Annotated in this window: 53 protein-coding genes and 1 pseudogene (1 of these 54 running past the window's edge); 18 read left to right on the top strand and 36 right to left on the bottom strand. The window is 67.4% G+C overall.

Annotation, left to right across the window (positions count from 1 at the left end; all coding sequences use genetic code 11):
- From H609_RS0106395 to H609_RS0106385, 3 genes are all read left to right on the top strand, one after another.
- Positions 1–521, top strand: the 3' portion of a protein-coding gene (locus H609_RS0106395; protein WP_018876330.1) for a hypothetical protein. Its footprint begins 607 nt before the window's first position; the window shows 521 of its 1,128 coding nt (coding positions 608–1,128); the start codon falls outside the window, past its left edge; the stop codon is at positions 519–521.
- Between the two features lie 35 nt (positions 522–556).
- Positions 557–3,376 (top strand): EAL domain-containing protein, encoded by a 2,820-nt coding sequence (locus H609_RS0106390; RefSeq protein WP_018876331.1) that lies wholly within the window; start codon positions 557–559, stop codon positions 3,374–3,376.
- Positions 3,377–3,455: 79 nt separating this feature from the next.
- Positions 3,456–4,199 (top strand): hypothetical protein, encoded by a 744-nt coding sequence (locus H609_RS0106385; protein WP_028484580.1) that lies wholly within the window; start codon positions 3,456–3,458, stop codon positions 4,197–4,199.
- Positions 4,200–4,235: 36 nt separating this feature from the next.
- On the opposite strand, the gene H609_RS0106380 is transcribed toward H609_RS0106385, so the two are convergent.
- Positions 4,236–4,910, bottom strand: a complete 675-nt coding sequence (locus H609_RS0106380) for a c-type cytochrome (protein ID WP_028484579.1) — start codon at positions 4,908–4,910, stop codon at positions 4,236–4,238.
- A 14-nt stretch (positions 4,911–4,924) separates the two neighbouring features.
- Positions 4,925–5,464 carry an HIT family protein gene (locus H609_RS0106375; RefSeq protein WP_018866069.1) on the bottom strand — a complete coding sequence of 180 codons (540 nt, stop codon included), beginning with the start codon at positions 5,462–5,464 and terminating at the stop codon, positions 4,925–4,927.
- 509 nt (positions 5,465–5,973) lie between these two features.
- Between H609_RS0106375 and H609_RS0106370 the strand changes: the two genes are divergently transcribed.
- The gene (locus H609_RS0106370) at positions 5,974–8,031 is read left to right on the top strand and encodes a sodium-translocating pyrophosphatase (RefSeq protein WP_028484578.1); all 2,058 of its coding nucleotides are present in this window, start codon (positions 5,974–5,976) and stop codon (positions 8,029–8,031) included.
- 47 nt (positions 8,032–8,078) lie between these two features.
- The gene (locus H609_RS0106365) at positions 8,079–8,267 is read left to right on the top strand and encodes a hypothetical protein (protein ID WP_018866071.1); all 189 of its coding nucleotides are present in this window, start codon (positions 8,079–8,081) and stop codon (positions 8,265–8,267) included.
- Positions 8,268–8,726: 459 nt separating this feature from the next.
- Here the strand turns inward: H609_RS0106365 and H609_RS0106360 are convergent, their stop codons facing one another.
- The 9 genes and pseudogenes from H609_RS0106360 to H609_RS14195 all read right to left on the bottom strand — a co-directional run bounded on the left by H609_RS0106360 (position 8,727) and on the right by H609_RS14195 (position 17,417).
- Positions 8,727–10,166 carry a diguanylate cyclase gene (locus tag H609_RS0106360; RefSeq protein ID WP_019584052.1) on the bottom strand — a complete coding sequence of 480 codons (1,440 nt, stop codon included), beginning with the start codon at positions 10,164–10,166 and terminating at the stop codon, positions 8,727–8,729.
- Positions 10,167–10,298: 132 nt separating this feature from the next.
- Positions 10,299–10,649: a hypothetical protein gene (locus H609_RS0106355; RefSeq protein ID WP_038036143.1), complete on the bottom strand. Its 351-nt coding sequence runs from the start codon at positions 10,647–10,649 to the stop codon at positions 10,299–10,301.
- 45 nt (positions 10,650–10,694) lie between these two features.
- A complete protein-coding gene (locus H609_RS0106350) occupies positions 10,695–11,570 on the bottom strand; it encodes an STAS domain-containing protein (RefSeq protein ID WP_019584054.1) in 876 nt (291 codons plus the stop codon).
- Positions 11,563–12,654, bottom strand: coding sequence for an ATP-binding protein (locus tag H609_RS0106345; RefSeq protein WP_051206757.1), 1,092 nt, complete (start codon positions 12,652–12,654; stop codon positions 11,563–11,565). The genes H609_RS0106350 and H609_RS0106345 overlap by 8 nt, the downstream gene beginning before the upstream one ends.
- Positions 12,654–13,568 (bottom strand): GGDEF domain-containing protein, encoded by a 915-nt coding sequence (locus H609_RS0106340; protein WP_019584056.1) that lies wholly within the window; start codon positions 13,566–13,568, stop codon positions 12,654–12,656. Before H609_RS0106340 ends, H609_RS0106345 begins: the two co-directional genes overlap by 1 nt.
- Positions 13,569–14,052: 484 nt before the next feature.
- The gene (locus H609_RS0106335; RefSeq protein WP_028484575.1) at positions 14,053–15,585 is read right to left on the bottom strand and encodes an L-lactate permease; all 1,533 of its coding nucleotides are present in this window, start codon (positions 15,583–15,585) and stop codon (positions 14,053–14,055) included.
- A 374-nt stretch (positions 15,586–15,959) separates the two neighbouring features.
- A pseudogene (locus H609_RS13355) lies at positions 15,960–16,217 on the bottom strand (cellulase); the annotation flags it as partial.
- Between the two features lie 309 nt (positions 16,218–16,526).
- Complete coding sequence (locus H609_RS0106325) at positions 16,527–17,183, bottom strand: MOSC domain-containing protein (protein ID WP_028484574.1); 657 nt, start codon at positions 17,181–17,183, stop codon at positions 16,527–16,529.
- Positions 17,184–17,255: 72 nt separating this feature from the next.
- Positions 17,256–17,417 (bottom strand): hypothetical protein, encoded by a 162-nt coding sequence (locus tag H609_RS14195; RefSeq protein ID WP_155985231.1) that lies wholly within the window; start codon positions 17,415–17,417, stop codon positions 17,256–17,258.
- A gap of 119 nt (positions 17,418–17,536) precedes the next feature.
- Between H609_RS14195 and H609_RS0106315 the strand changes: the two genes are divergently transcribed.
- Positions 17,537–18,664 carry a site-2 protease family protein gene (locus tag H609_RS0106315; protein WP_028484573.1) on the top strand — a complete coding sequence of 376 codons (1,128 nt, stop codon included), beginning with the start codon at positions 17,537–17,539 and terminating at the stop codon, positions 18,662–18,664.
- A gap of 147 nt (positions 18,665–18,811) precedes the next feature.
- On the opposite strand, the gene H609_RS0106310 is transcribed toward H609_RS0106315, so the two are convergent.
- Positions 18,812–19,879 carry a lecithin--cholesterol acyltransferase gene (locus H609_RS0106310; protein ID WP_028484572.1) on the bottom strand — a complete coding sequence of 356 codons (1,068 nt, stop codon included), beginning with the start codon at positions 19,877–19,879 and terminating at the stop codon, positions 18,812–18,814.
- A gap of 112 nt (positions 19,880–19,991) precedes the next feature.
- On the opposite strand from H609_RS0106310, the gene H609_RS0106305 reads away from it, so the two are divergent.
- Positions 19,992–20,687, top strand: a complete 696-nt coding sequence (locus tag H609_RS0106305) for a DUF4197 domain-containing protein (protein ID WP_028484571.1) — start codon at positions 19,992–19,994, stop codon at positions 20,685–20,687.
- On the opposite strand, the gene H609_RS0106300 is transcribed toward H609_RS0106305, so the two are convergent.
- From H609_RS0106300 to H609_RS0106285, 4 genes are all read right to left on the bottom strand, one after another.
- Positions 20,681–21,910, bottom strand: a complete 1,230-nt coding sequence (locus tag H609_RS0106300) for a bifunctional diguanylate cyclase/phosphodiesterase (RefSeq protein ID WP_028484570.1) — start codon at positions 21,908–21,910, stop codon at positions 20,681–20,683. The two genes, H609_RS0106305 and H609_RS0106300, sit on opposite strands and share 7 nt — an antisense overlap.
- Positions 21,911–22,147: 237 nt before the next feature.
- A complete protein-coding gene (locus H609_RS0106295) occupies positions 22,148–23,095 on the bottom strand; it encodes a hypothetical protein (protein ID WP_028484569.1) in 948 nt (315 codons plus the stop codon).
- Between the two features lie 19 nt (positions 23,096–23,114).
- Entirely contained in the window at positions 23,115–24,257 is a 1,143-nt protein-coding gene (locus H609_RS0106290; protein WP_028484568.1) for a hypothetical protein, read from the bottom strand.
- A gap of 162 nt (positions 24,258–24,419) precedes the next feature.
- Positions 24,420–25,424: a TIGR00341 family protein gene (locus H609_RS0106285; RefSeq protein WP_028484567.1), complete on the bottom strand. Its 1,005-nt coding sequence runs from the start codon at positions 25,422–25,424 to the stop codon at positions 24,420–24,422.
- Positions 25,425–25,568: 144 nt separating this feature from the next.
- On the opposite strand from H609_RS0106285, the gene H609_RS0106280 reads away from it, so the two are divergent.
- Entirely contained in the window at positions 25,569–26,831 is a 1,263-nt protein-coding gene (locus H609_RS0106280; protein WP_018880043.1) for an HD-GYP domain-containing protein, read from the top strand.
- A gap of 34 nt (positions 26,832–26,865) precedes the next feature.
- Here H609_RS0106280 and H609_RS0106275 read toward each other — a convergent pair whose 3' ends face one another.
- Positions 26,866–28,170 (bottom strand): PAS domain S-box protein, encoded by a 1,305-nt coding sequence (locus H609_RS0106275; RefSeq protein WP_028484566.1) that lies wholly within the window; start codon positions 28,168–28,170, stop codon positions 26,866–26,868.
- Between the two features lie 99 nt (positions 28,171–28,269).
- Between H609_RS0106275 and H609_RS0106270 the strand changes: the two genes are divergently transcribed.
- Entirely contained in the window at positions 28,270–29,163 is an 894-nt protein-coding gene (locus H609_RS0106270; RefSeq protein WP_028484565.1) for a hypothetical protein, read from the top strand.
- A 139-nt stretch (positions 29,164–29,302) separates the two neighbouring features.
- Here H609_RS0106270 and H609_RS0106265 read toward each other — a convergent pair whose 3' ends face one another.
- The 7 genes from H609_RS0106265 to H609_RS0106235 all read right to left on the bottom strand — a co-directional run bounded on the left by H609_RS0106265 (position 29,303) and on the right by H609_RS0106235 (position 37,304).
- The gene (locus tag H609_RS0106265; protein WP_028484564.1) at positions 29,303–30,364 is read right to left on the bottom strand and encodes a phosphotransferase; all 1,062 of its coding nucleotides are present in this window, start codon (positions 30,362–30,364) and stop codon (positions 29,303–29,305) included.
- The gene (locus H609_RS0106260; RefSeq protein WP_018866090.1) at positions 30,361–30,675 is read right to left on the bottom strand and encodes an MliC family protein; all 315 of its coding nucleotides are present in this window, start codon (positions 30,673–30,675) and stop codon (positions 30,361–30,363) included. The genes H609_RS0106265 and H609_RS0106260 overlap by 4 nt, the downstream gene beginning before the upstream one ends.
- A gap of 94 nt (positions 30,676–30,769) precedes the next feature.
- Positions 30,770–33,247 carry an EAL domain-containing protein gene (locus H609_RS0106255; RefSeq protein WP_028484563.1) on the bottom strand — a complete coding sequence of 826 codons (2,478 nt, stop codon included), beginning with the start codon at positions 33,245–33,247 and terminating at the stop codon, positions 30,770–30,772.
- Between the two features lie 161 nt (positions 33,248–33,408).
- Entirely contained in the window at positions 33,409–33,792 is a 384-nt protein-coding gene (locus H609_RS0106250) for a hypothetical protein (RefSeq protein WP_018866092.1), read from the bottom strand.
- A gap of 188 nt (positions 33,793–33,980) precedes the next feature.
- Positions 33,981–34,997 carry a sensor domain-containing diguanylate cyclase gene (locus tag H609_RS0106245; protein ID WP_028484562.1) on the bottom strand — a complete coding sequence of 339 codons (1,017 nt, stop codon included), beginning with the start codon at positions 34,995–34,997 and terminating at the stop codon, positions 33,981–33,983.
- 26 nt (positions 34,998–35,023) lie between these two features.
- The gene (locus H609_RS0106240; protein ID WP_018866094.1) at positions 35,024–35,740 is read right to left on the bottom strand and encodes a hypothetical protein; all 717 of its coding nucleotides are present in this window, start codon (positions 35,738–35,740) and stop codon (positions 35,024–35,026) included.
- 7 nt (positions 35,741–35,747) lie between these two features.
- The gene (locus tag H609_RS0106235; protein ID WP_028484561.1) at positions 35,748–37,304 is read right to left on the bottom strand and encodes an EAL domain-containing protein; all 1,557 of its coding nucleotides are present in this window, start codon (positions 37,302–37,304) and stop codon (positions 35,748–35,750) included.
- Positions 37,305–37,438: 134 nt separating this feature from the next.
- Between H609_RS0106235 and H609_RS13350 the strand changes: the two genes are divergently transcribed.
- Entirely contained in the window at positions 37,439–37,645 is a 207-nt protein-coding gene (locus H609_RS13350) for a hypothetical protein (protein ID WP_018866096.1), read from the top strand.
- Here H609_RS13350 and H609_RS0106225 read toward each other — a convergent pair.
- Complete coding sequence (locus H609_RS0106225; protein WP_018866097.1) at positions 37,642–38,598, bottom strand: pentapeptide repeat-containing protein; 957 nt, start codon at positions 38,596–38,598, stop codon at positions 37,642–37,644. The two genes, H609_RS13350 and H609_RS0106225, sit on opposite strands and share 4 nt — an antisense overlap.
- Before the next feature lie 50 nt (positions 38,599–38,648).
- Positions 38,649–39,560, bottom strand: coding sequence for a patatin-like phospholipase family protein (locus H609_RS0106220; RefSeq protein ID WP_018866098.1), 912 nt, complete (start codon positions 39,558–39,560; stop codon positions 38,649–38,651).
- A 144-nt stretch (positions 39,561–39,704) separates the two neighbouring features.
- On the opposite strand from H609_RS0106220, the gene H609_RS0106215 reads away from it, so the two are divergent.
- Complete coding sequence (locus H609_RS0106215; RefSeq protein WP_018881119.1) at positions 39,705–40,262, top strand: hypothetical protein; 558 nt, start codon at positions 39,705–39,707, stop codon at positions 40,260–40,262.
- Positions 40,263–40,297: 35 nt separating this feature from the next.
- Entirely contained in the window at positions 40,298–40,732 is a 435-nt protein-coding gene (trxC, locus tag H609_RS0106210) for a thioredoxin TrxC (RefSeq protein WP_028484560.1), read from the top strand.
- 38 nt (positions 40,733–40,770) lie between these two features.
- Here trxC and H609_RS0106205 read toward each other — a convergent pair whose 3' ends face one another.
- Together H609_RS0106205 and H609_RS0106200 are read right to left on the bottom strand one after the other, a co-directional pair.
- Positions 40,771–41,121 carry a hypothetical protein gene (locus H609_RS0106205; protein ID WP_018866101.1) on the bottom strand — a complete coding sequence of 117 codons (351 nt, stop codon included), beginning with the start codon at positions 41,119–41,121 and terminating at the stop codon, positions 40,771–40,773.
- Between the two features lie 58 nt (positions 41,122–41,179).
- Positions 41,180–42,193, bottom strand: a complete 1,014-nt coding sequence (locus H609_RS0106200) for an MDR family oxidoreductase (RefSeq protein ID WP_028484559.1) — start codon at positions 42,191–42,193, stop codon at positions 41,180–41,182.
- Positions 42,194–42,363: 170 nt separating this feature from the next.
- On the opposite strand from H609_RS0106200, the gene H609_RS0106195 reads away from it, so the two are divergent.
- A complete protein-coding gene (locus tag H609_RS0106195) occupies positions 42,364–43,800 on the top strand; it encodes a diguanylate cyclase (protein ID WP_018866103.1) in 1,437 nt (478 codons plus the stop codon).
- A gap of 18 nt (positions 43,801–43,818) precedes the next feature.
- On the opposite strand, the gene H609_RS0106190 is transcribed toward H609_RS0106195, so the two are convergent.
- The 3 genes from H609_RS0106190 to H609_RS0106180 all read right to left on the bottom strand — a co-directional run bounded on the left by H609_RS0106190 (position 43,819) and on the right by H609_RS0106180 (position 45,814).
- Entirely contained in the window at positions 43,819–44,139 is a 321-nt protein-coding gene (locus tag H609_RS0106190; RefSeq protein ID WP_018866104.1) for a hypothetical protein, read from the bottom strand.
- A gap of 117 nt (positions 44,140–44,256) precedes the next feature.
- Positions 44,257–45,000, bottom strand: a complete 744-nt coding sequence (locus tag H609_RS0106185) for a class I SAM-dependent methyltransferase (RefSeq protein ID WP_018866105.1) — start codon at positions 44,998–45,000, stop codon at positions 44,257–44,259.
- 121 nt (positions 45,001–45,121) lie between these two features.
- Positions 45,122–45,814, bottom strand: a complete 693-nt coding sequence (locus tag H609_RS0106180) for a VTT domain-containing protein (protein WP_028484558.1) — start codon at positions 45,812–45,814, stop codon at positions 45,122–45,124.
- A 135-nt stretch (positions 45,815–45,949) separates the two neighbouring features.
- Here H609_RS0106180 and H609_RS0106175 point away from each other — a divergent pair, with 135 nt between their 5' ends.
- A complete protein-coding gene (locus H609_RS0106175; RefSeq protein ID WP_018866107.1) occupies positions 45,950–47,470 on the top strand; it encodes an AAA family ATPase in 1,521 nt (506 codons plus the stop codon).
- 102 nt (positions 47,471–47,572) lie between these two features.
- Positions 47,573–48,034 carry an RT0821/Lpp0805 family surface protein gene (locus tag H609_RS0106170; protein ID WP_018866108.1) on the top strand — a complete coding sequence of 154 codons (462 nt, stop codon included), beginning with the start codon at positions 47,573–47,575 and terminating at the stop codon, positions 48,032–48,034.
- Between the two features lie 360 nt (positions 48,035–48,394).
- On the opposite strand, the gene H609_RS0106165 is transcribed toward H609_RS0106170, so the two are convergent.
- Complete coding sequence (locus tag H609_RS0106165) at positions 48,395–49,756, bottom strand: diguanylate cyclase (protein WP_028484557.1); 1,362 nt, start codon at positions 49,754–49,756, stop codon at positions 48,395–48,397.
- Positions 49,757–49,998: 242 nt separating this feature from the next.
- Between H609_RS0106165 and H609_RS0106160 the strand changes: the two genes are divergently transcribed.
- Complete coding sequence (locus H609_RS0106160) at positions 49,999–50,487, top strand: PleD family two-component system response regulator (RefSeq protein WP_018877607.1); 489 nt, start codon at positions 49,999–50,001, stop codon at positions 50,485–50,487.
- An 18-nt stretch (positions 50,488–50,505) separates the two neighbouring features.
- On the opposite strand, the gene H609_RS0106155 is transcribed toward H609_RS0106160, so the two are convergent.
- The 4 genes from H609_RS0106155 to amrB form a co-directional block, all read right to left on the bottom strand.
- Positions 50,506–51,516, bottom strand: coding sequence for an adenosine deaminase (locus H609_RS0106155; RefSeq protein WP_028484556.1), 1,011 nt, complete (start codon positions 51,514–51,516; stop codon positions 50,506–50,508).
- 73 nt (positions 51,517–51,589) lie between these two features.
- Positions 51,590–52,204 (bottom strand): rhomboid family intramembrane serine protease, encoded by a 615-nt coding sequence (locus H609_RS0106150; RefSeq protein ID WP_028484555.1) that lies wholly within the window; start codon positions 52,202–52,204, stop codon positions 51,590–51,592.
- Complete coding sequence (gene amrA, locus H609_RS0106145) at positions 52,194–52,772, bottom strand: AmmeMemoRadiSam system protein A (RefSeq protein ID WP_028484554.1); 579 nt, start codon at positions 52,770–52,772, stop codon at positions 52,194–52,196. The genes H609_RS0106150 and amrA overlap by 11 nt, the downstream gene beginning before the upstream one ends.
- Positions 52,769–53,569: an AmmeMemoRadiSam system protein B gene (gene amrB / locus H609_RS0106140; RefSeq protein ID WP_028484553.1), complete on the bottom strand. Its 801-nt coding sequence runs from the start codon at positions 53,567–53,569 to the stop codon at positions 52,769–52,771. The genes amrA and amrB overlap by 4 nt, the downstream gene beginning before the upstream one ends.
- Positions 53,570–53,654: 85 nt before the next feature.
- Between amrB and amrS the strand changes: the two genes are divergently transcribed.
- Positions 53,655–54,761 (top strand): AmmeMemoRadiSam system radical SAM enzyme, encoded by a 1,107-nt coding sequence (amrS, locus tag H609_RS0106135; RefSeq protein WP_028484552.1) that lies wholly within the window; start codon positions 53,655–53,657, stop codon positions 54,759–54,761.
- An 80-nt stretch (positions 54,762–54,841) separates the two neighbouring features.
- On the top strand, positions 54,842–55,378 hold the full coding sequence (locus H609_RS0106130) for an Hsp20/alpha crystallin family protein (protein ID WP_028484551.1): 537 nt from the start codon (positions 54,842–54,844) through the stop codon (positions 55,376–55,378).
- Positions 55,379–55,694 lie beyond the last annotated feature (316 nt).

Below are 55,694 nucleotides of genomic sequence, written 5' to 3'. Positions count from 1 at the left end.
GTGTGGTCGCTGGGTTGAGTGCTGCTCAGGTCAAGGCACGCTTTGAGCGCGATGGTGGGCCCGACGGGCAGTTTGCATTCGAGCCCTGGATTCTTTCCCTCCAGTACAACCAGCCCTTGTGGAGCCTGACCGGTGAATATGCGCTGCGTCATTCCAGCATGGAGGGACTAAGCGACCTCGGGGCCGATTTCGATATCACCGGGGAGAGTTGGTATCTGCAGTACTCGCGTCGCTTCAGTGATGACTGGGAATGGTTGATTCGTTACGACAGCCTGGTGGTCGATCGCAGTGACCGTTCCGGACGTGGCTTTGCAGCCGCTACTGGCCTGCCGGCACATGCGCGCTACGCCGAAGACTGGACCGTTGGCTTGCGCTGGCATCCGCACCCGCAGGTCATGCTGGGGGCGGAGTATCACCACATCGAAGGTACGGGCTGGTTGCCATCCGGTGACAATCCCGACCCATCCGAGACCCGGAAGCGCTGGAACATGCTGATGTTGCAGCTCTCCCTGCGTTTTTGAAACCGGCCGGAACGCAATAGAACGGGCACCTGGGGATGACGAAGCCACACACATCGCATTCGCGCATCCGGGTGGGACTCACGGGGCGGCTTATTGTGCTGACCAGTCTGGTGCTGGTCGGTCTGGTAGCGCTGATTACCACGCTGGGCCATGACATCCTGGAAAGCCAGTTCCAGCAGGAGCGCGAGGACAGTCACGCCCGTGAGCAACGCGAGATGCGGCTGGCGCTGGAACGTGCCGAGGACAGCCTGCAGCAATTGGCAGCCGTGGTGGCGGCGGCGCCGGGCTTGTCCCGTGCGCTCGAGCAGCGAGACAAGATACTGGCCGATCAGGTGTTGGCGACCCAATGGCCCACGTTGGAACTGGACGCCGGAGTGGCGCAGGTCCGGGTCTATCTCGAATCGGGGCGTCTGCTCTCCAGCCGAGGTGACGACGACAGCCTGACGCCCGGGCTCGTCGAAGATTGGCTGGATCGGGTCCGCGACACAGAGCGGCCTCACAGCGATCTGCGCTGTGCAGCCGACTGTCTTATCCACAGTCTGGTACCGGTGCTGGTGGATGGGGAAATGGCGGGGACTGTGCTGGTTTCCCGGTCTCTGGCCGATCTCACCCAACAGGTCCGTAACGTGTCCGGCAGTGAGGTTGCCCTGTTATTGCGCAGCGCAGGGCAGCCCGAAACGGGGGATATGCTCCGTCAGGTGCCGGAATGGGGCGGGCATCTCCTGGCGATCACCCGGATCGAACAGACGTTGCCGACCCTGCGCGCCATGGCCGAGGAGGTGGCGTGGTCCTCGCTGTCTCGGGATCCAGTGACGTTCAAGGATGGATCGCGGGTTCTGGAGGTCCAGGCGCTCCCGCTTGCGGGCCATGGCGGCACGGATACCGATGTTGAGGGGTACTTGCTGTCCCTCTCGGATATCACCTCTCAGGTCGATGCCATCCGGGAGCACACCCGTAACCTATTCCTCGCCGGGATGACCGGTTGGGTGATCGCGGAGGCCATCGTGTTGCTGATCGTCTGGCCACCGATGCGGCGCCTGTATCGACTGGCTGAGGTGTTGCCGGGGCTGGCCAGCGGTGGCTTCGCGCGAACCCGGGAGGTGATTCCGGAACCGCGCCGGCGGTTTCAGGACGAGATTGATGAACTGGAGACCACGACCCTGGATCTGGCCGATCAGCTGGAGACCCTGGAGGGCACGGTGCAGAACCGGGATCAGCAGCTGGCGGCGCAGATCCAGGCACTGGCGCGCGAGCGCGATTTCATCGGTAGCCTTCTGGACACGGCACGGGTGTTTATCATCAGCCAGGATTCGGACGGGCGGATCACCCTGGTCAATGAATACACGACGACCGTGCTTGAGCATTCCGAGGAGGACTTGATCGGCCGGACGTTTGACGAGGTCTTGCCCATCGGATCTGCCGTCCTGGATGGAGATGTCCAGCAGGGGGAGGAAGAACGTTCGTTGCGCACGCCCGGTGGTGAGGAACGGGTGGTCGTTTGGTACCACGCGCCGCTTCCCGGGGATGAGCCGGGCCGGATCTCCGTGGGGCTGGACATCAGCGAACGCAAGGCCGCCGAGGCTCGACTGACCTGGCTGGCCCAGCGCGATCCGCTCACCGAACTCTACAATCGCCGCTACTTCCATGAGGCGCTGGATCAGGCCCTGGCCAAGGGTGCCCATGGCGCCGTCCTGTTGATGGACTTGGATCAGTTCCGGGATGTGAACGAGCTACGGGGCTACCACGCCGGGGACGAGTTGCTGCGCCGAGTGGGCCATACCCTGTACGAGTATCTGGGATACCGCGGCGTAATCGCGCGCCTGGGCGGTGACGAGTTCGCCCTGTTGCTGGAGGGCGCGAGCGACGATCAGGCCATGTACGTGGCGCAGTACGTGGTGAAGCTGCTGGAGGATGTGGATCTCGCCATCGGTGAGCAGCGCCATCGAGTGTCGGCCAGCATCGGTATTGCCCGTTTCCCGGAGCACGGCGCTACGCCCGCTGACCTGATGGCAAGCGCCGATGTGGCGATGTATCAGGCGAAAGAGGGAGGGCCTCAACGCTGGCACATGCTGCACGCGGTGGAAGACGTCAGGGATGAACTGGAGCAGCGGGTCTACTGGGTGGACCAGTTGCACAAGGCGCTGAAGACCAACACTTTTGAGCTGATGGTTCAGCCCATAGTGCGCCTGAGTGACCGCAGCGTGCGTCACTATGAGGTGCTGCTGCGTATGCACGGTGGTGAAGGCGAGTTACTGATGCCGGGACGTTTTATCCCCTTTGCCGAGCGCAGTGGTCAGATCGTGCAGCTGGATCGTTGGGTGCTGCGCGCGGCGCTGCAGTTGTTGGGCAGGATTCAGGACGAAGACATCAGTCTGGCCGTGAACCTCTCCGGGCAGTCATTGCATGACGACTACCTTACGGATTACCTGGCCGAGGAGTTGCGCGCCAGTGGTGCCAACCCACGGCAACTCATCCTGGAAGTGACCGAGACCGCAGCCGTCAGCGACTTTTCCACGGCACGGGGTGTGCTGACCGGCATACGCGCGCTTGGATGCCGCGCGGCACTGGATGACTTTGGGGTGGGGTTCAGCAGTTTCCACTACCTGGGCCAGCTGCCAGTGGACTACATCAAGATCGACGGAAGCTTTACTCGTAGACTCGTGGATGACCATGAAAGTCGGGTCATTGTCCGGGCGATCGCAGATCTTGCGGTTGGCCTTGGCAAGGAGGCGATCGCTGAATTCGTTGATCAGGAGGCGATTATTCCCATTTTGCAGGACTACCGGGTTGCCCTTGGACAGGGCTACCACCTGGGCCAGCCGGTGCCTGCGTCGGAAGTGTTCGGAGACCTCTGAAGACGAGCACCGAGTCACCACCATAAAGAGGACACGCACTATGAGTTCTGCGGATGCAGGTGTGTGTCGTTGGAGGGGGATGCGGGGTCTCGCGAACAGTCAAAAATGCAAGGATGTGCTGGCGGAGCGGTCGGGCGCGGGCGCGTTCTGGCCTGGACGCGGCCGCTCGGTTCGACGCGTCGCGCCCCGGGTCGCCGCGGGTGCGGTAGTCACGTTGCTCGTGATCAGTGGTTGTACGCCGTGGGGGGAGGAAGTGGAACCGTCCGGGTACGGCGAGGCGTCCGTGAAGGCGCCGCTCGACATCCGTGAGGCGTCTGTTCGGACGGCGGAGGGTGCCACGCTCCTTGGCATTCAAGACCTGCCCGGCGATATCCAGGTGGACGCGCAGAACGCCTTCGGTGCGACAACGCGATTCCGGGAGGCCAAGGCATCCCCGGACGATGCCTGGGTAGCGGTGGTCACCAGCGGTGCGGCCCACAGCGCCGGATGGCTGGTGCGGGCGGACAGCGGCGCGGCGAGCCCGGCGGCGTTTCAGTACGGGGGCCGCGTCACGATCGGGCCCTGGAGCGACGATGGGCGCCATGTGGTGTTCGCGCAGGAAGGACCTGCAGGGAACCGTACCCTGACGGTCGTGGATCGCGAATCGCTGGGCGACTCGGTGGAAGCGAATGCGATCCCGGTGCGTGTTGAGCACCACGGGGAGCTGGATCCGAAGGCGCAACGCTACGAGGCGCTGGGCTGGGTGGAGGGAACTCTTCGGTTCCGCCTCGGCGACGAACCATGGGTGTTTGATCCGGCCACGGGGGCGGTGGAAGCGGGGTAGTGCCAGGCCGAATGGACAGGTTGCCTCGAGCCCTGGTTATTCGTCGCGGGCCGGCAGGGAGGCGTAGTAGGCCGCGAGTGCCGCCATTTCTTCCTCTTCCAGTTCGCGCACGATGCCCTGCATCAGGCCGGCAAGGGACGTCTCGCGCGCGCCGTGGACATAGGCCTGGAGCTGTGCCATCAGATAGCGGGGCGGGTGGCCGGCCAGCGGCGGCAGGCTGGGGTTCCGTTCGCGTCCTTCGTCCCCATGGCAGGAGGCGCAGGACTGGACGTTGCGTTCCGGCAATCCCGCAAGGGCAATCGCGCGCCCCCGCTCCGCCAGATCGCCCGGCACGTCATGCGGGCCGCCCGCCGGTTCCATCTCCGCGTAGTGCCGGCTGATCGCTTCGATCTCTTCGTCGTTCAGGTGCTGGGCGATCCGCGCCATGGTGGCGTTCGGGCGCAGGCCGTCCCGGTAGGCCTCCATCTGCTCCACCAGGTATTGCTCCGGCAGCCCCCCCAGGCGCGGGAACGGCGGCTGCGACTGGCCCTGACCCTGTTCGCCATGGCACTGGATGCAGGCGGTCGCCCCGCGGTCGTTGCCTTCCTGGGCAATGCGTGCACCGAGGTCCTCGTCCCCGCTGGCACTGGCCGTCGGCAGACCCAACGATGCCGCGGTCAGTGCGAGCCAGGCGACTGCGCCGAGGGGTTGGTGGAGGCGTGCCACGCGCATGGCATTGGCGTTGTTCAGGCCGTGTCGGTGCGTACGCCCGGGTGGGCATGGCGGTGGTAGTTCGCGCGATCCGGGATGACGTTGCGGATGCCGCCGCGAGGGTCTTCGACGTCGCCCGCGTAGCGCGGCAACAGGATCACGTGCAGGTGGTCGATGCTGCGCCCGGCCATGCGGCCGTCGTTGTTGCCGACGGTATAGGCATCGGGCGGATTGCCCAGGAAGGGCAGGTCCAGGACGTTGTCGATGTGGTCCTTGGGGCGCTCGCGCAGGTCTTCGCGGACGCGCATGTTGCGGTACAGCTTTTCCAGGTCCGTGGCTTCGATGACCCGGCGCACGCCGTGAAGCGCGTCGAAGTAGTCCGCCTGTTCGGTGTCGTCGAGGTCGAACAGGGAGACCACGTGGCGCCGGGGGATGACGAGTGCGTGCCCGGGGTTGACCGGATTGGTGTCGAACAGGGCGACGAACGAGCGATTCTCGTAGATCAGCGGGTCGGCCAGGCCGGCGGATACCCGGCAGAAGTAGCAGTTCGGGGTGGCTGGTTGGGCACTGGTCATGGGAGGGCCTGCGAGTAGGGGCTTGCGTCAGTTGGAAAGTGGCGGATTTTACGCGACTTCCACGCTTGCGTGCCCGCGTCCCTGTATGCGGCGAATCGGATACGCGGTGTGGCCGCGGGACGAATCGGGCCCGGTCGTGCGCGAGCAACGCTCTTTGTGAACGGTAATGTCGGCGCAGGTTCCGAAAACCCTGATGGCTGCATGGCTTGACGGCCGGGATCGCACCACGTAAGTTCCCTAGCATTGTAAGGGGTTTTTGCGGTCCGGTCACTGAGTGATCTCCCGGCCGACCCACCATCCCCCGATACGTTTGTCGAGGCTGTACGCCCGCGCCAGCGGCCGCCGCGCGCCTCGACGACCGGTCGCGCGCAGGCACGACCGGGCTGCACAAACCGGATGTCCGGGCCTGACCCGGGCGGTGGCGTCGCGCCTGGCGCGTTCTTCTTGAACGTCGCGGGTGCCCGCTGCGCCGGAGGCGTTTGTGTCACGACGTATCGAAGGGGGAGCTCATGTCCATGCCACTTTCCGGCCTCGTGTTTGCGCTGCTGTGCGGCGTTGTCGCGCTGGTCTACGGTCTGTTGTCCATCCGCTGGGTACTTTCGCGATCGGAGGGTACCGACGAGATGCGGCGGATCGCCCGCGCGATCCAGGAAGGCGCCTCGGCCTACATGAAGCGGCAGTACACGACCATTGCAGTGGTCGGGGTGGTGCTGTTCGTAGGGCTGTGGCTGGTGATCGGCATCGGCTCCGCGGTCGGGTTTCTGATCGGTGCCGTGCTTTCCGGGGCCGCCGGGTTCATTGGCATGCATGTGGCGGTGCGCGCCAATGTGCGCACGGCGGCGGCTGCGAAGTCGAGCCTGGAGGCGGCGATGGATGTGGCCTTCCGCGGGGGCGCGGTGACCGGCCTGCTGGTGGTCGGGCTCGGGCTGCTGGGGGTGGCGGGCTATTTCGCCGTGCTCTGGTGGCTGACACCGGAGGGGGGCGATGTGGGACTTTCGCCCCTGGTCGGGCTGGCCCTGGGCGGTTCGCTGATCTCCATCTTTGCCCGTGTGGGTGGTGGCATCTTCACCAAGGGCGCGGATGTCGGGGCGGACCTGGTGGGCAAGGTCGAGGCCGGTATTCCGGAGGATGACCCGCGGAACCCGGCGGTGATCGCCGACAACGTGGGCGACAACGTGGGCGACTGCGCCGGGATGGCCGCGGACCTGTTCGAGACCTATGCAGTGACCATCATCGCGACGATGATCCTGGGCACGCTGCTGATTCCCGAGCTGGGGCTGATGGCCGCGGTGTATCCGCTGGTGCTGGGCGGCGGCGCGATCCTGGCCTCGATCGTCGGTACCTTCGTGGTCAAGGCGCGCGAGGGTTCCGAGATTATCCGGGGGCTCTACAAGGGACTAATCGTCTCGGGGGGGCTGGCTGCCGTGGCATTCCTGCCCATTACCCTGGTGCTGGTTCCGGATACCGCGCTGGCCAACAACATGGGGATCGAGAGCGGGGCCGCGCTGCGCCTGTACGGGGCGGCACTGGTGGGGCTGGTCCTGACCGGCGTCATTATGGTGGCGACGGACTACTACACCTCCACGGTCTTCCGGCCGGTTCGCCATCTGGCCGAGGCCTCCACGACCGGTCACGCGACCAACATCATCGCCGGGCTGGCGCTGTCGATGAAGGCGACCGCCGCGCCGGTGCTGGCGGTGTGCGCCGCCATCCTGGTGGCCTATGCCTTTGGCGGGCTCTACGGCATCGCGATCGCCGCGACCACGATGCTGTCGATGACCGGGATCATCGTGGCGATGGACGCCTACGGTCCGATCACGGACAACGCCGGTGGCATCGCGGAGATGGCCGATCTGCCCTCCGAGGTGCGGGACACCACCGATGCGCTGGATTCGGTGGGCAACACCACGAAGGCCGTGACCAAGGGCTACGCCATCGGTTCGGCGGGCCTGGCGGCACTGGTGCTGTTTGCCGACTACACCCACGAGCTGGTGCATCACACCGGGGGTGGGCACAACTTCGAGCTGAGCAATCCGAACGTGATCGTGGGCCTGTTTATCGGCGGCCTGATCCCGTACCTGTTTGCGTCGATGACCATGGAGTCGGTCGGTCGCGCGGCCTCCGGCATCGTGAACGAGGTGCGGCGCCAGTTCCGCGAGATCAGCGGGATCATGGAGGGCACCACGAAGCCGGACTACACTCGAGCCGTGGATATGCTCACCAGTGCGGCGATCCGCGAAATGATCGTGCCCTCGCTGCTGCCGGTGCTGGTCCCCGTTCTGGTCGGCGTGTTCCTGGGTACCGAGGCCCTCGGGGGGCTGCTGATCGGGACGATCGTGACCGGGCTGTTCGTGGCGATCTCGCAGACCGCGGGCGGCGGCGCCTGGGACAACGCGAAGAAGTACATCGAGGACGGGCATCACGGGGGCAAGGGGTCGGAAGCGCACCATGCCGCGGTGACCGGCGACACGGTCGGCGACCCCTACAAGGACACCTCGGGGCCCGCGATCAACCCGCTCATCAAGGTGCTGAACATCATGGCGCTGCTGCTCGTGCCCGTTCTGTAGGGCCCCGAACCGGAAGGAGAATCGACATGCCGAGAATCCGCGTACAAATGGCCCCGGATCTGGAGTTCAACATGGAACTCGACGTCGAGGGCGTCGACTGTGACAGCCGCGACTGGGACGTCCAGCAGCACAAGGCCGAGATCTATGCCGAGTTCGAGCGGCGGCTGAAGGCGGCCTTCCCCGAGGGGGTGAAGATCCACACCTTCGAGTACGGCCTGGCCTGCAAGCCAGGCTGACCCGGCGGGAGGACACGCAGACGTGCGTGTCCTCCCGCTGCGCTGCGCAAGCGTCAACCACGGGGCGGGCTGTTGCGAGCACCGCGCCGCCGCGAGCGTGCGCATTCATCAGTCTAGGGAGACGCTGATTGAATCGCACGTCCGCGCTCGAGTCGCTTTTGCGTGCGAACAAGGTGCGGTGACTGCCGTGCAGTCATTCTGCACAAGGGAACCGCAACGCTGTGCGCGCGCCCGTTTTTGATCAACAACGGGCGGCCGAGCCCCTGCTTTCTATGGCTTGTGCGGTTGGTGCCCCCCCGATTCTGAATGAATATGGCCCGATCCTGCGTTGTGCCCCGAATCCAGCAGAAACGGGCGGGTAGAACCACTACCCGCTGCACGACGCGCCTTGTCTCGGAACGCTTTGTCTCGAAAAACTGGGGGGCACCAACGCGGACGTGCGATTCAATCAGCGTCTCCCTAGCGCATGGTGAGGGATTCCACTCGGTTGCGGCCGGCGCGCTTGGCGCGGTAGAGCCCTTCGTCTGCGTGGCCCACCAGGGCTCGAGGCTCCACCGGCCAGCGGGTGTGCACGCTGCATACGCCGATACTGACGGTCACGCGACCTTCGGCGCTTTCCGGATGCGCCAGGTTGAGGGCGTATACCGCTTTGCGGATGTGCTCGGCGACCTGCAGCCCGCCTTCAGGGTCGGTATCGGCCAGGATGCAGGCAAACTCCTCGCCGCCGTAGCGCGCGACCAGGTCCGATGGCCGGTTAAGGATGGAGCGCATGACGTCGGCCACCGCGCGCAGGCAGTCATCCCCGGCCTGGTGCCCTAAGGCGTCGTTGTAGGGTTTGAAATGATCGAGGTCGATCATCAGCAGCGACAGGGAGCGCTCGCGCCGGGCCGCGCATTCGCGCTCCAGCTGGCTGTCGAACTCGCGCCGGTTGGCCAGGCCGGTGAGCCCGTCCACGCGTGCCTGGCGGGCGAGTTCCAGCTCGACCTGTTTGCGCGCCAGGGTGCCCGCGATCATGTCGGCTACGAGCCGCAGTACGGTGATCTGGTCCTCGGTCCAGCAATAGGGCGCATCGACTGCGTCGAATCCCAGGATGCCGAAGGCCTTCTGGTCACTGACCAGGGGGATCAGCAGCAGGGAGCGGATCTGCTCGCGGCGGAATTCTTTCTGCTCCGTACTTGCCTCGGGTGGGAGGCCGTCGATGTCCGGCACGTGCACCACTTGCCGCGCGAGGACCTGTGACGTGACCCAGTTATGCGCCTTGAGCGGAATACCCTGGAGGTTGTCGCGGTGGGCCTGCACGCCGTCCGCGCACCACTCGTCGACTAGGCTCATCTGCCCGGCGGGGAGATCGAAGCGGAATACGTAGGCGCGCCCGAGCCCGAAGAACACGCCCAGGCGCTCCAGGCTTTCCTCGACGACGCGGTCGACGTCCTCGGCGGCGATGTTGATCAGGGCGGCGGAGATCTCCGCGATCAGGCCCTGCAGGCGATACTGCCGGTCGTGGGAATCCTCCAGCCGCCGGCGGTCGGTGATGTCGTAGGCGACGGCGCTGGATCCGAGCAGCGTCCCCTGCGGGTCGAACAGCTGTTCAGAGTGCCACGACAGGATCCGGTCGTCCCCGGCGCGGGTACGGATGGTGGTCTCGAAGCCCTGAAGTGCGTCGCCCTGCTGAATGATCTGGCGGGTGCGTGTTAACAAGGCCTCGCGGTAGTAGGGGTCGGGATACAGCCATTCCCAGACCCGGGTGTGCCCGAGGACCTCTTCGCGGGTATAGCCGCTGATGCGCTCGGCGGCGCGGTTCCAGAAGGTGATGCGCCCCTCCACATCCAGCGAATTGATCCAGACCGCGGCGTTGTCGACGATCAGCGCGTTGAGCTGATTCTGATCCCTGAATGCCATCCATGCCCCCCAGAGCAGAAGAACGACCCTGACCCCAGAATGCCAGAATGCCAGAATGCCCGGTCCGGGCAAGCATCCCGTATGTGATGGTCCAGGCCCGGTGGGTGGATGACGCCGTGTACTCAAAAGGCCTCAGCGGGCCCGGTCGACGTTGAGCGCGCAGGTGAACGGGGGCGTCTCGTCCAGTGAGTGGGCGAGGGCATAGGCGGCGGAGGGCCGCATACCGGCGACGACCATTTCCACGCCGCAGATGGCGCAGATGGCATGAACGGCCTTGAGCCATTCGTAGTAGACGCGGTCGATTACGGGAACCTTGGTCAGATCGTAGATCAGGCGTCGGGCATCCCGGCCCTGAAGGAACGCGGCTAGCGGCTCCAGATAGGCGTTGGCATCTGTCGGGTCCAGACCGTCGCCCGGTTCCAGCAGCACAATCGCTCCGCCGATCGGAGTCAGGTGCATCCCCTGGACGCTTGCTTCGCTCATCGTGGCAGGCCCGTGATTACCTGGACGCCTGGTGCCGTTTGAGGCTCACTGGGAGGTGACCACGTGGACGTCGAGGATCTTGAACGCTTCCTTGAGGCCTTCCGCCAGGGTGGAGCGTGTGAGGACATCGCCGAGCTCGATGTTCAGGCTCGTCAAGGCCCGGGCAATCTCGGGGCGAATGCCGGTGAGGACCGCGCTGGCCCCCATCAGGCCCACCGCGCGGATCATCTGCACCAGATGGTGCGACACCTGGGAGTCGATGGCCAGTACGCCGGTTACGTCCATCACCACCACACGCGCGCGGTCCTGCTCGATGCGTTCCAGCAGTTTTTCCATCACGATCATGGTGCGGGACGAATCCAGTGTGCCAATAATCGGTAGCGTGAGGACCCCGTCCCAAATCTCTGTAATCGGGGTGGAAATTTCGCGGAGTTCCTCCTGCTGCGCCTGGATCGTGCTTTCTTTCTGCTCGAGGTAGACGCGATAGACATCCAGGATGATGTCGTTGAATACGCCCGCGAGGAGCAGCAGGGTCTCCTTGAGCTGCTGTGCGGAGAGCTGGCCGTCTTCGCCGAGCCCATCGATCATCACGTGCTGCATGAACTGGATATAGCGTACGAACTCCTCCATGTTCCCGCCGCGCACCTGGATCTGCTGCGACATGGTAGTGAAGAGCTGGCGCAGGGCCTTGAATTCGGCGCTGCGGCGGTCGACTTTCGAGCCGCTTTGCAGGAGCATCACGAACAGTTCGAGGAATTCGACGCTGTAGTCGTTGATCTCGTCCTTGGACAGGATGTTTCCCTGGACGAAGATGTTCTTGCCACGTTCCTCGATGACACCCGAGATCGTCCCGATATTGAGCATCAGCTGCTCGATCAGGATCTGGTCGGCGGTTTTGGACTTCGCGGGTTGTTTAGCCATGCGTTCCCCCCTTCGCGGGTGTGCTTCGGATCACGAGTAAGGATTTGTCGTCATTGCCCCGGCCAAGCACCTGCCCGAGCAGCAGCGCGATCAGCTGCGGGTGCAGGCGCCAGAGCGACGGAAAGCTGCCGAGGGTCCAGGTTCGCCGGATGCCGTCGGAGCAGGTCATGAGTAGCGCATGGGCCGGAAACGCCATCTCGGTTTCGTCGAAACTGCGGTGGGCATGGCCCAGGACGCCGGGGGAGAAGGTGACGTTGCGTTTCTCCCCATTGCAGATCAGGTAGGCATTCATGTCGCCCACCCCGCAAACGCGGGCTTGTACCTGGGCGGCGTCCACCTCGCCGGCAAGTGCGACGGCGCCGCGTCCGCCGCGCAGGCGCTTGCTGAGATCCCCCAATGTCTCCTGCAGGTCGCTCTCCAGCCTGGACGCCTGACAGCTTCCCGACACGGCGTCGTGGGCCTCGGCACCATGACCCAGACCGTCCATGTGCAGCCAGCGCAGGCGGCTGCCCGCCTGGTCCAGGTCCAGGCAGTCGCCGTTGTACGGTCCGTCCTGGTAGGCACGGAGGAACTGCCCGGCCTGGAAAGGTGCTGCCGCCTTCGGGGCCTGCGGATGAAAGCGGGCCCAGATGGCCGTGCCGTGCCAGGGGGCCTCGGGCGCCACACCATTGGGAATAGTGTAGAACTCGGATTCGTGGGCCAGTCTGCGGATCGCGCCCAGGCCCTTGCCCATTGTGCCCGACGTGGTGTAGCCATCCTCCAGCGCCGCTGGCAGATTCCGGATGCCCGGGCCGAAGTCCATCGCAAACAGGTCGACCGCAGGTGCCGGGCGGGTGGTTTCCCATATCTGCACCAGCCCGGCTCCCCCGGCGTACTTGACCTGATTGGTCACCATCTCCTTGCAGGCCAGTTCCATGTGCTCGCGTGCCGCTTCGGAGAACCCCATGCGGCGAGAGACGGCGCGCAGCTTTGAACGCAGCAGTACTTGGCCACTGCCGTCACTGGAGCCCTGCTCGGTAAGCAGTCGGATGGGCGGATCGTGGTCCGCAATGTCGCTCGCTATGTTCGGGACTCGACCGGCCATTAGGCTTTGCCGGCCGAGGCCACGCAGGCTTCGCCTCCGGCGAGAGAAACTCGACCACGGCCCTTGTGCTTGGCATCGTAGAGTGCGACATCCGCGCGGCCAATCAAGGTATCCAGGGTGTCCTCCTCGCGCAGTTGTGCCACACCAATGCTTACTTTGTTGTCCATGCCCGCGAGTACCCGGTCGGAAATGGCGCGCGCCGCGTGGGTGTCTCCCCAGACAACGATGGCGAACTCGTCACCGCCGATTCTGCACACCATATCGACATGCTCGCGAATGGACGCGCGCATCACGTCGGCCATGCGCTGCAGGTACTGGTCACCATGCTGGTGGCCGTGGGTATCGTTGATCTCCTTGAAGAAGTCGAGATCCAGCAGGATCAGGCACAAGGATTCACGTTGGCGACTGGCCCGGAGCACGGCCTCGCGCAGCCGGTTGTCGTAGGCGCCACGGTTGAGCAGGCCGGTGAGGCTGTCCGTCTCGGCCTTGCGTATGGAGGCCTGAAGCTCGTTTTTCTTGCGATCCAGGTCTGCCTCCAGTTCGGCCATCTCGTGCGCGGCCCGCTGACGCGCCTGTTCGAGCTCGGCGGCAAATTGCTCGTTGCGCCGGCGAAGGAGTTCGGGGTCGGCCGATTCACTGGCCTTGCGCAATGCTTCCGCCAGTTCGTGCACGTCCTTGCCCGCCGGGGAGGCCGGCAGCTGGGCAACCAGATGCTGCTCTTCGAGCCAGTCCCACTGTACTTTGTTGTTGTCTACGCGCAGGGAGGCTTCGAGGACACCGGAGGTTTCGATCGCGGCAGCGCGCAGTCGCTCCAGCAGCGGGGGTAACGCAACCGAGGCCGCGAACTCGCTTCCACCCAGGATACGCACGGCATCCACCGAGAAGCGGGCCAGCCGAAGCCGGTCCGGTTCCACCGATACCGAGAGCCTGAGCAAGGTTTCTCCCAAAATGCGATCGCCCTTTCCCTGTGTAAGCCTGCACGAGTCCGGCTGCAGGTGACTTACCCCGCTTGCCTCCTTGCAGCAGGCCGGTCCCAAACGCGAGCGTCTCCCTAGCCTAACCGGGTGGCTGGACCGGGTCTACGGGGTGTTGTCGGATGCCCCCGAATATGCGATCCCCCTTGGGGAAACAGCAAACGAGCGCTTCCGTCCGGGATCGCGGGCCTCGCTGTTCGCGTTCTTCTATCAGGTCGAGTTCCTGGCCAAACGTTTGCGCCGGGTTCCCACAGGACGGTACTTGCAAGCCAGGCATTTCAAACACTGCGGATCGTGGTGGAGGGCCCGCTGCGTCGCGCTAACGGGTCCAGGAATGTGCGGGCAAAGCACGTAGTTGTGTGGTAGCTCGCGTGGGTACCACGGGTTTCCCCGAGAACAGGCGCGTGGGGTACCGGGTGGGCCCCTACCAGGCGAGTGCGAGCAGGCCCGCGCCGATGCAGACGACGATGACCGGGACAATCGTCTCGCGGATCACCTGACCCTCGCGGGCCTGCAGCCCGGCGGCCCCGGCCGCCATGGCGATGTTGTGCAGCGAGATCATGTTGCCCACCCCGGCACCGATCAGTTGCAGCGCCAGCACGGTCGGAATCGCCATGCCCAGGGCGTCGGCGGTATCGGCCTGGAGTTGCGCGAACAACAGGTTGGAGACGGTGGCGCTGCCGGTCATGAACGAGCCCAGGGCGCCGATAAAGGCGCTGAACATCACGAATGTGCCGCCCAGGATCTCCGCCAGTCCCTGGCCCAGGACCTGTGGCATCGACGGCAGGCCGGCCGCGTTGTGGCCGGAGGTCAGCAGGAGCTGGGTGAGGGCGATGATAAAGGCCAGCACGATCGCGGCGACGCGCAGCTTGGTCCAGGTGGCGGCGACGGCCTGGGCCAGCGTGGGGCGGCTCACGCGGAACAGCACCAGGGCGGTGAGCAGGGCAAGACCAAAGTAGAAATACGGGGTGTACAGCGGGGTCAGGCTCTGGCCGAGTTCGATCTCCCGAAACGCCCCGGGCGACCAGCGCACGGACTGCAGGGCCTCGCGCAGGGGCATGATGGTCCGCGACGCGATCAGGGCAACGGCCATTACCGCGAAGGGGACGAAGGCCAGCAGGACGCGTCCGACCGGGGCCTGCTCGACTTCCTCCCGTCGCTCGTGGCCGGGCAGCAGGAAGCCGCGGTGGGCCGCCAGGGCAATGATCGCCATGGCCGCCACGCCCCCGATGATGGACGGCAGCTCAGGCCCCACCAGCCAGGCAACCAGCAGGTACGGGATGCCGAAGGCCAGGGCCGACAGAACGGCGAACGGCACGAATGCGCGGAAGCGCCCGCGTTCCTCGCCCAGGGTGGCGACCCAGACCATGAACAGCGTGACAAACGGCGCCAGAGCGGTGTGGATCACGGCCGTCTGCAGCACCGCGGAGCGGGTGGTTTCCGCATCCAGGCCGAGGCCGGCGAAGCCGATGATCACGGGGGTGCCGGCCGCACCGAAAGGGACGGCGGTGCTGTTGCCGATCAGGGCGATGGCGACGGCCTTTAGCGGCTGCATCCCGAAGTAGACCAGTAGCGGGGCGGCCAGCACCGCGGGGGTGCCAAAACCGGCGATGCCCTCGACGAAGCTGACCAGCCCCCAGCCGAGGAGCATGGCCAGTACCCGGTGGTCGCGCGAGACGCTGGCGATCACCGACTGGATCGCGCTCATGTGCCCCGTACCGATCATCACGTTCAGCACCAGCAGCGCCAGTACGATGATCAGCAGGACCTCCACGAACACGACCGCGGCGTCCAGCAGACTGGCCACCAGCACGGGGCCCGATACCTCCCAGACCAGGACGGCCAGCACGAGTGTGGCGAGATAGGCGAGCGGCGCGGCCTCGAAGGCCGGGCGGCGCAACGGCACCAGCCATGCGAACAGCAGCAGGAAGGGCACCAGCGTAAGCCAGAACAGCACGATCGCTTCTCCCGCGCGACGCGAATGGGATCATGCTACCCCGTCGCCGAGCGCGCATACACATCGGTGCGGTTGGATCGCTATAGAACAGGCACGCGAACCTGCACAGACAAAGGGATATCCGTCATCGGTCACGCCGCGTGGAGATCCGGTGGAAATCGTTCGGAGTGGATGCGAGGGGGCGGAGGAAGGTGTTCGGCTCCGGGCCACCAGGACTTGCGTTGGCTCGGGAAAGCCCATGGCGCGTGCCATGGGCAGGAAGGTTCAGGGGGTAAAGGGGATACCCCCGCTGGTTCGATGACCCCGGGCATCGCTCCCCGGGGAGCAGGCAGTACAGGCCGGCCGAAGGGGCCGGCCTGTCGACGGACCTGGTTTCAGTCTTCTTCCTCCTCGGTGTCATTCCCCAGGTCGATGCCACCTTCGGCTTCGGCATCGGTTTCGGCTTCGGCGCCGTCATCACCCATCCGGGTGTCCGCGCCGGCACCTGCGCCCATATCGCCTTCGGCACCCGGGGCCCGACCGTCACCGGTCGCACCGCCGGCCGCGCCACCGGAGGCCTCGGACCCCCGTTCGGAGCCGCCGGCCATTCCGCCACTGGCCTCGGCTCCGGTTTCGGCCGCTCCTTCTGCCGACCCGCAAGGGGGTAACACTGATCCATGTACACGCTCGCGCTCGAGTCGCTTTTGCGTGCGAACAAGGCGCGGTGACTGCCGTGCAGTCATTCTGCACAAGGGAACCGCAACGCCGTGCGCGCGCGCATTTTTGATCAACAACGGGCGGCCGGGCACCTTCGTTGATTAAGTTGTGGGGCTGGTGCCCCGGGTTCCCCGATTCTGCGTTGCGCCTCGAATCAATTAGAAACGGGCGGGTAGAACCACTACCCGCGGCATGCCACGCCTTGCATCGGAAAACCTGGGGGCCAACGCGAGCGTGCAGATTGATCAGTGTTTGCCAAGGCCGCGCAGCTTTCTTCGGGCCTTATCGCGCCAGTTGGCGGCCAGGGCCTCGCAGTCCGCGAGCTGTTCCAGGGGCGTGCGCTGGTTGTGCTGGTAGACCGCCGCCATGGCGGCGGCGATGCTGAGGGTGTCGGGCAGGCGTTCAAGCCGTTCGATGGTGTCGCCCACGCCGAGGGTGCCCGGTTGCAGCACGCGGTAGAACCAGCCACAGCGGCCGGTGTCCTGGACCTCGCGGGCCAGGCCCGGGATGTCGAAGCGTACGTCGAGTTTCCAGCACGGCGTACGGGGCTGGCTGACCTGCACCCGGGCGGTACCGATGCGGTAGATATCGCCGATGTGGACGTTGCGCTCGTCCATGCCGTGGCTGGCGAGGTTCTCGCCAAAGCCGGAGGCGACGAAGCGGGCGGCGTGAGCCGGGTACTGCGCCTGCCAACCGTCGTACCGGTCCAGGCTGTAATGGAGCAGGGCGCGTTCCGGTCCGCCGTGGTTGTCCGGGTCCGCCTGCTCGTCACCGTCCAGGCCCAGGGGCCCCACCGCGAGCGGGCCGGCCACCGGCTGCTTGTCGATGGCGCTGGCGCGGCCTCGGGCGTAATCCGGGGCCACGCGGCCGGTGTAGAGGCCGATGAGTCGGTTGGCGGTCATACGGGTGCAGTTCCGGGCTTGCGCATGGTCGCGACGATACAACAGGTCCGCGTCTGCGTGACGCCTGTTCGCTCAGCGCCCGGCCAGATAGAGCAGCCGCGCGATGAAGGCGATGCCCAGGATGATCCAGCCAATGGGGTAGGGCAGCACGCCGGAGAAGAACGCGGTCAGGCTGGCGACGAGCAGGGCGCCGATGATAAGCAGGGGGATATCCATGGCATTGAGAGCACTCACGGCGGCGGATGTTCCGCAAGCCCCGTGCCCCCCGACAGCCAAGTGCTCCGCGTCATAATACGGACCACGCCGGTACCGCTCATGGTATCGGGGAGCCTGGCGCCGCAAGGAGTTGCTGCATGTTCAAGACCGTCCTGATCCTTGGCCATATCCGCGGGATTCGTATCCAGCTCCACATCAGCTGGGTATTCATTCTGGTCCTGCTGGTGGCCAGCATGAGCACGGGCTTTCACCACCAGTATCCGGAGTGGAGCCTGGCCATGGCGGCCGCCACCGCGCTGGTGACGGCCCTGCTGTTCTTTACATCCATCCTGGCCCATGAACTGGGGCACAGCATCGTCGCGCTGCGGCGCGGGGTACCGGTGGAGTCCATCACGCTGTTCATCTTCGGCGGCGTGGCGCAGATGGAGCGGGATCCGGAGCGGGCCGAGGACGAGTTCTGGATCGCCATTGCCGGGCCCGCGGTGAGCGTGGCACTGGCGCTCGCTTTCGCCGCGCTCGCGCAGGCCACCGCGGGCGGGTACGAGCCGATCCCGGTGGCCCTGGGCTGGCTCGCGCTGATCAACGTGATCGTGGCGATCTTCAACCTGATCCCCGGGTTCCCGCTGGATGGCGGGCGGGTGTTCCGCGCGGTGATCTGGAAGCTCACGGGTGATGCGCGCCGCGCCACCGAGGCAGCCGTTTGGGGCGGGCGTGTGGTGGCGTTCCTGCTGTTCGGCTTCGCCTTCTGGAACCTGGTGGTGATCGGTAACCTGATCGGTGGGCTGTGGATGATGCTGATCGCCTGGTTCCTGCTGACCATGGCGGAGGGGCAGGGCCGGATGTTCGATATGCGGGAACGCCTGGCCGATGTGCGCGCGCGGGACCTGGCCAGCCCGGATCCGCCCTGCGTGCGCCCGGAGACCACCATCGACGACTGGATTCACCACGATGTGCTGCCGGGCGGGCGCCGGGCCTTTCTGGTGGGTACGCCGGAGCGGGTGCAGGGCCTGGTGAGCCTCAGCGACAGCCGCAAGCTGCCGCGCGGGCAGTGGGCCGCGCGCCGGGTCGACGAGATCATGACCCCGGTGGAGTCGCTGAGCCGGGTGGCGCCAGACACGAAGGCCGAGGCGATCCTGCGCATGATGAGCGAGCGCAACCTCAACCAGATCCCGGTGATGGAGGCCTCCGGGCGCGCGATCGGCTGGATTGAACGCCAGCAACTGCTGCGCACCATCGAGATCCACATGGATCTGCAGCGGCCATAGGCGGGTCGTTCAGGGTGGCGGCGAGCGGGGCTTTTGGGGCGTACGTCGGTCGCGATGCTGGCACAGCCCCGGTTGGTTCCGTCGTTCCGTCGTTGCGCCAGGCATGCACGGGCCGGCCGGGACCGCTCGCGGTTGCCGTGGCTTCGGTCAGTCGTTGGCGGGGCGGGCGCGCCACTGGTCGACGATGTCGAGGATCGGGTCGATGGCGGGGGGCTCGTCCGTCAGCGGGCCTGGGACCAGCAGCCCCCGGTGCGAGGCCTCAAGAATCAGGGGCTCCGGGTGTCCCTCCAGGCTCAGTGACTCCAGCGGTACGACGCCGTCGCCCAGTTCCTCGTCGGTCTGCTCCCACCATTCGCTGATGCGTCCGGCCACGGCCTCCAGGTCGATCTGCTCGTCCAGCGCGGCGAGGCTCTCGCGCATGGCGGGGGTGGGTTCGGGGAGCTTGCCACCGATGATGCGGACCGGGATCGCCTCGGGCCAGGGACGGGCATTCAGTTCGGCCAGGAAGGGGCTGTCGGGACGCAGGTCGATCTTGGCGGCGCCGGTGCCGTCGCGCAGTCCGGCGAACAGCGAGAAGCGCTGCTCCTGGAGGTCGGCCAGCCACTCGCGCACCTCCAGCCAGACCCGCAGCCGTGCCCATTCGGAGCCGTGGTTGGGGGTGGCGACGAGGATGACACCGGCCACTGGTCGCCCCCCGACCCGGGGCGGCTTGCCCTCGGGGTGCCGGTAGCGCGTCACGAAATCGCGGATCACCAGGCCCCCCATGCTGTGACCGATCAGGATCAGCGGGGCCTCGCCCTCGAGTTGCCCCCAGTGTTCCGCCAGGAGGTCCGTGCTGTGGTCGATGGCCTGGTCGTTGGGGTAGCGGAACTCCCAGCCGTTGAGGCCGGCTTCGTCCAGCGCCGGCGCGAGCGTATCCCAGATATCGCCAGGCTCGTCCAGCCCGTGCAGGAGCAAGACGTCCGGCGGGTGGTCCTCGGCGAAGCGCTCGGATCGGGGAATGAATCCGAGCAGCTCGTCGGGAAGCTCCATGGCCTCCGGAAACCACTCGCTCAGGCGGTCCTGCACCTCCACGCGCAGTTCGCGCTCCTGCTCGGGATTGTGTTCGGCCCAGCCGACCCAGATTGTCAGCGCGAGCAGGGGCAGGCCCACCAGGATCAGGAAGGCCGTGAGGCGCTGGCGGCGCCGGGACGAATCGGGACGGGGGGCGTTCATGTGTTCACCATCGGACAAGCGGGCCTGCGCGGCAAGGGGTGTCGCGGGGTATGGACCGGAGGGTTTTCCACCCTGTGTATCATGACGGGACACCCGTTATGGATCACCTGTTATGCGCCGCGCTTACCTGCTCCCCTGGCTCCTTCTGCCCTTCCTGCTGACGGCCTGCGCGGGACTGGACGTACGCGATTTCGGGCTGGACGGGGGCGGGGGTGATCGAGCCGAAGAGGCGATCCGCGAGGCCCTGCGCGTCGGGACCGAGCGCACGGTGGAACGCACCGGCCGCGAGGACGGCTACTGGGGGAACGCGCTGATCCGCATCGGCTTGCCACAGGAGCTGGAGCAGGCCGGGGATGTGCTGCGCCGCGTCGGGTTCGCGCGCGAAGTGGAGGACCTGGAGCGGCGCATGAACCGGGCGGCGGAGTCCGCGGCACGGGAGGCGGTGCCGGTGTTTGTCGACGCCATCCGCGGGATGCGTCCCGAAGACGTTCACGGCGTGCTGCGGGGTGCCGATGATGCCGCCACGCAGTACCTGCGCGGGGCATCGGAGTCCACCCTGCGCGAGCGCTACATGCCCATTGTCCGGGAGCAGATGGAGCGGGCGGATGTGTATCGCGTGTACCAGCCGCTGCGGGATGCGGCGGGACGCATTCCCGGCCTGGAGGCGCTGGACGTGGATCTGGACCGCTACGTGACTGATCACGCCCTGGACGGGTTGTTCACCATCCTGGCCGATGAGGAGCGCCGTATCCGCGAGGACCCGGCGGCACGCACCACCCAGTTGCTGCGGGAGTACTTCGGTCAGTAGTGAACCGCGTGGAGCGCCCCGGTGCGGGGTTCGTCGGAGAGCAGCAGCGCCGGGATCTCCTTGGCCAGCAGCGGGCGGGCGAAGTAGTAGCCCTGGACGCAGTCGAATCGCAGTTGGCGGCCGATCTCCAGTTGCTCCCGGGTCTCCACCCCTTCGGCGATCGTGCGCAGACCCAGGGAGTCGGCCAGCAGGACGATGCCCCGCGACAGGTCCCGCGCGGAGGGATCCAGGCCCAGCCCGGAGATCAGGTGGCGGTCGATCTTCAGGATGTCGATGGGGAAGCGATTGAGGTAGGCGAGGGACGAATAGCCGGTTCCGAAGTCGTCGATGGCCAGCGGGACACCCAGCGACTTGAACTGGTGCAGGGTGTCGGTGGCATTGTCCATGGCCAGCACGGTTTCCGTCAGTTCGATGTGGAGCAGCTCCGGCGGGAGTTGATGCCGCTCTAGCGCGGCCGCGACGTGGGCCGCCATTTCGGGTCGCACGATGTCGTGTGCCGAGAGATTGATCGCGACGTACCAGGGTGGGTGGCCATGCTCGGTGGCCTGGGCCCTCCATTCAGCGGCCTGGCGGCAGCCCTCGTTCAGCACCCGGTCGCTGATGTCGTGGATCAGCGAGGAGTCCTCCGCTACATCCAGAAAGTCGGCGGGGGCGAGTTCACCGCGAATGGGGTGCTGCCAGCGGATCAGAGCCTCGACGCCGACGTGGCGTTCCAGTTCCAGGGAGTAGATCGGCTGGTAGCGCAGGAAGAACTCGTTGTGCCGAAGCCCGCGTCGGATATCGAATTCCTGGCGCATCCGCCGCAATTCCTCGGTGACCGGATGCAACGCCGGGATGACCAGCCAGGCCATCAGTTGTCCGATGCCGATGAAGAAGCCGGTGCGCGTCAGCCAGCGCTCGGTCTCCTGGGCGGTGCCGGCCGCGACATCCACCGGCGTCAGGGGGCCGGCCAGCACGCCGGCGACCAGGGCCACGACCAGCGCGGTGCTGGCGCCGAAGCGTGCCGCGGCAAACAGGATGGGAACGTAATAGAAATGCGGGACGATACTGTCGGCCCCGCCCGCGGTGTAGACGATCAGCCAGGAAAGGATCAGCCCACCGAGGATCAGCGCACTCGCGGTGACAAACGACATGCCGACCCAGGCGCGCAGGGTCGTGCGGGCGAGGTGGTCGGAATACCGAAGGCCGCCGGCTGAGGGGGGAGCCGATTCGAACCTTGACATCGCGCACTTCCTTTGGCCGATCCCGGGCCGGTTGCTGCAGTGCGGGCCGCCTCATTGCGGGGCGCGGCTCTCGGCCGCGATCCGGAATGTACGAGATCGCGACCTATTTCCCGAGTGTAGTCCATGCGCGGGAAAACGCCGGCCGGCGTCCGCCATGGCCCGGGCCTGTTGCCGGCTGGGTCGCGCGGGGATCCAGTTGTCCGGTGCGGGTCGGGCGCCCGCACCGGATTTGACGGGCTAGTCGCAGGCGGTGGCGGCGGCCGGGAGGTTGCCGCGCACGCAGGTGTTGATCTCGGGCGGGTTCTCGTTGCTGCGCAGGCGGACGAAGCGGCCGTCGATCTCGCCCGCGGCGTTGGTCGGGTAATGGTCGCCCATGTGCATGCCGGCCCCGTGCAGGACCCAGTAGTTGAGCATGTGCGCCTCGCCGTGGGGCTGTTCCAGGTAGACCAGGGTGGCGCCGTGGGCCATCTCGGTCACGATCAGCCGCCGGATCCGCTCGCCGGCCTCGAATTCGACATAACCCAGCGCATGGCTGCTGACATGGCCGCCGCGCATACCCTGCATCTCGGGGGTGTGATTGGTCTGGATCAGCCGGAAGCGCCCGTGGGGCTGGGCGTCCCGCATCTCGCCGTCGAAGCGCATGACCATCTTCATGCTGCTGTCCATGGCAGAGGCGGCGTACAGCCGCCGCGCCTCCTCGATGCTGGAGACGGCCGCCGGTTCCATGGCCTGGTGGTTCTGGTACCAGGTCATCCAGAAGCTGACGGGCCCGTTGTCGACCGCATCCGGGCAGGCGCCGTCGGCATGCAGTTCGAAGCGGTCGAAGCCCAGGTCCACCGAACCGCGTCCCTTGTTGGTGACCAGGGCGCGGGCAAAGATGACCTCGGCCGGCGTTTCGAGGTTGGCCATGGCGCGGTAGCGGTCGTCCCAGGCGCATTGCGTGGCGCCGCGTCCCGGCAGGGCCTGGCGGCTGATCTGCCGCGCCTCGCGCGAGCCGCGTTCGTTGCGATAGGTGTCCAGCAGCGCGCGGGTGCCGGGTTCCAGCAGGGCCGTGTCCACCGCCTGAATGTTGCGGTCGAACTGGCGGTCGGCGCCCGGGGTGGCGTGGGCCGCCGTGGCGGCCAGGCCGAGGGTCAGGGTCAGGCCCAGAGCAAGGAAACGGGTGGGTGTCGGGTGGGTGCGCATCAGTCGGTTCTCCGTGGGTTTACTGCCATTGCAGGTCCATGCGTTGCTGCATGCGGTGCCATTCGGCGGTGATGATGTCGCCCGCCACGCGATGGGCGGCGTCCATGCGCGGGCGCGCCTCGGGGTAGAGGAGCATCACGGCCTCGCTGGCGCGGGCGAAGTCGCGCCGGGTGCGGTAGTGCACCATGGTGTGCACCAGCAGGCTGTCGAGATCGTCGAAGGAGCGGTCGGCGGCCTGGCGGTAGCGCGCCATGCGCTCCGGGGTTAGTTCGAGCTGGCGGTGGGTCTGCGACAAGCCGTCGAACAGGGCGAAGAAGCTCATCCCCAGATCGGCCCCCTGGCGCAGGGCGTGATCGCCCAACTGTCGCTGCAGGACCTCGCCGGCGCCGAAAAGGCCGGCATTGCCATCGCGGGCCAGCAGGCCAAAGAGGCTGCCGGTGGCACTGGCCGGGGCGCCACGGGACCGGGAGAGTTCGCGGATCTCGCGGTCCAGGCGCTGATGCCCCGCGTCCAGCAGGAGTTCGAGCGCCGGGGCGGTGTCGTCACCCAGCGCACGCAGGACGTCCTGGCGCTGTCCGTGTGGCAGGCGCTCGAGATCCCGCAAGACCCCGGCGACATCCCGCGATCCGATCTGCAGGCGTTCGAGCTCGCCGCGCACGGCGGCTTCCGGGTCCTCCAGCACGCGCGCGAGCTGGCGCACCTGGTGCCCGGCATGCTCGCCGACCAGTCCGTGCCGGCCCAGCTCTCCGAGGATCGCGGTGACCTGTTCCAGTCCGCCGGCGGGGGTGCGGCCGGGCTCGGTGGCGGCGACCAGGGCGCTGCCGAAATCCATTGCGGGGACACCGGCGGTGCGGCTGGCATGATCGAGCAGGCCGCTCATGCGATGCGTCTGCTGCGCGCCATAGGCCATTGCGGCGGTTTGCAGAAGCCGTCCGGCGAGACCCGCGATGTCGCGGGAGGATTCGCCCACGGCCTCGTCGACCCAGCCGGCGAGATCCCCCTGCGCCATATAGGGCGAGAGATAGGCCCCCCGATTGTCGGGCAGGGGCTCCGGGGCCACGGAGGCCGCGGCGGGCAGGCAAAGCAGGCCCCCCAGTCCGAGCAGAGCGGGGCGAAGCCAGGGGCCGAGTCTGGCGATCAAGCCGGGCATGCGCAGGGGCATGGGGCGGGTTCCTCCCTGTCGGGTGGTCGCGGCCCATTCGGATCCATTCCGGTATGTTCGCCACCGATCCTGAAGGATCGCCACCAAGTCGTGAGATTAGGCGAAGCGGTGGACGGGGTCAAAGCCGCGCGTGGCGCGTGGCGCGTGGCGCCGGGGGCGAGACTACAGCGTGACGTCCGCCTCGAGGATCAGAAAGACCAGCAGGGCGAGGGTGATGGCCCATAGCAGGAGGTAGCCCGCCATGCTTTGCGCGGCGGCTGCCTGCTGCGCCTGGCCGCGCGGGCGTACGCCCTGGTAGAGGAAGACGAGCTTGGCCGCGAGGTTGACGCAGACTACGTTCACCGCGAGCAGCAGGGCCGCCATGTACGCGGCGGAGAATTCGCCGGAGCCGAGCATGATCCCGACGGTCGCGGCCGGCGGGAGCAGGGCCACGGCGACCATCACGCCGACCAGCACCGTGGGCAGGCCGGTGGTCAGCGACAACACGGCCGCGGCACCGGAGGCCAGGGCCAGCGCGACCGAATCCAGTCCGACCTCGGTGCGCATCTGCAGCTCGCGGGCACCCACATCCACCGACATGACCGTGGCGAGCAGCATCCCGATCAGGATGGCACCCCCCAGGCCCACCGCGTTCGTGCGCAGGGAGCGGCCGATCAGGCGGGTGTCCGCCATGGAGGTGCCCAGCGCCAGGGCCAGGTTGGGCCCCAGCAGGGGCGCGATGACCATGGCACCGATGACCACGGCCACGTTGTTCTCCAGCAGGCCGATCGCGGCCACGATGGTGGACAGAACGGTCAGCAGCAGGAACTGGCCGGTGAGATCCGCCCCGCCGGCGACGTTGGTGTAGAGCTCCTCGCGTGACACGGCGCGGGCCTTCTTGCCGGCCGCCTCCTTGTCGGCCTCTTTCGGCTCCTGAAAGGGGTCCGGCAGTACGGCCTCGACCGGCAGCACCAGGATACGCGCGGTCTCGGACGCGCCGAGTACACGGTAGAGGTCGTCCATCAGGCGTTGGCGGTACTCGGTGCTGACCAGCATGTGCACCGCCATGCGGTCGCGGTTCTCGTCCACGCCGTGCCACAGCACGTCGATCGCGAGCCCCTCGGCGATGCCCAGCACGGTGTCCAGGTGCTCGGCGGGTCCCACGACCTCGATGATCTTGCTGCTCATGAACGTCCTCCCGGTGGATGACCGGCATCCTAGCAAGGCTTCTCGTTAGGCGCCGTTAGCCGCGATTTGTGGCTCTCCGGTAGTGGCAGGATAATCCCGGCCGCGGGGCGCCCCGTGCCCTGACTCGACGAACCTGGGACACGAATGCTGAAGAAGATCAAGGTGGAGCACGTCGTTTGCGGGATGTTTATCCGCGAGTTGTGCGGGTCGTGGATGGAGCATCCCTTCTGGCGTACGCGCTTCCTGCTGGATGACCCGAAGGATCTGGCGAGCCTGCGGGACAGCAGTATCCGCGAGGTGTGGATCGACACCTCCAGGGGGCGCGACACGGAGGCCGTGGAGGCCGTTGTGACGCCGGAGGAACGCGACGCCGCGGTGCCGGCGCCGTTGCAGTTCATCCCGGATACGGGGCGCGACCGGGAGCCCGCCTCGACCCGGGAGGAGCTGGAGCGGGCGGCCACCATCTGCCGGAAGTCGCGCCAGGCCATGACGTCGATCTTCGGCGAGGCGCGGATGGGCCGCGCGGTGGATACCGAACTGGCGCGCAAGGTGGTCGAGGAGATCACCGATTCGGTCACCCGCAACTCCCGCGCGCTGGTCAGCCTGGCGCGATTGAAGAATGCGGACGACTACACCTACATGCACTCGGTGGCGGTTTGTGCATTGATGGTTGCGCTGGGGCGTGAACTGGGGCTGGAGGACGAGGCCCTGCTGGCGGCCGGCGAGGCGGGGCTGATGCACGACATCGGCAAGGCCGCGATGCCGCTGGAGGTACTGAACAAGCCGGGCAAGCTGACCGCGGAGGAGTTCGCCGTGATGAAACGCCATCCGGCGGAGGGGCACCGAATCCTGCAGGCGTCCGCGCACGCGCTTGATCCGGTGACCCTGGACGTCTGCCTGCATCACCACGAGAAGATGGACGGCTCGGGATATCCCGAGGGGCTGACCGGCGAGCAGATCACCCTGCACGCGAAGATGGGCGCGGTCTGCGATGTCTACGACGCGATCACCTCGAACCGGCCGTACAAGGCGGGCTGGGATCCGGGCGAATCCATTCGCAAGATGGCCGAGTGGGCGGACGGCCACTTCGATCCCCGGGTGTTCCAGGCCTTCGTGAAGAGCCTGGGGATCTACCCCGTGGGCTCGCTCGTACGCCTGGAATCCGGCCGCATCGGGGTGGTCGTCGACCAGTCGTCTGGCTCCCTGCTCAAGCCGGTCGTGAAGATCTTCTACTCCACCAGTTCGGGCTGCCGGATCCCCCCGAAGATCGTGGATCTCTCCGCGCCGCACCAGCAGGAGACCATTGCCGCGCGCGAGGATCCGGCCGCATGGCCGTTCCCCGATCTCGATGAACTCTGGTCGGGCCTGCCACAGGAGCGACAGACCCGCGACCGCCGCGAGGCGTAGCCAGGCGTAGACCGCTCGCGGACCCGTAAGACGGTTAGTGCCCGTCGCGGGGGATGGAGGCGACGGATTCGACCACGAGATTCGCGCTGTCGTGGATCTCGTCGACGATGCCCTGCACGGTCTGCACCTGGGCGTCGGCCTGTTCGGCGATCTCGCGCACGGTCTCGATGCGTTCGCCGATCTCGCGGGTGCGTTCCAGGTTGCCGTTGATCACCTCGGCGATGCGGGTGGTGGCCTCACTGGTGTTGGCGGCGAGCTTGCGCACCTCCTGGGCGACCACGGCAAAGCCGCGCCCCTGTTCGCCGGCACGGGCGGCCTCGATCGCGGCGTTCAGCGACAGCATCCGGGTGGTTTCGGCCACCGTGCGGATGGTCTCGATGATGGATTCGATGTTGCGGGCCTCGGCGTTCAGGCGTTCCACGGCCTCCTGGGTGCCGCTGACCTCGCTGCGGATCTGCTCGGTATGGCGGGCGTTCTGTTGCAGCGAATCCGCGCCGCGGCGGGCATGTTCCGCGGTCTTCTGCGCCATCTCGTGGGCGACGGCCGTCGCTTCACGGGTGCGTTCGGCGGTATGCACGCTGGCGGTGATGTCCGTGGCGAACTTGATCACCTTCTCGACCCGTCCGTGTTCATCAAGGATCGGGTTGTAGGTAGCCTCCAGCCACAGTTCCTCACCGGATGCCGTGAGCCGGCGGAACTTGCCGCTCATCAACTGCCCGTGCGCCAGGCGCTCCCAGAAGTCCGGATGATCGCGGTAGAAGGCTTCGTCACAGAACATGCGGTGGTGCTGGCCGCGGATCGCGTCCAGATCATAGCCCACGGCCCTGAGGAAGTTGTCGTTCGCCTTGAGGATCACGCCGTCCGGGGTGAATTCGATGACGGCCATGGACCGGTCCAGCGCGGTAAACACCGCAGCCTGGTCGCGCAGTTGAGCCTGCCGCTCGGTCACGTCATAGGCCAGTTTCGCCACCTTCTCCAGCCGCCCATTGGCGTCGCGCACGGGAAAGTAGGTGGCCTCGAGCCAGAGGGTTTCGCCCGAGCGTGTCACCCGGGGGAAGGTGCCGGCGCGCGATTCCCCGGCCGCCAGGCGGCGCCAGAAGTCGCGGTACTCCAGCGAACGGGCGTATTCCGGGCTGCAGAACATCCGGTGGTGCTGCCCGATCACGTCCTCGCGGTTGTGGCCCACGGCCTGGAGGAAACGCTCGTTGGCGTCGAGGATCTGGCCGCGCGGGGTGAATTCGATGTAGGCGACCGCCTCGCGAATCGCCTCGAGCACGGGGTTGGCGGGCGCGTCGGAAGCGGCTGCGGCGTCGGCTCGGGAAGGGGAGATGGATGTCATGGTGGACTCCGGACAGTGAGGGAACGACCTGTGTCGTTGAAAACACCGTACAGGGCGTGTACAAGAAAAGTACAGCTATTTGTTAAAAGGAGCGATGGCATGGGGCACTCAGCACGTTCGGGAGGCTCGTGGGCGGTTCTGTGGCTTGGTCTGGCCGTGCTGCTGGCCGGCTGTGGCGGGACCTTTCCCCAGCCCGGTCCTGGGGCGACGTTCGAGGATGGACTGACGGCGGACGCCCTGTTCCAGCGCACGCTCGCGGCGCACGGTGGAGATCTGCGCGCGTTCGACGGCGACCTCAACCAGGCGACCGATGGCGAATGGGGGCGCATGATCCAGCGCATCCAGCCGCTGGTGGCCGACGCGGGCTACCGCGGGGTGGGGGAGGAGCGCTTCCGCCCCGCCGATGATCTGTACGCCCTCCACTACACCGGACCGGAGGGCACCAAGAGCGTGTACCGCCATGGCGACGTGTTTCGGGTGTTCTACGACGGCGAACGCAGCACGGATCCCGAGCGGATACGTGCCAGCGCGATGACCACGGATGCCGGCGAGCTGTTTCATTACGGACCCAGCTTCGTGAAGCATCGGGCAACGGGTTTCGAGCGCCTGGAGGATCGGCGCGAGGGCGGGGTGCGTTATCGGCGCGTCCTGGCCACCCTCGAGCCGGGTTTTGGCAAGGCCGACCGGGACCAGGTGGTGATGTGGATCCATCCGGAGACGGACCTGCTCTATCGCGTGCACATCACGCTGAACGGCTTTGGACCGACCCAGGGTGCCCACGTGGACACGACCTTCCTGGAGTATGCCGAGGTCGAGGGATTCACCTTGCCGACCCGCTTCGAGGAGCGGGTGCGGGGCCCGCTGCGTCTGTTCGTGCACGAGTGGTGGGTTACGGGACGTGACAGCAACCGCGGCTGGTCAACCGAGGATGTGCGCGGTCCCGGGTTTTCCGGCGCGGCGGGCGCGGCCGCGGCCGACTCTCCCGCTCCGTGATGGGCGCCCGGACATGCCATCATTCACCGATGACGACCGAAACGAGCCGGAACAACACCGAATCGGCGAGTGAAGCGCCCGCTCCGGACGCGAAACCGGCAGGCACGACCGCGGCCTGGGGCAGCTGCTCGGCGGAGCCCTACTGGCTGGAAGTCGCGGAGGAGCTGGGGCTGGATCCCGAGATGGGCCCCGCGATGGACCCCGGGCCCGTGTCGGACCCGCCTTCTTCCTGAATGCGGTGGATCACCGCGAGGGCCGTGCGCCGGCTGTAGTCGTGGACCTTCCAGTGGTCCCGCATCCAGCCGACCAGGAAGCGGTAGAAGTCGGCCTGGGCCACCGGGAACAGTGCGCGCCACTCGCGCTCGACGGCCCCGGCCACGTCTCCCTTGCCCTGCGCGTACAGGGCCTCGCCCAGCGCGGCGAAATAGACCTCCAGCAGTTCGGCCTCCCAGGCCTCCTGTTCCCGTTCGTCCAGGCAGCTCCCGAGGAAATAGGCCACGTCACGCATCCCGCAGCCACCGCCTGCGTACTGGAAATCGACGGCGGCGACGGCGTCGGCCCCGGGCGTGAAGCAGAAGTTCGCGACCTTGGCGTCGCCATGGACGAGCGTGCGGTGGCGGGCACTGGTCAGGGCGGCGTCCAGCATGGGCGCCGCGGCGCGAATCGCCGGGTCCTCGATGGCGGCCCATTCGTCCGGGCGGGTGGCCAGGTGCCAGTAACTGCCCTCGGGCCACAGCCCCTTCGGGGCGTGTCCCAGGAAGCGCGCATGGAAGCGGGCCAGCCAGTGCAGGCAGTGCTGCGCCTCGGCGCGGGTCAGGTGTTCCTTGCGCCGCGCAAAGCCGGCGGCGTCGAGGTCTTCCAGCAGGAGCAGGTGCTCGTCGCCGATGGTCCCGGTGGCCAGGCAGTGGGGCACACGGCTAACGGGGTTGCAGAGGCCGGCCCAGTCACGATACCAGGCCATCTCCACCTGGTAGGAGCGAACCTTGCGCTGATGCGAGCGGTCGTTGCTCCAGCCCCGCGGATGGTCCATTGCGTCGGGGAAGACCACGTGCTTGAGGATGACCGTCGGCTGGTCGGCCCCTTGCAGCCGGTAGCGGACGATCTCCCCGTAGCCGCTCCACAGGGTCTGGATCACCTGCTCGCGTTCCGCCTGGCGGGCGCCGGTGGCCTGCCGGACAAAGTCGGTGGTGCGGGCGCTCATCGGCGCGGGGGCAGGGCGCGGCAGCTCCAGAACACGCCGACCATCTCCAGCATCGCCGCGTCGTCCCGCGTCCAGAACACGATGTCGTCGGTAGGGTTGGCGTAGCGTCCGCCGTAGGCGGTCTCGGTGGCCTGCAGGCGGGCCCGGGCACCATTGAAGGCGAGCAGGGCCTGGTTGTCTTCGAAGGTGGCGGTGAACTCGGGCCCGTAGGCGCAGATGTAGGACACCTCGCGCGGCGCGTCGTCGCCGCGGGGCAGTGCGCTGCAGCCGGCGAGCAGGACGATTCCGGCGAGGACGAGGAGTGGGCGCACGCGGTGGCCTCCGGTGGATGGTGTGCCATCGTAGCCGCTGGGCGGACGCCCTTGCATGTCTCCCTGCGGTGCCGGGGTTGTTGGCACGCAGTGATCAGGCGCTGTGGCCCGACTGCGCGCCGGTTGCCGCGGGTCGCGCGAGCAGGCGTTCGCAGTCCGCCGCTGCCTGCGGGCGGGCAAACAGGAAGCCCTGCAGGGTCTGGCAGCCCTCCGCCTCCAGGAAGTCCTTCTGTGTCGAGGTCTCCACGCCCTCGGCGACGGATTCGAGACCGAGGTTGTCGGCCAGGCCCAGTATGGTGCGGACGATGGCGGCATCACTGGTCCCGGGAGTCAGATCCGCGATGAAGCAGCGGTCGATCTTCAGCACGTCCAGCGGGAAGCGGCGCAGGTAGGCCAGCGAGGAATACCCGGTACCGAAATCATCCAGGGCCACCCGCACGCCCCGCTCGCGGAACTGGCCCAGGGTACGGATTACCTGCTCGATGTCGGCCATCAGCATGCTTTCGGTGACCTCCAGTTCCAGGGCATTGGCGTCCAGCCCCGTCTCTTCCAGCACACGGTCAATGCAGTGGGCCATTTGCCGATCCCGGAACTGGGGGGCGGCCAGGTTCACGGACATCCGCACGGCGGGGAGTCCGGCCTGATGCCAGGCCCGGCACTGGCGGCAGGCCTCGGTCAGGATCCACTGGCCCAGCTCGACGATCAGCCCGGTCTCCTCGAGGATCGGGATGAAGCCGCCGGGCGAATGCACCGTACCGCCGGGGTCCATCCAGCGCAGCAGGGCCTCGACGCCGACGACGCGCCCGTCCTGCGCGGCCACCCGTGGCTGGTAATGCAGGAAGAACCCCTCGTGGTGGTCGACCGCGCGCCGCAGCTGACCCTCCAGCGAGACGCGCTTGCGCACGTCGCTGTTGAGGTCGCCGGAGCAGAATTCGATAGCATTGCCCTCGGTACGCTTGGCCTGATGCATCGCCGATTCGGCGCGCCGCATCAGGTCGGCGATGTCGCGGGTATCGTGCGGATACACGGCGACCCCGATCGAGCCCGGGACGTAGAGTTCGTGTTCCCCGGCCTTGATGACCCGGCGCAGGGGTTCCAGCAGGCGGGTGACCGATCCGGCGACCGCGCCGGGTGCTTCCACCGGCAGCAGGGCGCCGAACTCGTCCCCGCCCAGTCGGGCCAGGACGCCGCCCACGGGCAGGCGGTTCTCCAGCCGCCGCGCCACATGTTGCAGGACCTCGTCACCGGTGGCCTGGCCCATGCCTTCGTTGACGCTCTTGAAGCGGTCGAGCCCGATATGGGCGAGTACCAGCGGGCGTCCCAGGCGTTCGGCATCCACCACGGCCTGCTCGACGCGCTCGGCAAACCGGGTCCGGTTGGGCAGGCCGGTGAGGGCGTCGTGATAGGTGATGAAATGCAGCCGCCGCTCCGCCTCGCGGCGCTCGGTAATGTCGTGCACCACACCGGCCATGCGCTGGGGCTGGCCTCGGGAGTCGAAGTCCACGCTACCGCGCTGGTGCACGATGCGGACGCTGCCATCGGGGCGGACGATCCGGTGTTCGATGTCGTAGTCCGGGCCCTCCGGGGTCAGGGCCGCGTCGACGGCATGCTGCACGCGCTCGCGATCGTCCGGATGCACGGCCCGCATGAAGGCCTCGTGGGTCGCGCCCCACTGGTCCGCTTCGAGGCCGAAGATCCGGAAGACTTCGCTGGACCAGCGGATCCTGCCGGCCTCGAAATCCGAGATCCAGTTGCCCAGATGAGCAATCTGCTGGGCCTCCTGGAGTTCCCATTCACGCTGCTCCAGGGCCTCGCGCGCGGCCTGGCGCTCGGTGATGTCCTGGAAGGAGACCACCGCGCCGGTGACCCGGTTGCGGGAATTGAACAGGGGGGCCACGTTGATCAGTACAGGAAACCCGTGCCCGGCGCGGCTCCAGAAGTATTCCTCGCAGGCCTGCAGCGGTTCCCCGGTACGCAGGACCCGGTACACGGGGCATTCCGTGGCCGGGAAGGGCTGGCCATCGGGGCGGCTGTGATGGGACAGCTCGTGCGAGTTGCGGCCCAGAGCTTCTTCCTCCGTCGCAAACCCCAGCAGTTCGCGGGCGGCGGGGTTGAGGAAGGTGTAGTGACCGTCGGCATCGATGCCGAACACGCCTTCGGCCAGGCTCCCCAGGAGGTTGTCGCGCAGGGACTCGGTCTGCCGGCGCTCGGTGACGTCGATGCCCAGGGTCTGGAAGTGGGTGATCCGGCCGGCCCCGTCGAAGAACGCGCGGCTGGTCCAGCGAACCCAGCGGTCCGCGCCATCGCCGCGCTGGACGGGGTTTTCGATGGTGCGCACCGGGGCATCGGGGGTATAGCGCAGCAGGTCGGCCCGGTTTTCCGCCTGGCGCTCGTCGGGCAGGTCGTGGATCCAGCGGTGGCCCACCAGCCCGCCGGGCGGGGCCGCGAAGAATTCGTGGGCGGCCTGGTTGGCATAGAGGATGGTCGTGTCGGGGTGATAGCAGATGATGATGAAGGGGTGATGTTCCACCAGTTCCTGGTACTGGATCTCCACCCCGGACGAATCGCTCATGCACTTCCCCCTGTCGGTCGCGGTTTCGGTGGCCCCTTCCCACCGATCGCGTCTTCCGGAGTCTGGCAGGAGGTCCGCGACCGCGCAAACGGTACTTCAGAGGGAGATTTGGCTCGCGCTACGCGACCGCCTGTCGCCGGGTGCGGGAGCGCCCGTAGAGGTCAGTGCGGGTCCTCGCGGGACTCCAGCTGATCCAGCGGGTCGTGGTCATCCTCCTGTTGACGCACCCGTCGTGCGTGCAGGCCGGGATCGGCGAGCGAGGGGTCGGCCTGTACATTGCGTACCACCAGAAAGGTCCACACGGTGGCAAATCCCCACAGAAAGACCCCGATGGCCAGCGGGAAGGCGGCGTGCCCCGAAGCACCCCCGAGGCCGGTCCACAGGGCATAGGCAATGGAGACCAGGGCCGCGGCCCAGACGATGGCGATGGGGGCGGCGCAGCTGTGGGCGGCGGCACCGTAGCGGTAGGCCGCGATCGGGGGCAGGGTGACGCCGAGGGTTCGGTACAGCGCGGGTTCGCGCGCGGGGTCATGCAGGCTGGTCATGTCCGTTTCGCCCTCCCGAGTGCCGGATTCCCCGGAGTCTGGTCCGAAACCGAGGCGTTTTCCAGATGACGGCGCGTAGCGCCCGGCGGAATCGGGTATGGATCACGGATTCGGGCGTTAGCGGCCGATCGTGTCCCCGTCACGCACGCGTATCGGTTTTCCCTGAGATCGCTGGCGATGGCAATGGTTCAGCCGGCCCTCGGGGAGTCCGTGATCGCGACCCGGTTGCGGCCATTGCGCTTGGCCTGGTACAGCGCGCGGTCCGCGGCCTCGACCAGCCGCGCGGCGCCGCCCGTCGCGTCCGGGATGATGCTGCTCACCCCGGCGCTGGCGGTGAGCGTCGGGGTAATGCGCGAACTGGCGTGAGGGATCGCCTCGTCGCGTATGCGCTGGAGGCAGCGTTCGGCGAGGGTGTGAGCACTCTCCCGATCGGTGTCCGGCAGGATCAGGACGAACTCCTCTCCGCCCAGACGTGCCAGCAGGTCCTGTTCGCGCTCGACGACACCGCCAAGGCAGGAGGCAATCCGTTGCAGGCAGACGTCGCCGGCCGGGTGGCCGTAGCGGTCGTTGTATTCCTTGAAGTGGTCGACATCGAGCATGATGACGGCGAGTGGCCGCTGATCGCGCCGCGCGTGCGCCCACTCGCGCTCGAGCACCAGATCGAACTGACGACGGTTGGCGATGCCGGTCAGCGAGTCGCGATAGGACAGCGCCTCCAGTTCGGTCTTCAGGTGCAGCAGTTCTTCTTCCTGTTGCTTGCGTTCGCTGATGTCGAACATAAACCCGACAAGGGCTTCGACCTCGCCCCCTTTGCGCACCACGTGGACCACATCGCGGATCCAGATGTAGTGTCCGTCCCGGGTCAGGGCGCGGTAGTCGGCCTCGTGGTCGACGCCGGACTGCGACTGGGTCACGCAGAAGTTGACCACCGATTCGCGGTCGTCCGGGTGCATGCGTGCCACCCAGTCGTCGATGCTGACCCAGCTCTCCGGCGTCCAGCCCAGAAGGGCCTCGATCTGGGGACCGATATAGGTGAAGCGCATGGTGGCCCAGTCGATTCGCCACGGGATCGCGCGGGTGGATTCCAGCAGCGTGCGATAGACGTCGCTGTCCGGTTCCATGTCGGCGAGCGTCGTGGATGGCTCGCGGGCGGGCGCGAGGTCCGCCGGTGTGCCACCGGGTGTTTCGGGCGGGTTCGCGCTCATGGCGAAAGGCGTCCTTGTGCCGTCTTTCAGCTTGTTGTGAGTGGCTGGATCAGCAGCTCGAGGCGCGGGGTCCGGACGGGGCTGCCCGGGTTCGTGTTCACTGTACCGGTACCCATACTGCGCAGTACCAGCCGCTCGGGTGCCACGCCGGCATCCTGCAGGCGCTTGCCCGCGTTCAGGGCATCGCCTGCGGCGGGGGTCTCCGCGCCGTCGTCGGAGTCGGGGTCCGGGCCGTCGCGATAGGCCACGAGGGTGATCAGGCTGGCGCGAAATTCGTGGAGCAGGTGACCAATGGTGTCCAGCGCACGGGCCTGGCCGTTGCCTTCGTTCAGGGTGACGTGGATGCCCGCGTCCCGGTGCTCGATGGTGGCGGGCTGCCCGGCCAGCTCCTGGCGCAGCCGGGCGCCGAGGACATCCACGTAGTAGCCCACGCGGGCCGGCTCCAGCGTCTCGTGGCCCTGCTCGCGCAGGGCCACGCGGCGTTCGCTTTCCGCGTGCTTGGAGGTGGCCAGGCTCAGCGCCGCGGCCGAGGGTTCCTCGGGCGTGGCCTCGTCGGCCGCAGGGGTGTCCGCGGCCCCGTCCGGGTCGGTGGCCGGCTCGGCGGTCGTGGCGGGGCGGTCCTCGGTCGCGGCCGGGCGTTCCTGTTCTACCGGCAACAGGCCGCAGCCGGTGGCGGTTGCCGCCAGCAGCAGGGCCAGTGTCAGGGCGCGTCCCGGCAGGCGCGGGGTGGGGATATTGGGCATGCTCTCCTCAGTGGTTGCGGCACCAGTCCAGGAAGGCCTGAGCGGGCAGGGGGCGGCTGTACAGGTAGCCCTGTCCGCCGTCCACGCCCTGCTGGCGCAGCCATTCGGCCTGGTGGGGCGATTCGATGCCTTCGGCGACGATGTGCAGCTTCAGGGAACGGGCCATCTCGATGATGTGGCCGATCACGCTGCTGGTTACCGCCTCGTGGGCGATGGCATCGGCGAAGGTCTTGTCGATCTTCAGTGTATCCAGTTCGAAATGTTCCAGATAGGAAAGACTTGAATATCCTGTGCCAAAGTCGTCGATGGCGATGCGGTGCCCGCGCCCGCGCAGTTCCCGCAGGCGGCCGCGTACGGTGTCTTCGTTCAGCAGGGAGCGTTCGGTCAGTTCCAGCTTGATCGAGGCGGGGGCAACGCCGGCCTCGCGCAGGGCCTTGCGCAGGGCGTCCCCGAAGCGATCGGAGGCCAGGTCGTGGCCGGTAATGTTGAGGTTGATAGTCTGTTCGGTATGCGCCCGCAGATGATCCCCCAGGTCGTGGAGGATGGCGCGCAGGATCGCGAGGGTCAGGTCGGTGGCCTGTCCGGTGTCCTCGGCCAGGGGTACGAACACATCCGGACGAATGGTCTCGTCGCCCTCGCGGTGCCAGCGTGCGAGGGCCTCCGCTCCCCGGCAGCGGCCATCGGCGAGGTCGACGATGGGCTGGTATTCCACGCTCAGGCGGTCGCGGGCGATGGCCTCGCGCAACTCGTTGGCGAGGCTCAGGCGCCGCCGCAGGTAGTGCACGACCAGGAGCAGCCACAATACCACCAGCAGCAGCCCGAAGACCCCGGCCACGACAAGGGTCGGCAGATAGCGGTCCCAGAAGGCCGCCAGCGGCTGCGCCGCGATGATGTCGATGGGGAAGATCGTATCCAGGGAGAAGTGGCTGACCAGGCGCCCCGCGGCACGGTCGACGCTGAGACCGGTGGGCGTGGCTTCGGGCGACGGGAGGTCCGCGTCGCCTGGATGGCGTGTCATGGGCAGGCCTTCGACCCACAGGCCAACCTGCTGGCTGTCCAGCAGGCCGGGGGGCATCAGCAGCCGCGGGTCGATGGCCACGTCGTGCTGTCCGAAGCGCATCAGGAACAGCTCGACACCGCCCACGGCGGTTGCCGCGCTCGGCCACCAGGCGATGACCCCACTGTCGTAGATGCGGCTGGCTCGGGGTGGAGTCAGGGCCTCGCCCTGGACGAACCCGGCCCCGCACTGGCGTTCCGCCGCGCGCCAGTAGCCGATGGCCCGTACATGCGGCCGGGCCATCGCCACATCCTGCAGGTGTTCCAGGTGTTCCGGCGAGCAGGGCTCCATCTCCAGCTGGTTCAGGGTGTCCAGCAGGTCGCGGGCATCGACCAGGGTCGCCTCGGTCCCTTCGCCCAGGCGCTGGGCGAGTTCGGCCAGGCGTTTTTCCTCCGCCACCACGGACTCCTGCCAGAGGAACCAGGCCAGGGCGGCGAGCGGCAGCAGGATGCCGAGCAGGGCCGCGACCGAGACCGAGAGCAGGACCTTGTCGCGTCGTGTGATCATGGTGGCCGTGGAAGAGGCGGGACAGTTGAAGCTTAGCATGCGCCCGGACGAATTCCGGGGCGGGCGCGGCGCTTTGGCGCGGCATTCGGAGCCGTCTATGCTCGAAGGGATACCAGTCGGTTCGGGGGTGCCCGATGAACACGAAGACGGAACCCACCCAGCCCGGAACACGGGCCGAAGCCGCTGTTGCCGCGCCGCGCAGCCGCCTCAGCATGCACGAAGGCGTGACCGCGTCCTGTGACTGCTGTTCCTGCGAGGCGGAACCCTACTGGGCGGAAGTCGCCCGGGAACTGGGGATCGACCTGGAGTCCGAAGTGGGTGCGCAGGGAGATCGGGGCTAGTCGCAGGTCCCGACGGAGTCGCGGGCGCAGATGCGGCCATCGGTCCAGATGCTGCGCCCGAGCCGGGCCCCGTCCAGGCGTGCGCCCGCGAGGTCGGCCCCGGTCAGGTTGGCATGCGCGAGATTGGCGTCCTCGAGGTTGGCGTCGACCAGGTGCGCCCGGATCAGGTCGGCCCCGGTCAGGTTGGCGCCGGCGAGATCCGCACCCTCCAGGCTGGTCAGGGTGAGATCGGCGAAGCGCAGATCGGCGTCCGTGAGGCGGGCACCGTGCAAGCGCGCGCCGGCCAGGCGGGTGTTGTGCAGGGATGCGCCCGTCAGGTCGACGCCACGCAGGTCGGCGCCGGCTCGGTCACAGTAGTTCCAGTTGATGCCGGGCGCCGGTGCCGCTGCGCAGTCCGGTCCCGGGTCGCGTTCGAGCGTGATGCCGAAACCGATGAGCAGCGCGAGGGCCAGCGCAACCGCGGAGCCGCCCACGATCCAGGGGCGCGGCCCGCGGATCCAGCCGCTCCAGGGCGGTGGCGGTTGTTCCAGGATCTCGGCCCATTGCTGGCGGTGAGAGAGGGTCTCCGGTGATTCCGGGCAGCGGCGGTCGCCCTTGCGGCGGTCGCGGATCTCGGGCGGCGGGTCGTCGTGACGCCGCTCGCGGCGGCGTTCGTCTTCGCGCAGGCGCGCCTGCTCCAGGCGTTCGCGACCCTCCGGGGTGTGGGCGTTCTGCAGCTCTTCGGGGATCAGGTGCGGGCGCTGGTCGATCCGCCACCAGGTCTCGCCGTCGCGACTGACCTCGTCATCCGGGCACAGGCGGCCCAGGATCAGGAAGCGGCCGATGGAGCGCTGGGGGTAGGGGCCGCAGACCTGCCCGCCGCGCCGGGTGAACCACAGTTCATGGCGCCCGTCGCCGGGTTCCGGTAACGGGTCGTTGGGATCGGGCGAGGGATTGGGGGGGTCGTGGGCCACGCTGCTCCTGGATTCCCGCGGGGTCGCCTCCGTTGCGACCGATGCCGCGATTATAGGGCATGCCCCCGGGACTCGAGCTGCTCGCGCAGTTCGTCGGCGGCGGGCTGTGCCTTTTCGAGGATCTCGTCAATGCGGTTGAAGTGCAGCAGGCGGATGCCGCCGGTGTCCGGGACGAGGTAAAGATCGGGCGGATCCAGCCGGGTCATGTGGCGGATGATGGAACCCTGCATGATGCTGAAGCTCTTGAACAGCAGGTCCGTGATGCCGATGTCCTCGGTGTCGTTCTGCGCGCCGTTGCCGGAGACATCCACGGCGATGACATAGTCGTACTGGCCCTGGAGCAGGTCGTAGGGCAGCGGGTTGGAGGCGCCTCCGTCGATCAGGTAGCGGTCATCGCCATGTTGCACCGGTTCGAACAGTCCCGGAACGGCCATGCTCGCGCCGATGGCGGCGAAGAGGTCGCCCTCGTCGATCACCACGCTGTCCCCACTGCGGAAGTCGGTGGCCACCACGGAGAACGGGATGCGCAGGTCGTCGAAGTCACGGGCCTCGGTGTGATCGGCGAGAAAGCGCAGGAATTCGCTGGAGTCGAACAGGGCGTTGCGGCCCAGCCGCAGCGGGACCAGGTCCAGCAGCTTGATGTCGGAGCGGGCCAGCCCGGTGAGGGCGTCGAGTTCGGACCCGGCGAAGTCATCGAACAGGTCCAGGATCTCTTCAGCATCCAGCCCAGCGGCATACAGCCCGCCGATCACGGCCCCGATGCTGGTGCCGGTGATGCGGTCGGGGTGCATCTCGAGGTCGTCGAACACCTGGAGGATGGCGATATGCGCCAGGCCGCCGGCGCCGCCCGAGCCCAGCGCCAGCCCGATGGTTGGCGATGACGAATCGGCGCGCTCCGCCATCAGAGGCGCCGGCGCGGCGGACAGCAACAGGGCGAGGAGCAGGACCAGCAGCGGCTTCATGGGGTGGCGTACTTCCGAATCGTGAGGTGCATCCTGCTACCCTGAGCCGGAATGCATCCGGGGGCAAGCCTTTTGGAATCAGGGTATTCGAGTGCGCGGGCCGACAGGATTCCCCGCGGGTTCAAGTGGGCCTATCTCGCCTTTGTGCTGGTGCTGGTGCCGATCTACGCGGCCGTGCACGGGTGGTTCAATTTCCTGTGGTTTTCCAACGTCGCGCTGCTGGGCGGGCTGCTCGCGGCCTGGCTGGAGAGCCGTCGCCTGGCCAGCATGATGCTGGTGGCCGTGGTGCTGCTGGAGCTGGGCTGGGTGCTGGACTTCCTGCTGAGCATGCTGGTCTGGGGCTGGGCGCCGCTGGGCATCGTGCACTACATGTTCAACCCGGAGATTCCGTTGTTCGTGCGCCTGCTGTCGCTGTACCACCTGCCGCTGCCGTTCGTGCTGATCTGGCTGGTCTGGCGCCTGGGTTACGACCCGCGTGCCTGGCGCTACATGGCGATTCTGGGCTGGGCCATCCTGCTGCTGACCTTTGCGCTGGCGGACCCCGAGAACAACGTGAACTGGGTCCTGGGGCCGGGCGGTCAGGTCCAGGAGTGGATGCATCCGGTCACGTGGCTGGGCGTGGTGATGGCTTTTTGTACCGGGGTCTGGTGGTTGACCCATCTTCTATTCGGGTGGTTGCTGCCGCGGCGCGGAGTAGAATGAAGTGGTCCGTCGGGTGGTAATGGCGAGGTGCTGCTGTGAGTGAGTCTCTGCATGTGGTGTGTCCGCATTGCGATGCGGTCAATCGAATCCCCGCCGCGCGCCTTGGCGCCGGGGCGAAGTGTGGCCAGTGTCACCAGCCATTGTTCGCCGGCGAACCGGCGGAACTGACGAGCACGAATTTCCGGCGGCACGTCGAGCGCAACGATATCCCGCTGCTGGTCGATTTCTGGGCGCCCTGGTGTGGTCCCTGCAAGATGATGGCGCCGCAGTTTCGGCAGGCGGCGGGGGAGCTGGAGCCCACCGTGCGGCTGGCCAAGGTGAACACCGAGGCAGCACCCGATCTGGGGCAGCAGTTCGGGATCCGCAGCATCCCGACGCTGGCGCTGTTCCGCGGCGGCCGCGAGCTGGCCCGCCAGGCGGGGGCCATGGGCGCGGCGGATATCGTGCGCTGGACGCGGGGGCAGGTGTAGACGTTGGTCCGGGCCCGGCGTCCAGCGGCCCGTGTTTGCTAGCCCAGTCGGCGCCAGGCCTCGTGGCCGCAGCTCATGCACTGGTACTGGGCCTCGAAGTGTCCCGGTTCGTCCGGGCGTTCGCGGATGGTGCCGTCCTGGAAGGTGAAACTGCGCAGGGTGCAGCGCGGGCATTTCTCGACCGGGTCGCGCGGCGGACGGGGTTCGCCGGATGTCGGCGCGGGCTCGCCGTCCGTGGAGCCGGAGGCCTCCTCCAGCGCCTGATTGAGTTCCCGCGTCAGTTCGGCGGTGAGGCGGTGGGCGGCCTCCGCTCGGTCCTCCCGGGCCATGGCTTCCAGTTCGGCGAGGCGGTCGCGGATGGACTTCAGGCGGGACGCGAGTACGGTCATGGGGATCTCCGGGGTGGTCTGTCCGCGAGCATAGCCGGTTCGAGGTGGCCCGGGGATATCAGGAGTCGCTGGCGACTTGTGGATCCAGGCGCACTACCGTGCGTCCCCGAATCTGTCCGGCGAGGATCTGCTCGCCGTAATGCGGCAGGTCGTCCAGCCCGATCTCGGTGGCCATCGCCTCCAGATCGTGGCCGGGGAGCAATGCGGCCAGGCGTTCCCAGGTCTCTCGCCGTCGTTCGGCGGGGCACAGCACCGAGTCGATCCCCAGCAGGTTGATGCCGCGCAACAGGAACGGCAGGACCGTGGTCTTGAGCTGTGGCCCCCCGGCCAGGCCGCAGGCCGCCACCGAGGTTCCATAGCCCATGCCGGCGAGTACATGGGCCAGCATGTCGCCCCCCACCGTGTCAACGCAGCCGGCCCAGCGTTCGCACAGCAAGGGCTTGGTCGGGGCATCGGCCAGGTCGGCGCGGGGCAGGATCGTCGACGCACCCAGCTGTTGCAGGTAGTCGGCGTTCTCCGCGCCGCCGGTGACGGCGGTGACCGTGTAGCCCAGGCGGGCCAGCAGACGTACGGCGATACTGCCCACGCCGCCGGAGGCACCCGTGACCAGGACCTCGCCGGCGTCCGGCTGCAGGCCGTGGTCCTCCAGGGCCTGGATCGCCAGCATGGCGGTAAAGCCGGCGGTGCCCGCGGCCATGGCCTGGCGAGCGTTGTAGCCCGCAGGCAGCGGGACGAGCCAGTCCGCCTGCACGCGGGCGCGTTCGGCGTAGCCGCCCCAGTGGGTCTCGCCCACTCGGTAGCCGGTCAGCACAACGGGGTCGCCCGGGCGGTAGCGTGGGTCCGCGGACTCGAGGACCGTGCCGGCCAGGTCGATGCCCGGCACGTGCGGGTAGTCCCGGACCAGGTTCCCCTGGCCCTGCAGGATCATGCCGTCCTTGTAGTTCAGCCCGGAATAGTGCACCCGCAGCAGGACCTCGCCGGCGGGCAGGTCATCGAGCTGGAGTGGGCGGATTGTCGCCCGCGGTCCATCGGGCGTGTGTTCGAGGATCAGGGCCTTGAAGGTATCGGTCATGCGGTCTGGCGTGGTGTACGGATGGGACGGAGAGCCTAACAAAGGTGCGAGCGCGGGACCCGCGCGGCGGGAATGTTGCTACCCTCCAGAGTATGGGCGAGCATCGTGGACGGGCTCCGTCGAACGATTGCGCGGTGCGTGCCGACAGGTATCCCTGTGCGAGGATGGCCATGGCGGACGATCTCCACACGCGTTTCCACACCCTGATCATCGAGCATGCCCCGGTGTGGGTGAACACCCTGGACACCGAGGGGCGGGTGACGCTCTGGAATCGCGCGGCGGAGCGGATCAGCGGCTATCGGCGCGAGGACGTCGTGGGGCATGCCGCGATCTGGGAATGGCTTTACCCCGACGCTGACTATCGCGCGGCGATCCAGGAGGAGGTGGAGGCCATCATTCGCGACGGGCGCGAGATTGCGGGTCTGGAGACCACGATCCGGACGCGCAGCGGCGAGGCGCGCACGCTGTCGTGGGCGGCCCAGCGGTTTTTCGATGATGACGGCACGCTCATCGGGGCCAGTGCGATCGCCGAGGACATCACCCGCCGCAAGCACCTGGAGGCAAGGGCCCAGCGCCAGCAGCGGCTGCAGGCGTTGGTGTCCGCGATCTCCGCCCGGTTCGCCGACCTCGCGGCGGACGCAGTGGACGCGGCCGTAACGGAGGTACTTCGGGACCTCGGCGAGTTCTTCCAGACGGGCCGTGCCTATGTGATCCGGTTCCGTCCGGACGGGGCGACCATGGACCTGGTGCATGAGTGGTGTGCCCCCGGCGTCCAGCCGTTCCTCGACCAGATGCAGGGCATTCCCATGGAGTCCCATGGGTGGGTGACCGGTCACATCCGGCGCCGCGATACCGTGCACGTGCCCGATGTGGACGACCTCCCCCCGGAGGCCGCGGTGGAGCAGGCCGAGTTCCGCCGCCAGATGATCGAGTCCCTGTTGCTGATCCCGCTGATCAGTGATCAGAACGCCTTCGGCATGCTGGGTTTCGACTCGGTGAACCGGCGCTGCGAATGGAGCCCCGAAGAGATCGCCACCCTGCAGGTGGTGGCCGACATCATCGCCGGAACGTTCGCCCGCAAGCAGGCGGAGGCCGAGCTGGCGCGCCAGGCGCGGGTGGATGGCCTGACCGGGCTGGCGAACCGACGCGAATTCGACGCCGTGCTGGAGCGCGAATGCCGCTCTCGCCGCGAGGTGAATCTGGCACTGCTGATGATCGATATCGACCACTTCAAGCCGTATAACGACCGCTTCGGGCATCAGCGCGGGGACGACTGCCTGCGCCGGGTAGCCCGGGTGCTGCGGGAAGCGGCCCACCGGCCCACGGATCTGGTTGCGCGCTACGGGGGTGAGGAATTTGCCTGCATCCTGCCGGACACTACGCTGGAGGGTGCCCGCGCGGTCGGCGAGCGGGTGCGCCGCGAGGTGGAGGCCCTGAAACTGGAACATCCGGACAACGTGACCGCTTCGGTGACGGTCAGTCTCGGCGTCAGTACGGTGAGCGGGGCGCGTTCGACGACCCCGGAGGCTCTGCTGGGCGAGGCGGACCGGCTGCTCTACTGCGCCAAGCGCGAGGGGCGCAACCGGGTCTGCGCGGCGGGGCTGTAAGTGGCCGCGCCCGAGTCGCTATTCGCCGGTTGAGCGCGTCGGGCGCTCGCGCGGGTCGGGCGAGCGCGCGTCGGTGCGCTCCAGCAGGGGTACGACGGGTGTGGACTCGCTGTCCTCGCTGACGAACTGGTCGCCTTCCATCCACGGCGGCGGCAATTGCGGCCGCATGTCCTGGACCTGGGCCAGATTCGGGAACTCGACCTTGGAGAACAGCTCGGCGGCGGATTCCTGTGCCTCGGGGTTCTGCACGGTCAGCACGAAGCCCGTGGCCAGCACCAGCAGGGACAGCTGGAAGCGCTGATCGCGGTAGGTGGAACGTGAACGCAGCAGATCGAGCATCGGATGGTCTCTCGGGAGTCTTGCTTCAGGAGACATTACGCCGGGGCGGGTGGTTCCTTCAAGCGGGCATGAGGAAAGGCCGGGTTTTTGGCTGGCCCGGGGCGCGGCCGGCGGATCTCAGGGTTCGCGGCGGCAGACCAGGAAGACCTCTTCCACTCCCGCGGTGGGCACCATGCCGGGGCTCAGTGCGAGCGGCTTCTGCAGGCGCAGGCCCAGCGGCATCAGGAAACGGTTGTAGACCTTCATGGCGACGGGCCGGTGTCGCTGCAGGAACCACATCCCGAGATCGGTGAGGCGCGAGGATTTCGGCTTCATCCCGAAGATCGCGCTTTGTTCGATCGTCAGCCCGTGGCGTTCGAGTAGCTGGATCAGATGCGCCGGCTCGTAGCGCCGGTAGTGGCCGACGATGTCGTCGAACGGGGTCCAGTACTCCGGGTGCAGCGGGGTCGAAAGCAGCACCCGGGCCCCGGGCGCGGCCACCCGCGAGAGTTCGCCAAGGGCCGCCTCGTCGTCCTCCACGTGTTCGATGATGTCCAGAGCGCACACCAGGTCGAAGCGGTCGTCGGCATAGGGCAGGGCGGAGATCGGGGCGGTCTGGGTGACACCGCCCCGATGGTCCAGTGCGGCCAGGGCCGGCGGGCTGATGTCGACGAAGTGGGTGTCCGCGATGGGCAGTCGCGGGCGCATGCCGGGCCCCACTTCGAGGCGGCGCTCACGGGATGCCGCGAGACTGGAGACCAGGGTCCAGGTATTGAAGCGCTCGGGGGCTACCAGGCGGGTATCCGCCCACAGGCCATCATAGAAACGCTGATTGACGTCGCCGATGTCCGAACAGGGTTGTGGGGAGGGCTCTCGAGTCACGTAGAGGGCGTGCTGGAATGCGGGACGACAGTCTAACGAACCTGGAGGACGGTGACAGGTTTGCGGGCGTGTAGCGGGAAACCGTTCTCGGTTTGAGGGGGGCGACCGCATGGGTACGCCGTCATGGTCGGCCCGTCCGCCGGCGCGAGTGCTGGCGCTGAATCCAGTAGCGCAGCACCGAGCCGAGCAACAGGAAGACCGCCAGGACGACCAGCGGCAGGAGGGTCCGGGCCTGCAGGACCTCGCCGGTGGCGATGGCATCCGTGGCCTCGTGGATGGCGGTGGCGTAGACGCCCCACTTGACGGCCAGGCCGAGCACGGCCGCCAGCATGAAGCCGCCCAGTGGCAGGCCGAGGGCCCCGCCGGCGTAGTTGATCATTGAATGCGGGAAACCGGGGAACACCCGCAGCGCCATCTGCGTGGCGACGTGGCCGTGGCGCCGCAGGAAATCCGTCAGCCAGTTGTCCTCGCGGCCATCGCGTTCGGTGCGCGCCAGGCGGGCGGCGACCCGGTAGGCCCCCCAGGCACCACTCGTGCTGCCGATCAGCAACAGGCCGACGGCGACCAGCGGCGGATGGAACGGGGCAATCAGCCATATGACCAGCGTGCCCGGCAGGGCGAAGACGAGCATCAGCGCCATCAGGAGCACCAGCCCGGCGGTGGCCCAGGGGCCGCCCGCGAAGGTCTCGCCCCAGGCCAGCAGGCGGGCCGGGTCCCCCATCCACAGCGCGCTGCCGATGCCCAGCGCGATCAGCAGGACCAGCACGCCACGCCCCAGGGTGGCGCGTGTGATCCGGTGGTGGACTGGCGGCATGGGTTCTCCGTGGCTGCGGCGGGACGATGGTCTCAGGGTAGACGATGCGCACGGGTGGCGTGGATGATCCGTGTTTCCCTCGCATTGCCGCGATGGATGGGTACACTCGGCGGGGTACCGCGAAGGAGCGACGGATTGAGCAAGAAGCTGGAAAACCGGACGGCACACAAGATCCTGCGCGGGCTCAAGTCGCGTTATCCGGTGTTCTACCTGCTGGGCTGGGACGAGGACCGCATGGAGCGGCTGCTGCGCTCGGTCGCGCGCTCGTTCTACGGCGAGGATGGCCACCTGGAGGTCTGGTCGGCGAGCCACGGGTTCGGCGAACACGATGCCCCGGGCGCGCCGACCACCGATCCGGTCGCGGCGGTGGCGCGGGTGGCGGCAGGGGAGACGGAAGCGCCGCGCATGGTCCTGCTGAAGGACCTGCCCACCTGGTTCGACGACAACCCGGCACTGGTGCGCGGGGTCCGCGATCTCTACTACCAGCTGAAGAAGGGTCGCAACGTGGTGTTCCTCAGCTGTCCGCTGCTGAAGCTGCCGGAGATCCTGAAAAAGGAGGTCTTCCTGGTCGAGGTGGACCTGCCCTCGGAGGCCGAGGTGCTGGAGCAGCTCGAGCACACCCATGGCGCCGAGGCGATCCCGCGCGAGCAGTTGTTCCGCCTCGCGGCGGGGATGCGCGGGTTGTCCCTGAACGAGGTCGGGCATCTGAGCGCGCGGCTGTTCCGCGGCCAGCCCCTGCCCGAGGCCGAGATGCTGGCCGAGATCCAGGAGGAGAAGGGCCAGATCCTGCGCAAGGAGAGCTGTCTCGAGTTCTATCCGCCACAGCGCTCGCTGGAGGACATCGGGGGCCTGGAGAATCTCAAGGAATGGGTGCGCACGCGCGCCGACCTGTTCACCGAGAAGGCCTGGAACGACAACGTTCCGCTGCCCGCCGGGGTGCTGTTCATGGGGGTCAGCGGCTGTGGCAAGAGCATGGCCGCCAAGGCCATCGCCACCGCCTGGGGGCTGCCGCTGGTGCGGCTGGACATGAGCCTGGTGCTGTCCGGCAGTTTCGGCACCCCGGAATACGCCTTTGCCCGGGCCACCCGTATCGCGGAGGAAATCGCGCCCATGGTGCTGTGGGTGGACGAGCTGGAGAATGCCTTTGGCTTCGACAGCCACGCCGCCGGCAGCGCCGGCAATGTGAATATTTTCTCGAGCTTCCTCACCTGGCTGCAGGAGAAGTCGCCACGCGTGTTCGTGGCGGCGACCGCGAACCGTATCCAGCAGCTCCCGGCCGAGCTGATGCGCAAGGGGCGCTTTGACCAGTTGTTCTTCCTCGACCTGCCGAACGTGGAGGAGCGCAAGGAGATCCTGCGCATCCATATCGAGCGCCATGGCGGCCACCTCGAGGACTTCAACCTGAACTACATGGCGGCCAGTACCGAGGACTGGAGCGGGGCCGAGATCGAGCAGGCGGTGAAATCGGCGCGCATCGACGCCTACCAGGAGGGCCGGGTATTCAACCAGCGCGACGTGATCCGTAACGTGATCAACACGGTACCGCTGTCGCGGACCATGGTGGAGCAGATCCGCGAGATCAAGAGCTGGGTATTCCAGCGCGCGATCAACGCCTCCAAGCCGGAGACGGCAGCCCCGCCGAAGCCGTCCGGCTGACCGCCCGGTTCGCCGGGCCGCCTATACTCGGAGCAGGGGGACGCCGAAGCCGGCGCCGGTCCCCCGCGGGTTCAGGGTCGGGTCGCCGGTGGAGGAATGCTCATGTGGCGCAATGTTTCTTTCGTGATCGTCCTGGCGGCGACCCTGGGGCTCGGCGGCTGTGCGACCTATCAGGGCTCGCAGGAGCAGGCCGGGATGGTGATCGGTGGCGTGCTGGGCGGCGTGCTCGGTTCTCAGGTCGGATCCGGACGTGGCCGCACGGCCGCCATCATCGCCGGGACCCTGGCCGGTGCGGCGATCGGTGGCTCGGTGGGCCAGTCCATGGACGAGGTGGACCGCCTGAAGACGGCCCAGACCCTGGAGAGCGTGCGCACGGGCGTGCCCTCGCGATGGGTCAATCCCGACAGTGGCAATCAGTACACCGTGGTGCCGACCCGAACCTACGAGACCACGGCCGGCCCGTGCCGCGAATACACCATTGACGCGGTGATTGGCGGCCAGACCGAGCAGGTGTACGGGACGGCCTGTCGGCAGGCGGATGGCAGCTGGCGCGTCCAGGGCTGATACGCCAGTGTCTACCTTGGGAGACGCTGATTGAATCGCACGTCCGCGCTCGAGTCGCTTTTGCGTGCGAACAAGGCGCTGTGACCGCGGTGCAGTCATTCTGCACAAGGGAACCGCAACGCTGCGCGCGCGCCCGTTTTTGATCACCAACGGGCGGCCGAGCCCCTGCTTTCTATGGCTTGTGGGGTTGGTGCCCCCCGATTCTGAATGAATATGGCCCGATCCTGCGTTGCGCCCCGAATCCATCCAAAACGGGCGGGTAGAACCACTACCCGCTGTACGACGCGCCTTGTCTCGGAACGATTGTCTCGAACAACTGGGGGGGCACCAACGCGGACGTGCGATTCAGTCAGCGTCTCCCTAGCTGACGGGTTGCGGGCTGGCCTGTCCATCCCCCGGGGCAGAATCGGGTGGGGTGTCCGGCAGGTCGGTTTTGCCCGGGCCGTCCAGGGTGCGCGAGACCACGCGGTCGCGGCCTTCGCCCTTGGCCTGGTAGACGGCCTGGTCGGCGACCCGGAAGAGGTCGTTCATGCTGACCTCGCGCCCGGCCGGGCGGCTGGTGACGCCGAAGCTTGCGGTAATGGTCAGCCCGGCGGGTTCGAGTTCACGCAGCTGCTGGCGCAGCTCCTCCGCGCGGGTGTGGGCATCGAACAGGTCGCATTCCGGGAGTAACAGGAGGAATTCCTCGCCCCCGAAACGCAGGGCCACGTCGCTCTCGCGTCCGGTGGTGCGCAGGAGTTCGCCGACGCCGACCAGGACCTCGTCCCCGACCAGGTGGCCATGGGTGTCGTTGATCTGCTTGAAGTGGTCGATGTCCAGCAGGATCAGGCTGAGCGGGATGTCGTTCTGGTTGGCTTCGGCGAAGAAACGCGCGGCGCACTCGGCCAGGACGTTGCGGTTACGCAGTCCGGTCAGCGGATCGATCATTGCCATGTCGTAGAGCTTCTGGCGCTGGTCCTGGACCTCCTCGAACAACCGCTTGTTGGCCAGCAGGTTCCCGATGCGGGCGCGGACCTCGTCCTCCAGCACGGGTTTCGTCACGAAGTCGTTGACGCCGAGGCGGAAGAGTTCGGCGCGCCGGTTCTGGTCGTCCAGGCCGGACATGGCCACGATAGGCAGGCTGGTCTTGTCGGGGAACTGCTGGCGCAGCCGACTGACGAGCCCCATCCCGCTGATCTCGCCCTCCACCAGGATGTCGGAGAGCACCAGGTCCCAGGTGCCCCGGTCAAAGGCCTGCAGGGCCTCGTCGGCGCTGCGGAAGTGCGCGACCTCCAGGCCCATTCCCTCGAGGATGCGGATCATCACGCGGGCGACGGTGGGACTGTCCTCCACGTACAGGACGTTCCCCTCGTGGGCGTGGTCCACCGGCCGCCCGTAGCGCGCGGCCTGATGGAACAGGTCACGGATGTTGGTCTTGTCGTGGAGGTCGGTGGCGCCGGCCTCGAATGCCTGACGGCGGATGTCGTGGTCGTGCTGGGTCGTAAGCAGGATCAGGGGCAGGTCATGGCCGGCGGCCCTGGCACGGGCCTGGCGGCAGAATTCCACGCCGGTCATGTCGGGCAGGGTGATCGAGGCGCAGACCAGTTCCAGGTCGTTTTCCTCGATGCGGGCAAGCCCTTCGGCCCCGCTGCTGGCCATGATCGGCTTGTGCCCGGCGGCCAGGACCATGCGGCTCCACAGCGCCCGGAAGACCCGCGAGCGGTCGACGACGAGGATCTTCATGCCGGGCCTCCCGCGGCCGGGCGCCGCAGGGGCGCGCGCGTGGGCTGTGGCCGGGCTGTATTGGTCTTCATGGCGGGTTCCGACTCCGTTCAGGCATCCGCACGAAAACCCGGATGATGCGCGCCTTTGCGCTGCTGTTCAAACCGAAGCAACGGGCGCGGTGGACAGGGCCTGCGGGGGGAGGAACAATGCAGCCAGGCGGGCGAGCGCGCCTAGCCTATGGATCAGGAAGGGAGTCCGGCATGAGCTATCTGCAGCGAATGGGGAGTCTGCTGCGTTTTGGCAAGGCTGGCGAACGGCGCAGGAAGGCACGCCGGGAGGCCGCGCGCGGGCTGCGTGTGCTGGTGGTGGATGATTCGCGCACCGTGGTCGCACTGCTCTCCAGCATGCTACGGCAAAACGAGATGGAGCCGGTGGGGGCCGGCGATGCCGAGCAGGCCCTGGCGCTGGCCCGCGAGAACCCGCCGGACCTGATCTTTCTCGACATCATCCTGCCCGGGATGACCGGGTTTGCCATGCTGCGTCAGCTGCGCCGGGACCCGGTGACCGCGAAGGTGCCGGTGATCATGATCAGCGGCAACGAGGACGCGGTGGAGCAGTTCTTCCTCGATCGCATCGGCTCCGATGACTTCATGAAGAAACCCTTCGGTCGCGGCGAGGTCTTCTCGCGGATCGAGCGCCTGGTGGAGCAGGGTCGCCTGCCGGCGCGTCCGCTCCGGTTTTCCGGGTAGAGAAGTCGTCGAGCGCCGTCAGTCCGCGAGACGGGTGCGCCAGGCGTCGATCTCGCCGTGCAGACGCTGCTGTGCTTCGGGCTCCAGGAACGCGGCGTCGATGGCGTTGCGCGCGAGGCGTTCCAGGTCGTCGGGACCCAGTTGCAGGGCTTGGGCGGTCGCGCGGAAGTTTTCCCCCACATAGCCGCCGAAATAGGCCGGGTCGTCCGAATTGATGGTGACGCACAGCCCGGCGTCCATCAGGCGTTTCAGGTTGTGGTCTTCCAGGCGGTCGAAGACGCACAGCTTGATGTTGGACAGCGGACAGACCGTGAGCGGGATCCGGTCGCGGGCCAGGCGCTCCATCAGCGCCGGGTCCTGTTCGGCCTGCACCCCGTGGTCGATGCGCGCGACCTGCAGCCCGTCCAGTGCCTGCCAGATGTATTCCGGCGGGCCTTCCTCACCGGCATGGGCCACCGCGGGGAAGCCCTCGGCACGGGCCCGGTCGAACACCGCCTGGAAGCGCTCGGGCGGGTTGCCCAGCTCGGCCGAATCGAGGCCGACCGCATGGATGTGTTCGCGCCACGGCAGGGCCGTCTCCAGGGTCTCCATGGCCGCGTCCGCACTCAGATGACGCAGGAAGCAGAGGATCAGCCGGCTGGTAATGCCGAGTTCGCGCTCGCCATCGGCGAGCGCCCGGCGGATGCCGTCGATGACGGTCGCGAATGCCACGCCGCGCTCGGTGTGCGTCTGCGGATCGAAGAAGATCTCGGTGTGGTGGACGTGATCCGCCTGGCAGCGTTCGAGGTAGGCCCAGGTCAGGTCGTAGAAGTCCTGCTCGGTCAGCAGCACGCGGGCGCCGGCGTAGTAGATGTCCAGGAAGGACTGCAGGTCGTGGAACTGGTAGGCCGCGCGCACGTGCTCGACCGAGGCGTACGGCAGCTCGACCCCGTTGCGCTCGGCCAGGGCGAACATCAGCTCGGGCTCCAGCGTGCCCTCGATGTGCAGATGCAGCTCGACCTTGGGCAGGGTGGCGATGGCATCTTGCATGGCGGGTCCGGTCCCTGGGTATCGACAGCCGCTGAAACTAGGCCGGCGGCGTCCGGGCCGCAAGTACCCCGGGTCAGCCGAGGGGCGCGAGCAGCTCGTGGAAGAACCGGGCCAGCAGGCCGGGCTCCAGCCAGAGCATGAAGGCCACGCCCCAGGCGCCACCCCACAGATGGGCGCTGTGGTTGATGTTGTCGCGGTTCTGCCGCTGGGCGTAGAGCGAGTAGCCGACATAGACCGCGGCGAACACGATGGCCGGGACCGGGATGAAGAACACGAACAGCAGGGACCACGGCTGGAGCAGGATGTAGGCGAACAGCACCGCGGACACCGCGCCCGAGGCCCCCAGGGAGCGGTAGCTCGGGTCGCGCAGATGCCGCAGGTGGCTGGGCAGGCTGGCCAGCACGATGGCGGCCAGATAGAACAGGACGAAGCCACCCATGCCGATCTCGGGCACCAGCACGCGCTCCATGGCCATGCCGAAGAAGAACAGCGTGATCATGTTGAACGCGAGATGGGTGCCGTCGGCATGGATGAAGCCGTGGGTCACCAGGCGCCAGTACTGGCCGCGCTGTACGGACGGCGGGTGATGGATCATCGCGTGCAGCCAGCGCGGGTTCTGCCATGCGAGCAGCGAGACCACGACCGTGGCGACGATCAGGTACAGCGTCATGCTGGGTTCAAAGTTCACCGGCGAACTCCCGCGTACCGTAGCGCCAGACCTGAAGACCCTCCGGCCAGCCGCCGGGCGCAAGCCCGGCCTTTTGCAGCAGCGCGTCGAGGAAGGCCTCGGGAGCGGGCAGTTGCTCCCACACCGCGGGCAGGAAGGTCGCCCACCGCGTCCCGGCCTGGATGACCAGGCCATCGCGCTCGGGCTGCAACTGCTGCAGCAGGGCCTCTCGATGCGGGGCATCCACGGGGTGCGCGGCGCTTAGCAGGGTCACCGAATACTCGAGCCCGACGAGTTCCTCCGGGCGCAGGCGGGGAAAGCGCGGATCATGGAGGGCGGCGGCCCGGGCGTTGTGCTGGACATCCGTGGCCAGGGGGCGATGGGCCTCCAGGCTGCCGATACAGCCGCGCAGGGCATCCCCCCGCTTTAGGGTCACGAAGCTGGCGCCCGGGTCGGCAAGCGGGGCGGGCTCCTCCGCGAGCGCGATACCGTCGGAGGCATGGTCGTGCGCGGCCCGGTGGATGGCGTCCGCTGCGAGTTGCAGCAGGCGCTCACGCGCCGGCGCGGACAGGTCGATGACGGGCGTCATTGCAGCATCCACGCGCCGTAGCCGACCACCTGGTCGCGCGGGCCGGCGGTGTCGCCGGAGTTGCGCTGGTCCAGAGTGGTAATGGCGAGACCCCGCTGCCGCGCCAGACGCAACAGACCCGCCAGGGGGCGGCAGCCGCAGGCCTGTTCCGGGCCCAGCGCGTGCGCATCCAGGCGTTCGATTGCCCGGGTGGTGGCGGTATCCAGCCGGCGCGCGGTGGCGTAGTCATGGAAATGGGAGAGATCCGAGCTGACCACGATGAGGGTCTCCGGGCCGCCCCACAGGCGTTCCAGTACGTTCGCAACCTGTTCCGCGGGGGCATCCCCGACCACCAGCGGTACCAGCTCGAAGGCCCCCAGGGCCACCTGCAGGAACGGCAGGTGCGCCTCCAGGCTGTGTTCCGGGGCGTGTGCGAGGTCGAGTGCCTGGACGCCGGGCAGCCCCGCGATGGTGTCCAGCGCCTTGTGATCCACGGGGACGTCGCCCAGGGGGCTGCGGTAGGCCGTGACCGTGGTGGTCGCGATCCCGTGGAAGGGCACGCGATGCGACGGGCCCAGCAGCACCACGCGCCGGATGCGGCCCGCCAGCGGGCGGATGCGGGCATAAGCCGAGGCCGCCACCGGGCCGGAGTAGGGGTAGCCGGCGTGCGGGGCGATCAGGGCCTTGGGCGGCGCCGCGTCGGGTGCCGGCCGGACGGCATCCAGCAGCCGGGTGACCGTGGCCCGCAGCTCGGCGGGGTCGGCCGGGTAGAACTGTCCCGCGATAGCGGGCTCGCGGACGCGGAGCGGGGCGCTCATTGGAGGTCTCCGTCGGACATTATGTCGTTGAATATCGGGGTTTCGGCCTCATATTCAAGGGCATGAACCACGAGCCGGACCGGATATGAACGACACCCCTGAACATGACGCCTTCACGGTGGCCACGCGCTACTGGCACAGCCTGGAGGATGGCCGCGTGCAATGCGACCTGTGCCCGCGCTACTGCAAGCTGAAGCCCGGGCAGCGCGGGGCCTGCTTTGTCCGCGCCAATCTCGACGATGCCGTGGTGCTGACCAGCTACGGGCGCTCCTCCGGCTACTGTGTCGACCCGATCGAGAAGAAGCCGCTGAACCACTTCCTGCCGGGCAGCCCGGTGCTCTCGTTCGGTACGGCGGGCTGCAACCTGGCCTGCAAGTTCTGCCAGAACTGGGATATCAGCAAGTCGCGCGAGATCGACACCCTGGCGGACCGTGCCGATCCCGAGACCATCGCCCGCGCGGCCGAGGCGCTGGGTTGCCGCGCGGTGGCCTTCACCTACAACGACCCGGTGATCTTCCATGAATACGCCATCGACGTCGCGGCTGCCTGCCGTGCGCGGGACATCCGCTCGGTGGCGGTCACCGCCGGTTACATCACCGAACAGGCTCGCGGCGAGTTCTTTGCCGCCATGGACGCGGCGAACGTGGATCTGAAGGCGTTCACCGAGCGCTTCTACCACAAGCTGACCGGGGCTCATCTGCAGCCGGTGCTCGACACCCTGGAGTGGCTGGTGCACGAGACCGATACCTGGGTCGAGATCACCACGTTGCTGATCCCCGGCGAGAACGACAGCGACGCGGAGATTACGTCGATGGCGCAATGGATCCTGGAACACCTGGGCCCGGATGTGCCGCTGCACTTCACGGCCTTCCATCCGGATTTCAAGATGACGGAACACCGGCGCACGCCGATCGAGACCCTGCAGCGGGCACGCCGGATCGCCCGCGAGCAGGGCCTGCATCACGTGTACACGGGTAATGTGCACGATGCGGACGGCCAGAGCACCTGGTGTGCGGGGTGCGGGCAACGCCTGATCGGGCGCGACTGGTATGAACTGTCGGACTGGAATCTGACCGTCGATGGCTGTTGCAACGCCTGCGGGGCATCGGTCCCGGGTGTCTTCGAGTCCCGCCCCGGCACCTGGGGTGCCCGGCGGCAGTCGGTGCGGCTGGCCGACTTTCGAAGGGCTTGATTCACCGGGCTTGAAAAGTCCCTTTGGGCGACCTAGTTAATTCGCTAGACAGGGTTGGATTTCTACCGGAGGTGATGATCATGGACCTGCAAAAGCTCAAGCCGTGGAACTGGTTCAAGCGCGAGGAGGCGGCGAACCCGGAGGTGGTTCCGGCCCGTGGCGAGATGTCGGAGGTGCCCATGCGTGATCCGCTGATGCGCATGCACCGGGAGATGGACCGGATGTTCGAGGACTTCTTCGGTGCCGCTCTCGGCGGGCGCGAGCGTGACGCGGCCTCGCTGCTGCTCAAGCCCAGTGTGGATATTGCCGAGAGTCGCAAGGCGTACCGGATCACCGTCGAGGTACCGGGCATCGAGGAGGATGCGATCGACCTGACGGTGGACGGCGATGACCTGATCATCTCCGGCGAGAAGCGCCAGGAGACCAAAGAAGAAGACCAGGGCTATCATCGGGTCGAGCGGGCCTACGGGCAGTTCCGCCGGATCCTCAGCCTGCCGGGGGATGCGGATGTCGATGCGATCCAGGCGCGGTTCAAAAACGGCGTGCTGACGATCGACATCCCCCGCCGTGCGGAGGACGCGCGGCCGGGAGTGCGCCGGATCGACATTGGCTCCTGATCAGTCGCAGGCTCCACGGCGGCTGCGGTCGTCATTACGTACATGGACGCCCCCGGTTTGCCAAGCGTTTGAGTGATGGTTTCGGGGCGACGATTGCTCCCGTACATTCGGACTGCGTGTGCGGCTTTCATTCGCCACGGTCCCGGATGGATTCCGCGGGTGGAGGGTCCCAGCGAGGTCACGCACTCGAGGTGCTTCGCAATGATCGGACTGGCCCCCACCGGGATCGCTCCCGTTGCCATCATGCTCAATCGCTTGCGCAATCGAGGGTTGGGTACGTAATAACGCGTTCGCTTCTCCGTTTTTGTAGGCTTAC

Source organism: Thioalkalivibrio sp. ALE17 (assembly GCF_000425605.1).
Lineage (GTDB): Bacteria > Pseudomonadota > Gammaproteobacteria > Ectothiorhodospirales > Ectothiorhodospiraceae > Thioalkalivibrio.
The sequence above is the reverse complement of the archived record's forward strand: the minus strand, read 5'-3'. Positions and strand labels throughout refer to the sequence as shown.

Coding starts and splice junctions, on each gene's coding strand:
- H609_RS0106390 (WP_018876331.1), top strand. CDS start 557: ATGACGAAGCCACACACATCGCATTCGCGCATCCGGGTGGGACTCACG.
- H609_RS0106385 (WP_028484580.1), top strand. CDS start 3,456: ATGCGGGGTCTCGCGAACAGTCAAAAATGCAAGGATGTGCTGGCGGAG.
- H609_RS0106380 (WP_028484579.1), bottom strand. CDS start 4,910: ATGCGCGTGGCACGCCTCCACCAACCCCTCGGCGCAGTCGCCTGGCTC.
- H609_RS0106375 (WP_018866069.1), bottom strand. CDS start 5,464: ATGACCAGTGCCCAACCAGCCACCCCGAACTGCTACTTCTGCCGGGTA.
- H609_RS0106370 (WP_028484578.1), top strand. CDS start 5,974: ATGTCCATGCCACTTTCCGGCCTCGTGTTTGCGCTGCTGTGCGGCGTT.
- H609_RS0106365 (WP_018866071.1), top strand. CDS start 8,079: ATGGCCCCGGATCTGGAGTTCAACATGGAACTCGACGTCGAGGGCGTC.
- H609_RS0106360 (WP_019584052.1), bottom strand. CDS start 10,166: ATGGCATTCAGGGATCAGAATCAGCTCAACGCGCTGATCGTCGACAAC.
- H609_RS0106355 (WP_038036143.1), bottom strand. CDS start 10,649: ATGAGCGAAGCAAGCGTCCAGGGGATGCACCTGACTCCGATCGGCGGA.
- H609_RS0106350 (WP_019584054.1), bottom strand. CDS start 11,570: ATGGCTAAACAACCCGCGAAGTCCAAAACCGCCGACCAGATCCTGATC.
- H609_RS0106345 (WP_051206757.1), bottom strand. CDS start 12,654: ATGGCCGGTCGAGTCCCGAACATAGCGAGCGACATTGCGGACCACGAT.
- H609_RS0106325 (WP_028484574.1), bottom strand. CDS start 17,183: ATGACCGCCAACCGACTCATCGGCCTCTACACCGGCCGCGTGGCCCCG.
- H609_RS0106315 (WP_028484573.1), top strand. CDS start 17,537: ATGTTCAAGACCGTCCTGATCCTTGGCCATATCCGCGGGATTCGTATC.
- H609_RS0106310 (WP_028484572.1), bottom strand. CDS start 19,879: ATGAACGCCCCCCGTCCCGATTCGTCCCGGCGCCGCCAGCGCCTCACG.
- H609_RS0106305 (WP_028484571.1), top strand. CDS start 19,992: ATGCGCCGCGCTTACCTGCTCCCCTGGCTCCTTCTGCCCTTCCTGCTG.
- H609_RS0106300 (WP_028484570.1), bottom strand. CDS start 21,910: ATGTCAAGGTTCGAATCGGCTCCCCCCTCAGCCGGCGGCCTTCGGTAT.
- H609_RS0106295 (WP_028484569.1), bottom strand. CDS start 23,095: ATGCGCACCCACCCGACACCCACCCGTTTCCTTGCTCTGGGCCTGACC.
- H609_RS0106290 (WP_028484568.1), bottom strand. CDS start 24,257: ATGCCCCTGCGCATGCCCGGCTTGATCGCCAGACTCGGCCCCTGGCTT.
- H609_RS0106285 (WP_028484567.1), bottom strand. CDS start 25,424: ATGAGCAGCAAGATCATCGAGGTCGTGGGACCCGCCGAGCACCTGGAC.
- H609_RS0106280 (WP_018880043.1), top strand. CDS start 25,569: ATGCTGAAGAAGATCAAGGTGGAGCACGTCGTTTGCGGGATGTTTATC.
- H609_RS0106275 (WP_028484566.1), bottom strand. CDS start 28,170: ATGACATCCATCTCCCCTTCCCGAGCCGACGCCGCAGCCGCTTCCGAC.
- H609_RS0106270 (WP_028484565.1), top strand. CDS start 28,270: ATGGGGCACTCAGCACGTTCGGGAGGCTCGTGGGCGGTTCTGTGGCTT.
- H609_RS0106265 (WP_028484564.1), bottom strand. CDS start 30,364: ATGAGCGCCCGCACCACCGACTTTGTCCGGCAGGCCACCGGCGCCCGC.
- H609_RS0106255 (WP_028484563.1), bottom strand. CDS start 33,247: ATGAGCGATTCGTCCGGGGTGGAGATCCAGTACCAGGAACTGGTGGAA.
- H609_RS0106250 (WP_018866092.1), bottom strand. CDS start 33,792: ATGACCAGCCTGCATGACCCCGCGCGCGAACCCGCGCTGTACCGAACC.
- H609_RS0106245 (WP_028484562.1), bottom strand. CDS start 34,997: ATGAGCGCGAACCCGCCCGAAACACCCGGTGGCACACCGGCGGACCTC.
- H609_RS0106240 (WP_018866094.1), bottom strand. CDS start 35,740: ATGCCCAATATCCCCACCCCGCGCCTGCCGGGACGCGCCCTGACACTG.
- H609_RS0106235 (WP_028484561.1), bottom strand. CDS start 37,304: ATGATCACACGACGCGACAAGGTCCTGCTCTCGGTCTCGGTCGCGGCC.
- H609_RS13350 (WP_018866096.1), top strand. CDS start 37,439: ATGAACACGAAGACGGAACCCACCCAGCCCGGAACACGGGCCGAAGCC.
- H609_RS0106220 (WP_018866098.1), bottom strand. CDS start 39,560: ATGAAGCCGCTGCTGGTCCTGCTCCTCGCCCTGTTGCTGTCCGCCGCG.
- H609_RS0106205 (WP_018866101.1), bottom strand. CDS start 41,121: ATGACCGTACTCGCGTCCCGCCTGAAGTCCATCCGCGACCGCCTCGCC.
- H609_RS0106200 (WP_028484559.1), bottom strand. CDS start 42,193: ATGACCGATACCTTCAAGGCCCTGATCCTCGAACACACGCCCGATGGA.
- H609_RS0106195 (WP_018866103.1), top strand. CDS start 42,364: ATGGCGGACGATCTCCACACGCGTTTCCACACCCTGATCATCGAGCAT.
- H609_RS0106190 (WP_018866104.1), bottom strand. CDS start 44,139: ATGCTCGATCTGCTGCGTTCACGTTCCACCTACCGCGATCAGCGCTTC.
- H609_RS0106180 (WP_028484558.1), bottom strand. CDS start 45,814: ATGCCGCCAGTCCACCACCGGATCACACGCGCCACCCTGGGGCGTGGC.
- H609_RS0106170 (WP_018866108.1), top strand. CDS start 47,573: ATGTGGCGCAATGTTTCTTTCGTGATCGTCCTGGCGGCGACCCTGGGG.
- H609_RS0106165 (WP_028484557.1), bottom strand. CDS start 49,756: ATGAAGATCCTCGTCGTCGACCGCTCGCGGGTCTTCCGGGCGCTGTGG.
- H609_RS0106160 (WP_018877607.1), top strand. CDS start 49,999: ATGAGCTATCTGCAGCGAATGGGGAGTCTGCTGCGTTTTGGCAAGGCT.
- H609_RS0106155 (WP_028484556.1), bottom strand. CDS start 51,516: ATGCAAGATGCCATCGCCACCCTGCCCAAGGTCGAGCTGCATCTGCAC.
- amrA (WP_028484554.1), bottom strand. CDS start 52,772: ATGACGCCCGTCATCGACCTGTCCGCGCCGGCGCGTGAGCGCCTGCTG.
- amrB (WP_028484553.1), bottom strand. CDS start 53,569: ATGAGCGCCCCGCTCCGCGTCCGCGAGCCCGCTATCGCGGGACAGTTC.
- amrS (WP_028484552.1), top strand. CDS start 53,655: ATGAACGACACCCCTGAACATGACGCCTTCACGGTGGCCACGCGCTAC.
- H609_RS0106130 (WP_028484551.1), top strand. CDS start 54,842: ATGGACCTGCAAAAGCTCAAGCCGTGGAACTGGTTCAAGCGCGAGGAG.